This window comes from Bradyrhizobium sp. WSM1743 (genome assembly GCF_000473065.1).
In the GTDB taxonomy this organism is placed as follows: domain Bacteria; phylum Pseudomonadota; class Alphaproteobacteria; order Rhizobiales; family Xanthobacteraceae; genus Bradyrhizobium.
Genome location: NZ_AXAZ01000003.1, coordinates 1 through 56459 on the forward strand (window position 1 = coordinate 1; position 56459 = coordinate 56459).

Sequence of the window (56459 nt, forward strand, 5' to 3'; positions counted from 1 at the left end):
CGTCTGATGATGGACCCCAAGTCTTTGGCCCACCGCGCAGAACGAAGGATTCTCCCGATACGCCAGGAGCATCTGTGCTCGCGATACCCGGCTCGCCAGCTCGGTTCTCGACCGCGAAAGAGCCGCCAAAGTCGCTATCTCTTCATCACTCATTGCCAGTTCGACCGCTCGCCGCCATCCTGCCATGGTACAGCTCCTCGTTTCGCCGACCGCAAACGAGGAATCCGCCAACAACCCGTCCGTTCCACCAATTCAGCCCGCTCCATGTCCGCAGGTTTCACGGAATCGGTCGTCTAGACATCAACAGCGTGGGATTTGGAGAGACGACATGACACGAGCACTCGGACTGGTTCGGACAATCGCGCTGGCGACGGCCTTGTTCGGCGGCACGGCAGGGGCGCAGACCATCAAGATCGGCGTCAACGAGCCGCTCACCGGCGCGTTCGCGGCATCGGGCACTTACGTCGTCAATGGCGCCAGGATCGCCGCCGACGAGATCAACGCCAAGGGCGGCATCCTCGGCAAGAAGATCGAGCTGGTGATCGAGGACAACAAGAGCAACCCGACGGAAGCTGCCGCCGTCGCCGAAAAGCTCATCACCAGCGACAAGGTGCCGGTGCTGATGGGCGCCTGGGGCTCGAGCCTGACGCTTGCGGTGATGCCGAAGCTGATGGAGTACGAGACGCCGATGGTGGTGGAGACCTCGTCCTCCGGCAAGATCACGACAACAGGCAATCCCTTCATCTTCCGCATCTCGCCGCCCTCGGCGGTGGAGGCCGCCGCGTTCAAGGGCATCGTCGACAAGCTCGCGCTGAAGAAGGTCGATTTCCTGGTCATCAACAACGATTGGGGCCGCGGCACCGCCGAGGACTTCAGCAAGATGATGAAGGACAAGGGCATCACCATCGGCCTCGTCGAGACCATGGACCAGGGCGCGCAGGACATGAGCGCGCAGCTCTCCAAGATCAAGAGTTCGGATTCCGAGACTGTCATCGTCACGACCGCAGTCGACCAACTCACCCTCATCTTCAAGCAGGCCGCTGCGCTGGGCCTGAAGAAGCGCATCATCACAACAGGCGGCTCGCAGAACCCAGACCAGATCATCGCGCAAGCCGGAGCTGCCGCCAACGGCACCATGCATCTGACGACCTTCCTGCCCTGGTTCCCGGACAAGACGCCGAACCCGGAAGCCACCAACTATTTCATCACGGAATGGAAGAAGCGTGGCTTCGAGTTCGCCGGCTGCACCGAAAGCTTCCGTGGCTATGACGGCATCCGCACCGCGGCGGCCGCGATCGAGAAGGCCGGCAAGGCCGAGCCTGCCGCGATCAAGGCGGCGCTCTGGAACATCAACATCAAGGGGCTGAACGGCGACATCGTGTTCCGCAAGTCCGGCCCCGAGGGCAAGGAGAGCGGGCAGAGCCAGCCGAACGTCTATCTCATCGAGATCAACGACGGCAAGGTCGAGATGAAGACGCTCTAGCGCGTTCGTCTTGGGCGAGGGCGGCAGACCGACGCTCTCGCCTTCCTACGCGGGGCTATTGCATATGGATTCACGAAAACAGTCCGCGGCTTGCTCCGCCTCTCCCGCTTGCGGGAGAGGCCGCCGCGCTCGCAGAGCGCGGCGGGTGAGGGCTCTCACCATGCAGGGACATTGCCCGCAATCCTCGACAATCCCAACGCGGAGACACCCCCACCCCAGCCCTCCCCCGCAAGCGGGAGAGGGAGCCCAGTGCCGATGCCGCCGCATCGTGCACACCATATGCGATAGCCCTGCCTTCCTACGCGGGGCAGCCTTCTGTCACATGCGATAGCGCCATCTTGCTACGACACATCCGAGAACAGCCTTTGAGCGAATTCCTCCAGCATCTGATCAACATGCTCGTGCTCGGCGGCACCTATGCGCTGCTGGGCATCGGGCTGACCTTGATCTTCGGCATCATGAACGTCGTTAACTTCACGCATGGCGTGCTCTACACGTTCGGTGCCTACATCATGTTCATCGTGGTGCAGCAGCTCGGGCTGAACTTCTTCCTCGCGCTGCCGGTGGCCGTGCTGGCCGGATGGCTGCTCGGGGCGGCCATCGAGCTGACCTTGCTGCGTCCGCTGCGCGGCTCCGACATCGACACCACGATGCTGGTGATGATCGGCGCCTGGATCGCGATGCAGTCGGGCGCGCTGTGGATCTGGGGTGGCGTCGCCAAATCGGTGGCAACGCCGTTTCCCGAAGCGCCGCTGGTGCTCGGACCGGTGTCGGTGTCCTGGCTGCGCCTGTTCGTGCTCGCTGCGGCGGCAATGTTGATCCTGGTGACGTATCTCCTGATCAACCGGACCAGTCTCGGCCGCGCGATGCGGGCGACGTTCCAGGATCACGACACGGCCTCGCTCATGGGGGTCAATGTCGACATGATCTACACCTCGACCTTTGCGATCGGCTCCAGCCTCGCCGCCGCCGCCGGCGCGCTGCTTGGACCGGTCTACGTCATCTTCCCGCAGATGGGCGATCTCGCCGCGGTGAAGGCCTTCGCCATCGTCATCCTCGGCGGTCTCGGCAACATCACCGGCGCCGTGATCGGCGGTTTCATCCTGGCGCTGGCCGAAGAACTCGGCGCCGGCTACGTCTCGTCGGGCTATCGCGACGCCATGGGCTTTCTCATCATCATCGCGGTCCTGATCTTCCGGCCGACCGGCCTGTTCGCACGCGCGGAGCGCGTCGGATGAGGGCGATCATCACCATCCTCGCCGTCGCAGCACTTGCCTCGGTCCCGCTCTGGCTGCGCGATCCCTATCTGCTCAACGCGCTGATCACGACCGGCATCTTCGTCATCGGCGCGATGAGCCTCAACCTGCTGCTCGGCTTCACCGGCCAGCTCAGCCTCGGTCACATCGCCTTCTTCGGCATCGGCGCCTATGTCAGCGCGCTGACATCGCTCGGCTTCGACATTGGCCTGCCCGGAGGTTTTCGTCTGGTCCATGCGCCCTGGCCGCCGATAATAGGCCTCATGCTGGCGATCCTGGTCGCGGGATTGTGTGGCTATTTCGTCGGCCTGCTCTCGTTCCGCGTCCGCGGTGCCTATTTCGTCATCGTGACGATCTCCTTTGCCGAGGTGGTCCGGCTGGTCGCGCTGAACTGGGTCGAGCTGACGCAGGGACCGCTGGCGCTGACCAACATCCCCTCCATCGCGCTGCCATTGCCCGGCTTCGGCGAGCTGACGCTGCGTACCAAGATGCAGAACTACTATCTGGTTCTGGCCGTCGCGCTCATCGCCTATCTCCTGATCGCACGCCTCGTTCACTCCCATTTCGGCCGCGCGATGCGGGGGCTGATGGAGAACGAGACGCTGGCCGTCTCAGTCGGCATTGACGTCACTAGGACTCTGACGATTGCGGCCGTGATCTCGGCCGCGATCGCGGGTGCGGCCGGCAGCCTCTATGCGCACTACATTCGGATCATCGATCCTGAAGTATTCGCCTTCATCAACACCGTCACCATGGTGATCATGGTCATCAGCGGCGGGAAGGGCTCGCTGGCCGGTCCCGTCGTCGGCGGCCTGATCTTCGGGCTGCTGCCGGTGGCGCTTCGTCCCGTGATGGCGCCGGAAGCGCAATGGATCGCTTACGGCGGCGTGCTGATCGCGATCCTGTTCGTGCTGCCGCGCGGCATCGTGCCGTCGCTTGCACAGAGATTTAGCCGGCGACGAAGCAAAGCGACAGCGCTGGCGTCCGTCACTTTGGCCGAAACCGCTGCCAAGGAGCCGGCGTGATGACGGCGCGCAGCGTTGCCATGACCATCGATCAGGTCGCCGTCCTTTTCGGCGGGCTGGTCGCGATTTCCGACATGAGCTTTACGGTCGGCGAGGGCGAGATCGTCAGCCTCATCGGCCCGAATGGGGCAGGCAAGACAACGGCCTTCAACGTCATGACCGGATTCCTGACGCCGAGCGCGGGCCGCGTCACCTATCAGGGCAGGACGCTCACCGGGCTGAAGCCGCATCAGATCGCCGATCTCGGCCTGATCCGCACCTTCCAGCGCACCAGTGTGTTTCCGAATGATACCGTCTACGACAACATCCTGATCGGTCTGCATCGTCGCGGCCGCGTGCGGCTGCTCGACGCCATCCTCGGCCTGCCGGGCGCACGAGCCTCGGAGCGTCGGCTGCGGCAGCGCGCGAGCGAGTTGCTCGAATGGGTCGGCCTCGAACGCCGCGCGCAGGATGCGGCCGGCTCGCTCTCCTACGGTGAGCAACGCCTGGTCGGCGTTGCGCTGGCGCTCGCGGCGGAGCCGTCGATGCTGCTGCTCGACGAGCCTGTCTCCGGCATGAATGCCTCGGAAACGCACCGTTTCGTCGAGCTGATCCGCAGCATCCGCGACCGCGGCATCACGATTCTCCTGGTCGAGCACGACATGCCGATGGTAATGACGGTCTCGGACCGCATCGTCGTGCTCAACTACGGCCGCATCATCGCAGAGGGAACGCCGGACCTGATCCGCAACGATCCCGCCGTGATCGAAGCCTATCTCGGACATGGAGTGGGACATGCTTGAGATCCGCGACATGGTCTGCGGCTATGGCGGCGTCACCGCGCTGCGCGGCATCTCGCTCGACGTGAAGGCCGGACAACTGGTCGCCCTGATCGGCGCCAACGGCGCCGGCAAGAGCACGGCGCTGCGTGCGATTTCCGGCCTGGTGCCGCCACGCTCCGGGCAGATGAAGTTCGAGGGCATCGACATCACCGGTGCGAAGCCGCCGCGCGTGCTGGCCAGTGGGATTGCGCATTGTCCGGAAGGACGGCGCGTGTTTCCGCACATGAGCGTCGAGGAAAATCTCGACATGGGGGCTTACCTCCGTCGTGGTTCGGGGGAGATCGCGGCCGATCGCGACCGCATCTACGCGGAATTTCCGCGGCTCGCCGAGCGGCGGCGGCAGGCGGCGGGTACGCTCTCCGGCGGCGAGCAGCAGATGCTCGCAATCGGGCGCGCGCTGATGTCGCGGCCGCGGCTGATCCTGTTCGACGAGCCCTCGCTCGGGCTCGCCCCCAACATCGTCGAGCGCACCTTTGCGATCATCCGTGGCATCCGCGATGCCGGCACCACGGTGCTGCTGGTCGAGCAGAACGCCTTCGCCGCGCTCGAGATGTGCGACCACGCCTATCTGCTCGAGAACGGCCGCATCGTGCTGTCAGGCGCCGGCCCCGAGCTGATCGAGAACGAGCACGTGCGCAAGGCCTATCTCGGTGGATGATCAGGCGGGATGGGTTCCGGTTTGCGATCTCGACCGGCTGAAGGCGGAGACGATCGTCCGCGTCGCCGGGCGCGACCTGCTCCTGATCTGGAACGAGGGCAATGTTGTTGCGTGCGCACGTGCATGCCCGCACGAACAGGGGATTTGGCTCTAGGGCAGGTGAGGGCGGGGCGGCTGTATTGCCTGCGCCACGCGGCATCGTTCGATTTGCGCGACGGGGCGATCAATTCGGGATGGCCGAGCTCGCCGCTACGGCTTTATCCGGTGCGGATCACGGGCGAGCAAATCTGGATTGAGATGCAGGAGCGGCAGCCGGTGCGATGATGGCACTATGCTCCTGTTTTGCCCGACGAGTCAAAGCGGTGGCGGCGCCGATCTGCCTTGGAAAATCGTCCTGTGAAAACAACAGCATCTCTACTGTGCATGGGGTTGTTTTCGCAGTTTTTAGTCCAGCAGTCGCCGAGCGGCCTCCACCAGAATGCCGTCCGGCCTGCGCAGCGCCTCGAGAATGGTGAAATGGTCGGCGCCTTCGACCGAGATGAGCTTGCCCGGCGCTCCTGCCGCCGCGCGCCTGTCATGGAAGTCGATTGAATCGCAGACGAGAGCCGGCAGCTCGTTGCTGCCATAGGCGATGTCGAGCCGCTTGGGCGTCACGGGCAGGCGCAGCGGCGACAGCGCTACGATTTCCGCATCGGTCAGCTTCAGCGCGCTGTTGAGGCCGGTATCGCGGATCGGCGCGAGATCATAGACGCCCGAGATCGCCAGTCCGGCATTGACGCTCGGATGATCCAGCGCCATCGCCACGAGATGGGCACCGGCGGACCAGCCCGACAGCACGACCGGTCCGGCGACGCCGTAGGACGTGCCATGCGCGGCGAGCCAGTCGAGCGCGCGCGGGATTTCGCCGACGATATCGGTGAGCGACACCTCGGGCGCCAGCGAATAGCCGGGTATGGCAACTGACCAGCCATGCGCAGCGACGCCTTCGACCAGCATGGCGAACAGCTCGCGCGAATTGCGCTGCCAATAGCCGCCGTGCAGGAACACCAGGCAGGGTGCATCAAGCTTCGCGGCCGGATAGACGTCGACCTTGTTGTTGGCGCGCTCGCCATAGGGCAGGTCGAGATGGGACTTCAGCGTGCCCCGCAGGCGGCCAGAGGCTTCGTTGCGCTCGGCGATCAAGGCCGCGCTGTTCTTGACGGCCGCGTTGTTGTCATAGGCGGCGCTGCGTTCCGCCTGCGACAGCTCGGACCACCTGCTGCGGGGGTCGAGCGGCCGAACTGTCGAATGAGCGTCTTCAACCATGAAACTCTCCATTGCGGCCCTGGATAGCACCCTTGTTCAATTTGGTCCGGCTGTTCCGCGCGGATGCAATCCGGCTTGCCTCGCGTGATGCATTCGGCATGCCAGCATTCTGCAGCGATGACGCACGGGTGTCATCTGCTGGTATCTTATCGCGCCCGGCAGCCGTGCCTTCGCGAAATTGACGGTGCGTTTGGGAAGATCGGCATGGCGGCGGTCCGTTAAGTTTCCCTGGTGTCATTGAAGCGGAGAGCTGCGCGTTCGAGCGCGAGGCGGCCGACGCGTTGCGAGGGGACTTGATGAATCAGCCGGGTAGATTAGAGCGTTCGAGCCTTGGGCCTCGCGTTCTTCGCCCTCGTGCTGCTGCATCTGGCGGCAGCCCTGTTCCACGCCTTGGTCCGTCGCGATGGCGTGTTCGCGACGATCTCGCCCCTGCCGCAGCGGGAGCGGATGAAGCCCACCGAATGAGCCACCGCGGGCGTGCAATTCGGGAAAGATCCTTCGTGACGAAAAGACCGGCTGCCCGCCGTCTGGCTAGAAATCTCCGACCCTCCAACAAGGATGCCGACCATGACCAAAGCTGACCTGCAAAGCCCGACGGATCTGGGAGCCGATGCGAACCGTGACGTTCCAGCCGCGCTCCGAGCACTGCTGGCCGACGTTTTCGCGCTGTACCTGAAGACGAAGAACTTCCATTGGCATGTATCGGGCAGTCACTTCCGCGACTACCATCTCTTGCTCGATGAGCAGGCCGAGCAGATCTTCGCCATGACCGACGAGATCGCCGAACGTGCGCGCAAGATCGGCGGCACCACGCTGCGCTCGATCGGCCACATCGCCCGCGAGCAGCGCATTCTCGACAACGACGCGGATTATGTCGATCCACAGGATATGCTGGCCGAGCTGCGCAGCGATAATCAGCAGCTGACGCGAGAAATGCGCCGGGTCCACGAGCTCTGCGACGAATATGGCGATGTCGCCACCGCAAGCCTGCTGGAGAACTGGATCGACGAGACAGAGCGGCGGGTCTGGTTCCTGTACGAGACAGGGCGGAGCGGTCCGAATTCGTAAGCGCAAGGTTGTTAGCCATGATGACGCGGTCGACATTTACGCGCCACACCGAGATTGCCTGGCGCGGCGGTCAGACGCGGTCGACCCCGCGGCTGATTGCCGAGGAGATGGGCATCGCACTCACCTATAACGGCTCGACCATGCGCCGGCATTCTTCTCGATGGCAATTCCCGAAGCTGTTTGCACCCGATCTGCCGCGCGAGCGTGCCGAGTTCGTTGCGCTCTCCCAGGTCCCGGCTGCCGCGCAGGTGTTCGGCACCCCATTGACGGCGGCTGCGTGGAAGACCAAGCCGAGCTGGGGCATCGTTGCCGGCGGCGACCAGATCATCAATCCGGATCTGGAGCGCTGGTACTACGAGCGTGCCAAGAGTCACACCACGGTGATCCCGGGCGCGAGCCACTCGATCTACGAGTCGCACCCGAAGCAAGTGGCCGCTGTCATCACCCGCGCCGCACGCAGCATCGATCAGCCGGCCACTCGCTGATGCCGCATTCTGCCGGTCCTGACGCACGGCCGGCGGAGGAAAGGACGGCGGGCGAGACAGCACTCCCGCCGGCCTGACTGTCTCCGAAACGTGACGAACGCGATCGGAGAAGCGCTGACGCTCAGGGGCGCCAGTCCGGCGAAGGAAAGACAACCAGACGTTAGAGCCGGCAAGTCCCAAACAGTCTCGGTCGCGCGTTGTGTTGTGGAAAAAAGGGGCCGTCCCTTGGGGAGGACGGCCCCTGAATGCTCGTATGCCCAAGGAGGAGGGAGGCTCGAGCGGTGACTTGGGGGTCTCAGTCACTTCACATGCAGACAATCGTCGATCCCGCAGCCGAAGTATTTCACGAACCCCCGCCGTTTCTCATTTCGCATGATTGAGGAGAGGCCCGTGCACAGCACGCGGGACGGGGCACTTTGCGCTTCGAGGTCGGGTCGCCGCCTGAGAGTGTGGACGACGGCGCTCCGCTAGCGCGCGTGCCCGGCCGAAGTCGATAAAATCGACGCCGATTATGAGGTTTGCCGGGCCTGCCGGTATTTCCGGTCCACCAACCCGGTTGCCGAAATGCACGGATGAGGGCCGTTGCGCGGGGACGGATGGAGGGATTACGCCGCCTGGCCGGCCAGCGCCGCTTCGAGACAGCGGATGATCTCGTCGCCGCTGGAGGGCTTGCCAAGAAAGGAATGCGCGCCGGCCGCCATTACGCGCTGGCGCACGGATTCGCTTGGAAACGCCGTCATGAAGATGATCGGGAAGCGGCGGCCGGCGGCAATCAGCTGTGCCTGCAACTCATCGCCGGTGACGACCGGCATCTGCACGTCGGCGATCATGCATGCCGGATCATCTCCCGGCGCATGCTGCAAGAAGTCCACGCCGGACTCGTAGGGATCGGCCTCGTAGCCGAGCGAACGCACCAGGCTCGCAAGTGAAGTGCGAACGCCTTCGTCGTCGTCCACAATCGCAATCACAGGGGTCCTGGCCATTCGCGCACAATCCTGACCGCGGTGTTCCGCAAGGCAAAGAGGATATCTCCCGTTGCGCGGCCGATGGCGCCTTATGCACCCGAGGGCAGGCCCGCCGAAATTATACTCAGGTTTGGTCCGTAGTCCTGCGGATTTGGGAGATTCCGAGCGCCTCGGCCTTGCGAACGAGGTCGGCCAGTGACCTAACCCCCATCTTGCGCATGACGTTCCCACGGTGGATCTTGACCGTGATCTCGCTGAGTCCGATCAGTGCTGCCACCTGCTTGTTCATCAGGCCGGCGGTGACATGGCCCATCACCTCGCGCTCGCGCGGCGTCAGGGTCTCGTACTGGGCGCGGATGTCCTCCTTGGCGGCGGCTTCGGCACGGTGCTGCGCATCGCGCTCGAGCGCCGCCGTTACGGCGTCAAGCATATCCTGGTCGCGAAACGGCTTGGAAAGGAAGTCGACGGCGCCGGCCTTCATGGCACGCACCGACATCGGAATGTCCCCGTGGCCGGTCATGAAGATGATTGGATAGCTGATGCCCTGCCGGACGAACTGGCTCTGCAGGTCGAGCCCGCTCACGCCCGGAAGGCGGACGTCCAGCACGATACAGCCGGGGCCGTCGGGCAGCGAGCCGCCGAGCAATTCGGCCGGCGAGCCGAACAGGCGCGTCTGGAGGCCGACGGATCGGAACAGGCTGTCGAGCGAGGCACGGATGCCTTCGTCGTCGTCGACGACGATCACGATTGCGCTGGAGGGTTGGGCCGGTGGCTGCGCCTGGTTTGGTCGTGTCATGGCAAGGCGTGTTCTTGGCTGAGTGGCAATGTCAGGTGGAATGTCGTTCCCGAGCCCGGAGTGCTCGCCACCGACAATCGGCCGCCGTGAGCTTCCACTGTGGTTCGGCAGATCGCAAGCCCCATGCCCATTCCGCCATCCTTCGTCGTGAAGAACGGATCAAACAGGCGCGGCAGGTCGTCAGGCTGGATGCCCGGGCCGCTGTCCTGCACCGTGATCGCGAGGGCCTCGCTGTTCTCGCTGCCGGCACGCAGCGTGATGGTGCGAGAACCTGGCTGGCCGGACATGGCTTGGCCGGCATTGATCAGAAGATTGACCAGGACTTGTTGCAGCTGAACCCGGTCGCCGCGAATCGGCGGCAGGCCGTGCTGCGACTCGACGGTGAGGGCGACCTCGTCCTTGGCGAGCTCGCGCGCGACCAGTGCGGTCGCCTCCTCGATGATCTCGCCGACTTGCAGAATATCCCGCTGGGGCGGGGCCTTCTTCAGGAAGGTCCGGATGCGAGTCACGATCTCGCTGGCGCGGCGGCCCTGGGCAACGACATGGCCGATCGTCGTCGTAACCTCCTTGAGATCGGGTACATCGCGCCGCAGCCACCGCAATCCAGCCTCGCCGCTGGTGACGATTGCCGCCAGCGGCTGGTTCACCTCGTGCGCGATCGATGCGCTGAGCTCGCCGAGAGTGGCAAGGCGCGCAGCATGAGCGAGCTCGGCTTGCGCCGCGAGCAGCGCGTCCTGCGCCTGCCGCCGCTCGGTAATGTCGACGACGAAGATGAGCACGTTGTGATCTTCGTCGGACTGAGGTGGAAAGGTGATCGTGAACAGCACGGGGACCTTGCGTCCGTTGAGGCGCACGAGCTCGGTTTCACCTTCGTGAAACCGGTCGCCTTCCGCAAATGCCACCAGCGCGTCGAGGAAACTGCGATCGTTCTCGCCCAGCAGCTTGTCCACGTTCTGGATGAAAGCCGCGGAGCTGCTTGCCGCCGCCATCTTCTGCAGGGCAGGGTTGACATCGATGATCCTGGCAAGCCCGCGGGCATCCCGGATGAAATCGGGATGTCGTGCCAGATAATCGCGCAGATCCGCCCCTCCGGTCGGTAGCGAATCCAGCGCGGTCCGCAGTCCGCTCCAGTCTTCCTCGACGACGCCGATCCGGCTTGCATCGAACATTCGTCGGTATCGCTGCTCGCTCTGCACCAGCGCGTTGTGCGCCGCCACGCGGTCCGTGACGTCGGTGTGTGTTTCGAGCACGCCGACGGGCTTGCCTAGCTGGTCGCGCTGCAGGGCCCATCGGGCATCGACGGCGAGTGTGGCGCCGGCCTTCGTCCGTTGCTCCACCCTGCCTTCCCATCGCCCGGTATCGAGCAGGCTGGCCTCGATGACTTCCCTCCGGTCGGGATAGCTGGTTCGCAGAAGCCTGTCGGCGAGCTGCCCGAGCGCCTCGTCGGCCGACCAGCCGTAGGTCTGCTCCGCGGCCTTGTTCCAGAAATTGATCACGCCGGCGCGATCGCGGACGAAGATCATGTCGTGCGAGAGGTTGAGCAGGCGCGCCTGCGCCGCCAGGCGATTGGTTGCGGCATGATTCTGGAGCGCGAGCAGCGTCGTGATGGCGATGGCCGCGAGGCTCACCAGGGCACGAAGGGCCGGTGAGGCGATGGGCTCGAGATCATGCGATAACAGATATGCCGTGATCGTCAGGGCGGCACAGCCGATCGCGGCAACGATGATGTCAGTGCGCCGGTTCGTCCTCGCCGCAAGCAGGATCGCAACGACGTAGAGAACCGCGACCGCGCCCTCGAGCGGCGTCAGCACGTCGACCATGAAGACCGCCAGGGCGAGGACGGCGGACCAGAGCCGCAAGCCGGCGCGGCTCATGGATGAACCCGTGGGCTCATCAAGGTTCGTCATCGTCGCAGGCGGGGTTCTTCTCATTGCAGCCGCGTTGATGCCGCGATTTGATCGCGCCCACAATATCCCGCCAGCTGGTTTTCGTGCTCTCGTGGAAGACCTCGTGGATAGTTGAATCCGGCGTGGGCTCCGACAGCAAGAATCTCCTGCAGAATAGGGCTTATCGGTGATTTTGCCGATCGCGGACGCGTCAACTTACCGCAGGCCGGCGGAGCCGCAGGACTCGAGCGTCTGTAGATGCCGGCGAAGTGTTCCGCTCGCCCTCTCGCCCGGGATCATACTTACGTATGACGCGGTTAACCCGAGACCTTATCCATGCACCCGCGCGTAGAATGGAGCGCACGGATCGCCGAACTACTCTGCTCCCATCGCATTCGGACACGCCGGCCAGGCATTTCTGATGCGAATTGGGACAAGGAGGTTCGATGATGTCGCTGCAGATTTCATGCTCGCAAAATGCCAAGGATCCTGTCGCCGCCGCAGTCGACGTCTCGTCCATCGAGGGCCCGCGGCTGCGGCCATCGAGACGTACGCCACGCTCTGGCGAGGAGGCAGTGCTGCTCTCCCTCGTGCATCTCGATGTTGCGTTGGCCATCGAGCCGCCAGCGCCGGACGTGCGAGAATCTGGCGATGGCAGGCCGAGCTTCAGGGTGTCTGCGAAATGTCTTGCGCACGCATCCGCGGGGTCCGATCGGGAGCCGGGTGCGGAGGACTTCACCGACCCGGTGATGCGGCGCCTCTCGGATGCACTCGTCGCTACCAAAGCCATGCACCATCCGCATTCTGCCATTCTCGTCGACGCATTGCGTCTGGCCATGCTGACCCGCAAGGCCAGCCGGCGGACGGTGGACGGACGAGGCCTGTCCGAGCCGGTCGAGAGCGACCGCGAAGGGCAAGCCTGCCGGGTGGTGCGGTCGCTGCAAAAATGGCGCCTCAAGCGCGTCATGCAATATATCGACGACAATCTGGACGCGAAGGTCACCCTGCAGCACCTGGCCGCCGTTGCCGGCCTGAGCCGGATGCACTTCGCCGCGCAGTTCCGGGCAGCTGTCGGCATGCGGCCGCACGACTATTTGCTGAAGCGGCGGATCGAGCGAGCTCAGGAATTGCTGCAGCGGGCTGACGTCTCGCTCGTCGACATCGCCTTGAGCGTCGGGTTCCAGACGCAGGCTCATTTCACGACAGTGTTCAAACGCTTCGCCGGCAATACGCCATACCAATGGAGGAGCGCTCGTCTCGCGCAATCTCAGCCGCTGCCGCGCCCCGAAGCGAGGGCGTCATGAGCGGCGCCGGTCTGCAGGCCCTGTTGCTGCCGCTGCTCGGCATTCACTCGGCACTGGCGCACCACGAACTGATGGGATTGCTCGAGATCGCTCGTGTTCTCGGCGCCTCCTATCGCTTCGCGTCCTCGGGATCCGGGTTAGGCGCTCTCTACGGTCGCTTCACGCTGAACTTCTGCAGGATCGTTGTCGGAGGTGTCGTACACCAGGCATCGATGGAACGGTCGATCGGTGAAGCGGTCCCGCAGACCTGAAAGAGACAGGCACTGGACCGATGCCGGTCGACGGCAGGACTTACGCTCGCACGATAGCCTCGATCTCTTGCGCTGCTGTGAGGAGCGAGCGGTCTTGTCCGCGCGCGGCGATGATCTGAAGGCCGAAGGGGAGCCCGCGCCGATCCGTTCCACACGGAATCGAAATCGCCGGCAGGCGGGCATGATTGACAAAGGGCGTGAACACCGCGTGGGCACGCGGGCTTGCCGCTTTTCCGCCGATCATGTCCGGGCCGAGCTGCTTCAGCGGCCACGCGACGCATGGGACGGTTGGCGTCAGCAGCAGGTCGACCTCAGTGAAGAAAGCTGCGAAGGCATTGGCGACCGCGGTGCTCGCGAGCAGCGCTCCGGCAACGTCCGCACCCGACCAGGAGAGACCTCGCTCGATCTGCTTGGCGACATCGGGATCGAACACAGTCGGATCCTTACGGAAGGTATCGCCATAGAGCGCCGCCAGGCCCGCATGCTGAAGCGGCATGAAGGCATCCTCCGTGGCGCCTGCCGGCCAGACGGGATCGCGTTGCGCGATGCGCAGACCTGCCGCGGAAAGCCGGTCGACAGCGGAGGCGAGCCCATTCGCGACGACGTCGTCAATTGCGACATCGAGACCAAGGCGCGGCGAGAACGCGATGCGCTGACCGCCGATGTCTTTGGCCTGCTGCGCAACGACGGCAGAGTTCGGATCGCGCGGGTCGGCGCCGACCATAGTTTCGAACGCCAGTGCGATATCGGCCGCATCGGATGCGATCGGAGCAATGACGGAGAGGCCGAAGAAGGGCTCGGCGAAACCCGGCCCATAGGGGATTGCGCCATAGGACGGTTTGAAGCCGGCGACGCCGACATGGGCTGGCGGCCTGCGGCTTGAGCCGCCGGCATCGGTGCCGATCGCGAGCGGCACGAGGCCGGCCGCGACGGCCGCGGCCGGGCCGCCCGACGACCCGCCCGGTGTCAGCGCGGGATCGAGCGGATGCCGGGTCGGGCCGAATAGCTGAGAGGTGGTGACGCCCTTGCAGGCGAACTCGGATGTTGCGCCGATGCCGACGACGACCGCACCGGCCTTGCGCAGCCGCTCGATCGCAATGGCATCGCATGGCGCGATGAAATCGCAAAACAGGCGCGAGCCCTGCGTCACGCGCCAGCCGCCGACCCAGATGTTGTCCTTGACGATGACGGGGACGCCGGCGAGCGGCATCGTCTCGCCGGCACGCAGGCAAGCATCGACCGCTGCGGCATCGGCCAGCGTGCGTTCGGGATCGATCGTGACGACCGCCTTCAACGCCTTGGCGGTCTCAATGCGTGCGAGCGCGGCCTTCGCGGTTTCGGCGGCGCTCGTCCGCCCGGCGGCGACGTCGGCGACAATCTCGCGCGCGCTATTTGTCGGCTTTGTCATGGCCTCCCCATATCAGTGCCAATGTGCCGCCGAAGGCAAGGCATGCCAAGGCGAAGAAGGCCACGCCAAGGCTGGCCACACCATCCAGGATCGACACCAGCGCCGGCGCCGCAAGGAGGCCGGCATAGGATGCGGTCAGCACCGCGCCCGTGGTCTCGCCGATCCGGTCCTGCGGGGCGAGGCGGGCGATCTCGGCGATGAAGACGCCGTTCCAGCCCGACGCCGTCAGGCCGAACAACGCGGCAATGATGAACTGTCCACCGCGGCCGAGCGATCCGCCATTAAGGCCGAGCAGCGCGGCGCAGAAGGCCATGCCGAGACCGATGACGACGAGAACCATCCGCGAGGCCTCGAGGCGCATCGCCACATAGCCCCAGCCGAGACGGCCGACGAGGCCGCCGGCTTGCGCGCCGGCGAGCGCCATGCCGGCCTCGATATGGCCAAGGCCAAGCTCGCGCGTGCCGAGCGTGACGAAGACTGTGTTGAGCGACACCTGCATCGCGCTGAACGGCATCGAGGCCAGCGCCAGCGTCGCGATGCGCCGGTCTGCGGTCACCAGCCCCAGCCGGGCGCGCAGATCGAGCTTTGGCGGCGGGATGACCTTGCCGGCGTAGGCCGGCCGCAACCATTCGAACAGCGCGATCGCGAGCAGCGCCGAGAAGCCCACTACCGCGTAGCACCAGGCCGGTCCGAACGCGATGGCGATCGCGGGCAGGGCCAGCGAGCCGCAGACCGCGCCGATCTGGTTGCCGGTCTGACGCACCGAGAAGACAAACGCGCGCCGCTCGGCGGTGACGAGCCGCGCCAGCAGCGCTGCGCTCGCGGGCGTCTCGGGCCCCATGGCAAGGCCGAGGCAAAGGCCTGCGGCCAGCAAGGCGACGCTCGTTCCGAACGAGGCCAGTGCCATGCCGACGACGATGGCCGCCGCGCACAGGCTGGCGATCCGCAGCGAGCCAAGGCGCGCGATGAAGCCGCCGCCCCAGAACGAGGCGAGGATGCCGACCGAAAACACAGCGCAGGAGAACATCGAGAGCTGCCAGACCTCGATATGGGCGCGCGGGGCGACCACGCCTGGCGCGAACAGGGCCAGCGCGACGAGGGCCTGCAGCGAGGTCATCGCCCCCAAGGCCGGCAGCAACGCGGGCGCTGGCCGAGCGAGCGTGTTTCCGTCTACCATGGCGGCGTGCTCATGGGAGGAACATCGTGGCAGGCGGCATTTCCATTCACGCGGTCGATGTGGCGAGCGGACGCCCGGCGCAGGGGCTGCGCGTCGAGATCTGGCGGATCGACCCGGACCCGCTGCGCATCGCCGACGGACGGCTCGGTGGCAATGGCGTGCTCGATCATGCCGTCGCGCAAGGCGCCGGCGTGACGGCTGGCGAGTATGAGGTGCTGTTTCATCTCGGCGAGTTCTTTGGCGAGCGCGACGACTTCCTGACCGTGACGCCGTTCCGCTTCCGCATCAAGAACGTCGACGAGCATTTTCATCTGCCGCTGAAATTCACGCGCTGGGGCTATTCGCTGTTCCGCGGCGCCTGATCAGTTCGTCAGCCGCCGCGACAGGCCGGTGACGCGCTCCATCACCGCGACCAGCGCGACGGTGGCAATGATCAGCACGCCCGAGAGGGCCGCGATGGTGACATCCAGCTTGCCTTCGAGATCTTGCCACATCCGGATCGGCAGCATGTCGGTCGCGGCATCGCGCAGGAACAGCGAGACCGGCACATTGTCGAAGGACGACATGAAGGCGATGAAGGCGCCCGCGATGATGCCGGGCCGAATCAACGGCAGCACGATGCGGCGGAACGTATAGAGACGGCTGGCGCCGAGCACCGCCGAGCTTTCGAGCAGGGTCGGCTCGAGCTGGGCGAGCGCTGCAACCGTGTTGCGCACGACATAGGGCACGCAGACCACGGTGTGGCCGATCACCAGCGTCAACGGCGACACCGGCAGGCCGACCAGCGAGAACAGCATCAGGGCGGCAAGTCCGAAGGCGAGCGCCGGGAGCACCAGCGGCGACATGAAGAGGGAATCGAGCAGCCGTGCCGACAGCATCCGCGACCGCGAGATCGCAAGCGCCGCGGCGACGCCGAGGGCGACGGACAGGCCTGTCGCCCACAGCGCCACGATCAGGCTGTTCTTGGCGGCGAAATGGAGCTGCCAGGCATTCCACAATTCGGCGTACCAGCGCAGCGAATAGCCCGGCGGCGGGAAGCGCAGCGAGAAGCCGCTGGTGAAGGAGACGATCAGCACCACGAGCGAGGGCGCGATGATGATAACAAGCGCGATCACCGCGATCACGGTCATGACGAGCTCGAAGCTGATCGCCTCCCAGATACGCTTGCGGCCGCTCATCATGCGTCTCCATAGCCGCGCGACATGCGGCCGATCGTGGTGAAGACCGAGACGACTGCGAGCACGGCGAGCAGGAAGATGATCGAGATCGCGGCTGCGAACGGCCAGTTCTGCAGCGTCGAAGCCTGCTGGTAGAGATACATCGGCATGAACAGCATCTGCCCGCCGCCGATCAGCGACTGGGTGATGAAGGCGGTGATCGCGGCGGCATAGGTCAGCGTGCAGCCGGCGATGACGCCGGGCAGCGACAGCGGCAGCACGATCCGGAAGAAGGTGCGCCAGCTCCCGGCGCCGAGCGAGCAGGAGGCATCGTCGAGATTGGGGTCGATGCGGCCGAGTGCCGTGATCAGCGGCAGCGTCATCAGGGGCATCTGCACCTGCGCCAGCGCGATCACCACGCCGAACTGCGTGTAGAGCAGTTTTAGCGGCGTATCGATGATGCCGAGGGATTGCAGCGTCGCGTTGATGATGCCCTGGCGTCCGAGGATGACGATCCAGGCGAAGGTCCGCACCACGACACTGGTCAAGAGCGGCAGCAGCACGATCAGGATGATGATGGTCTGTAGCTTTGGCCCGACCCGCTGATACAGCCAGGCGATGGGAAAGCCGAGCACGAGGCAGACGGCGGTCACCTCGGCGCCCAGCAGCAGCGTCGAGCCGAGCACGCCCAGGCTGAAGGGATCGGTCAGGAAGTGCAGGTACTGGCCGAGCCCCCAATGGAGCCCGACCGTGTCGTTGTGCAGCGAGAGCCAGAGCAATTGCAGCAGCGGCGCGACGAAGAAGACCAGGAAGAACAGCGCCAGTGGCGCTGCCAATCCCATTCCGTAGGACGTCACGTCCCGTGATGCCGGTGCTGCGCCCATGGGTTAGATCTTGATCTCGCGGTTGAACCGCTCGATCCAGGCCGAGCGCTGCTCGTTGATCTTCTTCCAGTCCTGGAACACGAACTTCTTCTTTAGCTCGGCCGTGTCCTTAGCCAGCACGCGCGCGATCTCGCCGCCCATCGTCACCCTGGAGTTGGTCGGCACGATCAGATAGGGCGGGTTCATCAGCGTGGTCTGCACCTCCGGCGTCAAGGCCGCCTCGATCAGCTTGAAGGCGAGCTCGCGGTTCGGCGAGTTCTTGACGATGTGGATCGTGGTCTTGAAGGCGATGGCACCTTCCTTCGGCGCCACGAACTCGACCGGCACGCCGCGCGCTTTGAGGATCTGGATGGCGTTGAAATTGCCGGGCGAGATGTCGATCTGGCCCTGCTGGAACAACGTCGCGAGCGCGCCGGGATTGGCGGCAACGGCGGCGAGATTGGGCTTGAGCTCCTCCAGTGCCTTGAAGCCGGGATCGACATTGGCCTCCGAGCCGCCGCGCATCTTGGCGATCTCGACCAGCCAGCCGGTGCCGAGCGTCGAGTTGAGGTTGGTGATGCCGACGCGGCCCTTGAACTCCGGCTTCCATAGATCGGCCCAGGAGGTCGGCGGCGTCTTGACCGCTTCAGGATTGTAGGTGAGGCCGACGACCTGGAAGAACGGGGCAGGGCCCATCGGCTCCTGCGCCTCGGCGATCAGGTCCTTGTAATAGGCGCTCTTCTCGACCGGATAGGGCTCGACCAGGTCCTGGCCGATGGCGACGAGGGCGGGGCCGGGATCGTGCAGCATGACGTCGATCGGCGGATTGGACTTGGCGGCGTTGACCTTCGCGATCTGGTCGACCGAGAGCATGGGATCGAGTACCATCGCGGCGTCCGCGTTCGCCTTGCGGAAGGCCGGCACCAGCACGGCCTTGTGCGCTTCCTCCCAGCTTCCGGTGAAGGTCGCAAACACCAGCGGGCGGGCCTGGGCGTAGCTCAGGCCTGGAAACGCCTTCATGGCGCCGAGTGTGAGCGCCGTGGTCAGCAGGCTTCTGCGGTTCATGATCATGTCGAACTCCCCTCTGGACAAAGACTGGATCTAAAGCGTTGCGGGAAAGGCGTTGGCGAGTGACGGGGCAAGCGGCGCGAGGCGCACCGCCGCGCCGTTTTCCAGGGCGCGCGTCTCGCCGATGCGCGCCTGGGAGACCTTGACGCCGGAGCCGTCGGCGGTGGTGACCTCGTGCACGACGGTGGCGCCCAGCGGCAGCGACATGCCGACGACGCCGGCAAAGCCGGTCTCGTCGCCCACGAATTGCAGATGCTCGGGACGGATGCAGACCGTGACGCGGCCGCCTTCGCTGAGCGTACCGCCCGCGGGACGCGCGATGATCTCCGCGCCGGCATCGAGGCGCACCTTCGCCGCAGTGCGGTCCGTCGAGACCACGACACCGGGCATGCGGTTGGTGGAGCCGACGAAGGTGTTGACGAACAGGGTCTGCGGGCGGTCGTAGACGTCCGACGGCGAGCCGAACTGCTCGAGCTTGCCATGGCTCAGCACGGCGACACGATCGGCCATCGACAGCGCTTCTTCCTGATCGTGCGTCACGATCAGCGTGGTGATGCCGGACACGCGTTGCAGCCGCTTGACCTCGATCTGCATGTCCAGCCGCAAGTTCTTGTCGAGCGCGGCGAAGGGCTCGTCGAGCAGCAGGATCGACGGCTTGATCGCGAGCGCGCGGGCGAGCGCAACGCGCTGCTGCTGGCCGCCGGAGAGCTGCCGCGGCAGCCGCTCCGCCATGGTCGGGAGCTGCACCAGCTCCAGCAGCCGCTGCGCCTCGCGCTGGCGTGCGGCCTTGTCGATGCCGCGGGCAGCGAGGCCATAGGCGACGTTCTCGCTGATCGAAAGATGCGGGAACAGCGCGTAGTTCTGGAACACGATGCCGACCGCGCGCTTGTTCGGCGGCAGCGCATCGACGATGTCGTCGCCGATGATGATCCTCCCTTGCGTCTGCGCGATGAAGCCGGCGATGATGCGCAAGAGCGTGGTCTTGCCGCAGCCGGACGGGCCGAGCAGGGCGATGATCTCGCCGCCCTTGATGTCGAGATTGATGTTCTCGACCGCAAGCGCGCCACTCGGATACCGGTGGGTGACGGCGTCGACGACGAGCGATCGGCCGCTTTGCGCATCAGCCATGGTGTTGCCTCCCGTTGCCCCAGAAGAGTAAGCAAGTCTCGTGCCCGCGCCTGTCGCCTTTCGGCGTGCGATTTGGCATGGTGGCTCGATGAAAACGGATCGATCGATATGCGACCTCACGGCCACCGAGCTTGCGCGCGCCATTGCGCGGGGCGAGCTGTCCTCGTGTGAGGCCGTCGAAGCGCAACTGGCGCGGATTGCGAGCCTCGATAGTCAGCTGGCAGCGTTCGTGACGGTGGAGGCGGACGGCGCCCGCCGCGCCGCGCAGATATGCGATGCGGCCTCTGCGCCGATCGGCCCGCTGCATGGCGTGCCCATCGCAATCAAGGATCTCACGGACACTGCGGGACTTGCGACGACGTACGGATCCACGCTGTTCCGCGAACACATCCCGGCCGAGGACGATCTCGTCGCGGCACGGCTTCGGCGCGCCGGCGCGATCATTCTGGGCAAGACCAACACGCCGGAGTTCGGCTTCGGCGCGGTCTGCACCAACAGATTGCGCGGGCCGACACGCAATCCGTTCGATCCCGCGCTGACCTCCGGTGGATCCTCCGGCGGCTCTGCCGTCGCGGTCGCAACCGGCATGGTGCCGCTGGCGCATGGCACCGATTTCGGCGGCTCGGTGCGCACGCCCGCCAGCTTCTGCGACGTCGCTGCGATCCGGCCGACGCCCGGCCGCATTCCGTCGCCGCGCCGGCCGCTCGGCTGGGACATGCTGGCGACTCACGGCTTCCTGGCACGCGGCGCCGATGATCTCGAACTCGCGATGTCGATCTGCGCTGGAATCGATGCGAATGATCCGCTCTCGCTCGGCAGCATCGGTGATGAGCGGCCCATCGCTGGCCGTCCCCGGATTGCGGTCACGCCCGATTTCGGTGTAGCGCCCGTTGCGAGCGAGGTTCGTGCGCGCTTCGCTGCGGCTTGCGAGGCGCTCGCACGCGTTGCCGATGTCGTGCCGTCCTCGCCCGATTGTGGCGGGGCGATCGAAACCTTCCGCACCTTGCGCGCCGCGCACATCGCGAGCAGCTATGGCGAGTTGCTGAGGACGCGGCGCACGGAGCTCACTCCGACGGTGATTTGGAACATCGAGGCCGGCGCAAATCTGTCCGCGCAGGATTACCTCAGCGCCGAGCGCCGCCGCACCGCCATCTATCGCAGCTTCCGCGAGCTGTTCACCCGCACCGATTTCCTGGTCGCGCCGGGCGCATCCGTCTTTCCCTGGCCCAACGAGATCAGCGACGTCATTGCCATCGACGGGGCGGCGCTGGAGACGCCGATCGACTATCTCGCCGTCACTTTCATCGTGTCGCTGGTCGGTTTTCCGGTGCTGACCTTGCCGGTGCCGCGAGGGGAGAATGAGCTGCCCTTCGGCATCCAGATCGTCGCGCCGCCGGCGTGCGAATCCCGCTTGTTTGCCTTCGGCCGTATCCTCGAGAACGAACTGGGTTTTTCGCATCGCCGGCCGCCTCTCTGATCAGCTGTCGCGATGCTCAAGCCGGGCGGCAAGCGCGTCGGCAAGACCGGTGGTCGGTTTCGCCGCGGGCCGACGATACGTGCCCGCGGTTGCCTTGCGCAGGCGCAGCGCGACAAGCGCTTCGGCCTGCTTCACCGCGGCGACGACCTGATCGACCACGGGGACGGGGATCCGGTCGGCGACGCGCTCGGCGAGGCCCGAGAGCGGGGCGCCGGCAAAGATCAGCACATCGGCCTCGTCCTCGACGATGGCGCGCTGGGCGAGCTCGACCAGCACGTCTTCCTTTTCGGTGCCCACCTCGGAGATCGCCTGAAAGGGCGTATCGAGCATGCGGATGCCGGCGCAGCGCTCCCACAACCCATGGGCGCGCACGCAGTCCTCGTACCAGGGTCCGAGCGCTTGCGCGAAGGTGACGATGGCAAAGCGGCGTCCGGCCATGCAGGCGGTCAGCATGGCCGCTTCCGCCATGCCGACCACGGGAATGTCGAAGGTCTCGCGCGCGGCGAACAGGCCGGGATCGCCGAAGGCCGCGATGATCGCGGCATCGACCTTCTTGTGCTGCTCGGCCAGCAGCTCCAGCGCGATGGCGCCGCCGATCTGCGCCTCGGTGCGCGTCGCAATATAGGGCACGCCGCGGCTCGCGGTGCAGGGGATCAGCTCGGTGCCCGATGAGGCCGCGCGCTGCCCGACACCGAGCATCAGCTGCGTGACCTCTTTGCTGGTGTTGGGGTTGAGCAGCAGCAGCTTCATGATCAGGCCGCCGTCTGCTTCTGCTGGGATGTCGTGAGAACTTCGAGCAACGCCGTGCCGGTGCGGGCGACATGGGCGCCGAGCAGGCGGCCGGCTGCTTCGCCGTCGCGCGCTTCGAGCGCGGCCAGGATATCGGCGTGCTCGTCGACCGAATTGCTCCAGCGCCTGTCAGCGCCGAGCGCGAGATAACGCGCGCGCTCGGCGCGGGAGATCAGCGTCTCGTGCGCCTCGCGCAGCGGCGTGTTGCGGGCCATGCGGACGATGGTGTTGTGGATCTCGCCGTTGATGGCGAAATAGTCGTCGAGCTTGCCATTGCGGTGATGACCTTCCATGCGGGTCTGAAGCGTGCGCAAGCGGGCGAGGTCGCGCTCGGTGGCGCGCACCGCGGCGAGCTCGGCGGCGAGCCGCTCGATGCCGGCGAGGGCCTCGAACAATTCCGAGATGCCGTCGACCGCGATATCGGCAATGCGCGGGCTGCGGTTGGGGCGAAGCTCGATCAACCCTTCCGCGGCCAGCACCTTCATCGCCTCGCGCAAGGGGGTGCGCGACACGCCGAGCTCCTTCGACAGCTTGGTCTCCTGGGTCTGCGAGCCCGGCGGCAGCTCGCCGCGAATGATCATCGTCCGCATCCGCGCCGCGGCGCGCTCATGCAGGCCCATCCGCTTGAGTTTGGGCGACTTTCGCCCCTTTGGCGCTTCCGATTTTGGCTGCACGCGTGCCTCACTTCTCACGTTGATCTTAGCCGTTTCCGGCCTTCTGGCCTGCCTAAAATACTGACGTATCTCGCTGAAAACAATGGCATACCGCGCAAATTGTATGCAGCATGCAGAAAGCGGATTGCGTTGCGGCGCAGGGCGACGGATGATCCTGCGCAACGCGCGGATATCGCGCCTTCGAAGCGGAGTAAGCGATGCGGACGAGTTTGCGATTGGGTCTAATGGCAATGGCGGCAATGCTTGGCGGAAGCGATCTCGCCTCCGCGCAGACCGCGAAGATCAAGCTCGGCTACGCCAAATGCGCGCACTGCCTGCCGATGTCGCTGATTCCGGGCCTAGCCAAGAGCATCGAGGTCGAAGCCACCGGCTTCAACTCGGGCAATGACGTGCTGACTGCCCTGGTGTCGAAGAGCATCGACGTCGCGCAGGTCACCTATCTCCATTACATCACTGCGCTCGACAAAGGTTTTGACGTCGTCGCCGTCTCCGGCCAGATCAACGGCGGCTCGGAATGTCTCTCCTCCGCGAAGCTGAACCTTCCCGCCGAGGACTGGGCCACGTTCAAGACGACCGTTGCGAAGGCGAAGAGCGACGGTCAGCCGCTCAAGGTCGCGGCGTCCCGCGGCAATGCACAGGACATCCACATGCGCGGCGCGTTCCTCAAGCAGGGCGTCGATCCCAACAAGGACATCCAGTTCATCAACATTCCCAATCCATCCGATCATCTCGCAGCGCTCCAGCGCGGCGAGGTCGACATGATCTGCTCGGTCGAGCCGTTTGCCTCGCAGATCCGGCTCGCCGGCGCCGGCAAGCATTTTGTGCTGCCGTATGAGCAGGCTGCCGGAAATCTCACGAATCTGATCGTCACCCGTTCCGACGTGATCGCGAGCCAGCGCGCCGGCGTCCAGGGCGTCGTCAGCGCTGTGGTCGAGCTCGACAACAAGCTGATCGCAGACAAGGGGCCGTGGATCGAGGTCATCAACAAGCTCACCGGCCTCGACAAGAATGTGGCGACCGAGGCGCTGAAGAATGCCTCACCGGATCCGGCGATCCATCGGTCGCAGACGCTGGCGATCGCTGCGATGATGCGCGACCTCAAATACATCTCGAAGGACGTCTCCGCTGAAGCGGAGAAGAACATGAACTATTCGTTCCTGGAGCAGGCCACCGGGAAGGCCAAGAATGACCTCGGTTACTGACGTCTCGACCGCAGGGCCGGCGTTTCGGCTGACGCGGGCATTCCAGGGGCTCGAGCGGCTCATCGTGCCCGCGCTATTGATCGCGGGCTGGGAGGCCTTTGCCCGCAGCGGCATGCTTCCGCCGGCGCTGCTGCCGGCGCCGAGTGCGGTGCTGCATGCGCTCGGCGATTGGGTGTTCGGCTTCGACGAGACCACGCAGACCTATTCCGGCCACTGGCTGCGCGATGCGCTCGCCAGCGCGCTTCGCGTGTTCGGCGGCTTTGCGCTGGCAAGTGCGCTCGGCATCCTCGCCGGGGTCGCGATCGGCTGGTCGCGCTTGTTCGAGAAGACACTGGAGCCGACGCTGCAGATGCTCCGCCCGATCCCGCCGGTGTCCTGGATCCCGCTCGCGATCATCTGGTTCGGCATTGCCGACAAACCTGCGATCTTCCTCGTCTTCCTCGGCGCGTTCTTTCCGGTGCTGATGAACAGCATCCACGGCGTCAAGACCGTGGACCACAACCTCGTGCGCGCCGGCGCGATGATGGGCGCCAACGGCCGGCAGATGCTGACCGACATCGTGCTGCCGGCGGCGCTGCCGTCGATTTTCGCAGGCCTGCGCATCGCAGTCGGATCGGCCTGGATGTTGACGGTCACGGCCGAGATGGTCGCGGTGAAGAGCGGCCTCGGCTACGTGCTCTGGGATTCCTATTATTTCCTGCGCTACGACATCGTGCTGGCGGCGATGATCTCGATCGGGCTGCTCGGCTATCTCTCCGACCTCGGCCTCAAGGCGATCATGGCGCGCACGCTGCGCTGGCAGCAGACGACCACCGTGCAGGGCAGGGCAGGCTGATGGCGGCAATCGAGCTTCGCAACATCGTCAAGGTGTTCTCCGACAAGCGGCGCGGCCGTGATCTCTTGACGCTGGACAACATCAATCTCGATATCGAGGTCAACGACTTTGTCTGCCTGCTCGGCCCGTCCGGCTGCGGCAAGTCGACCTTACTCAACATCATCGCCGGCTTCGAGCAGGCGACGTCCGGCCGCACGCTGGTGGACGGCAAGCAGGTCGAGCGGCCCGGCTCGGACCGCGGCGTGGTGTTCCAGCAGCCGACCCTGATGCCGTGGCTGACGGCGATCGACAACATTGCCTTCCATCTCAAGCTCAAGGGCGTGGCCAAGACCGAGCGCCACCACCGCGCCATGGAGTTCATCGATCTCGTTGGTCTGCGCGGCTTCGAGCACCATCATCCGTCCGAGATGTCCGGCGGCATGAACCAGCGCGTCGGCATCGCCCGTGCGCTGCTGATGAACCCCAGCGTCATCTTGATGGACGAGCCGTTCGCGGCGCTGGATGCCCAGACCAAGCTCGAAATGCAGGAGGAGCTGGTTGCGATCTGGCAGAAGCGGCGCTGCACCATCGTGTTCGTCACTCACAGCGTCGACGAGGCCTTGGTGCTCGGCAACAAGATCGTGGTGATGACGAGGCGGCCGGGACGGATCCGCGAGGCCGTCAATTTCGACCTGCCGCGACCGCGCGACATCACCAGCCCCGAATTCAACGACGCCAAGCGCCACATCCTGGCTTTGATCCGGGAGGAGTCGACGCGGCTTGCGCAGGCGTCGTAAGGTATCGCCATGCGCAAGCGTCTCGGCATGATCACGCCGTCTTCCAACTCGGTGCTCGAGCCCGTCACCAGCGCCATGCTGCATGGCGGGGTTGATGTCACCGCACATTTCTCGCGCTTTCGCGTCACCGAGATTGCGCTCGATGCCGCCGCGCTCAGCCAGTTCGACGCATCCGTGATGCTACCGGCCGCGGACCTGCTGGCCGACGCCAAGGTTGACGCGATCGCCTGGAATGGCACGTCCGCAAGCTGGCTCGGGATTGGCCGCGACAGGAGCCTGTGCGAGGCGATCACGGCACGCACGGGTGTGCCGGCGACAACGTCGACGCTCGCCTGCATCGAAGCTGCCCGCGCGCTGGGTGCCAAACGCGTTGGCCTGGTCTCGCCCTACACCGACGACGTGCAGCGGCGGATCGGCGAGGTCTGGGCCGAGGAGGGCGTTGCCCCGCATGCCGAGCGGCATCTCGGCCTGCGAGACAATTTTTCCTTTGGCGAGGTTACGCCTGCGACGATCGCGGACATGATCCGAGCGGTTGCGGCCGAAGGCGCGGACGCCGTCGTGATTCTTTGCACCAACCTCGACGGTGCCGCGCTTGCGGCTTCGCTCGAACCGGAACTGGATATCGCCGTGCTCGACTCGGTCGCGGTCACGCTGTGGCGAACGCTTGGGCTCGCCGGCGGCGACATCAGGGGCCTTGCGCAGTGGGGCCGCATATTCCAGACATCAGCGGTCATCAAGTGACGGAGGCGCAAGTGACGCAGCTCGACCTCGCCATCCGCGGCGGCACCATCGTGACGGCCAGCGACGAGTTCTGCGCCGATATCGGCGTTCGCGACGGCCGCATCGTCAGCATCGCCGAGCGCATCGAGGGTGCGGTGCGCGAGATCGACGCGACGGGCCTGCTGGCACTGCCCGGCGGCATCGACAGCCACGTCCACATCTCGCAAGCCTCGGGCCCCGACGTCGTAATGGCCGACGACTTTGCCTCGGCGACGCGCGCGGCGGCGGCCGGCGGCAACACCATGGTGCTGCCCTTCGCGCTGCAGGAGAAAGGCACCTCGCTGCGCACCTGTGTCGAGAACTATCGCAGGCTCGCCGAAGGCGAGTGCTACATCGACACAGCGTTTCATCTCATCATCTCCGATCCGACCGCGGTCGTGCTGGGCCAAGAGCTGCCGGCGCTGGTCAAGGACGGCTACACCTCGTTCAAGGTGTTCATGACCTATGATGACCTCGTGCTCAGCGACAAGCAGCTGCTCGAGGTGTTCGAGGTCGCGCGCCGCGAGGAGGCGCTGGTCATGGTCCATTGCGAGGGCTATGACGCGATCCGCTTCCTCACCAGCAAGCTGGAGCGCGAGGGCCACATCGCATCTTACTATCACGGGGTGTCGCGGCCCCAGGCGGTCGAGCGCGAAGCGACACATCGTGCCATCAGCCATGCCGAAGTGATCGGCGTCCCCATCATGATCGTGCACGTCTCCGGTCGCGAGGCGATGGAGCAGGTGCGCTGGGCCCAGCAGCGCGGCTTGCCGGTTCATGCGGAGACCTGCCCGCAATACATCACGCTGACGGCCGACGACATGAAGGGCCTCAACATGGACATCACGGGCGCGAAGTACGTCTGTTCGCCGCCGCCGCGCGATGTCGAGAGCCAGCAGGCGATCTGGGAGGGCATCACATCAGGCGTGTTCCAGACCTTCTCGTCCGACCATTGCCCGTTCCGCTACGACGATCCCAAGGGCAAGCTGACGCCGAACGCCCGCACCTCGTTCCGCTGGGTGCCGAATGGCATCCCCGGTGTCGAGACGCGGCTGCCGATCCTGTTCTCGGAAGGCGTCTCGAAGGGACGCATCAGCTTGCAGAAGTTCGTCGAGCTGACCGCGACCAACCACGCAAGGATCTATGGTCTTTATCCGCGCAAGGGCTCGATCGGTGTCGGCTTTGATGCCGACATCGTTCTCTGGGATCCCAAATTGAAGAAGCCCATCCGGCAGGCCGATCTGCATCACGGCTCGGACTACACGCCCTGGGAAGGGTTCGAGGTCACGGGATGGCCGGTGACGACGATCGCCCGCGGAGAGGTGGTCTTCAACAAGGGCCGGATCGTCGGCGCCAAAGGTGCAGGCCAGGTGCTGAGCCGGGGCAAGTCGAGCCTGATCTGATCCAGCTCGACACGCCGCCAAAGCGCTCTAAAGCGGAATGGCTTTAGATTGAGTCGATTGCCTCGGGCTCGGTGCAACCTCTCCCGCTTGCGGGAGAGGTCGCGCCGAAGGCGCGGGTGAGGGCTTTTTCCTCTTGGGGATTGTCCCATCGCGGAAGCACCCTCTCCCCAACCCTCTCCCGCAAGCGGGAGAGGGAGTGCACCTCCGTCGTTGCAACGATCAAGCCTCAATTCATCCCGCTTCAGAAGGTCGCGGCCATTGCAGCGAGGCGTCGATGGGTCCTTTCACGGGCAGCGTCGATCGGCTGCTGCGGTCCGGTGGTTGGCCCGATCAGCACGAAACGGACATTGCTGATGCCGATGAAGCGCAGGATTTCCCGCAAGTAAGGCGTTGCCATATCGATGCGGCCACGGTTCATGCCGGTGGCAAAATCGCTGCCGCTGGCGATGATGACCAGTGTCGGCCGATCCTGCAGCAGCGGGAGATATCCCTGCGATGGATCGAACCGAAAGGTGAGGCCAGGCTGGACGATGATGTCGAACCACTGCTTGAGCTTGTAGGGAAGGCCAAAGTTCCACATCGGGGTCGAGATCAGCACGCGATCGGCGAGCGAAAAGCGCAGCGCCATTCGCTCGGCCTCGGCGAAGCTGTCACGTTGCGCCTCGGTGAAGGTCTCAGCCTTCAGGCGCGCATATTTGGCCTCAATAATAGGACCCGTGAACTCCGGCATCCGTTCACGCCAGATGTCCACGACATCGATGTCCCAATCCGGCCGCGCCTGGCTGAATCCGTCAAGAAAGACGCGCGCGCCGGCACTCGACTCGGACTCGGTGCGGGGCGAGCAGGTCAGGTGCAGGAGCTTTGCCACAGCTCATCCCAGCGCTCTGATGACGGTATCAGCCCTGGTCACGACCGCGACGTTCTGCATGGCAAAATTGATCGAGGCGTTGTGCCAGTCGGCATTCATGGTCGAGCAGCAATCCTCGGGGACGATCATGAAATAGCCCTTGTCGGCGCCGGTCCGCGCCGTGTGCTCGACCGACATGTTGGTCCACGCGCCGGTATTGATGATCATGTCACGGCCCGTGGCCTTCAGGATCGTCTCGAGCCGCGTGCCTTCCCAGGCGCTCATCCGCATCTTCTCGACGACGAAGTCGCCGGGCCGTGGCTCGAGACCTGATACCGGGGCCGCCCCCCAGCTTCCGCGCACCATCGCCTTGCTGTCGACGAGGCCCTCGAACAACGGTGCATTCAGCGTGACACCGGGTGCACCGGGTTCGACGACGAACCAGACATGGATGATGGCGACGCCGCGGGCGCGTGCGGCCTCTGCCAGACGGCGCACATTCTCCACGACATGCTGTTGCTTGGCGTGACCCGGCGCGCCTGACTCGGCGAAAGCGCCGCCGTCCATGATGACGTCGTTCTGGAGATCCTGGATGATCATGGCGCAGCGTTGCGGATCGAGCCGCATCTCGCCCTCGGTCAGAATAGGCGAGGCTGGCGATGGGCTCGGGCCGGTTCCGCCGCCAGCGCGCCTCCCGCTCATATAGGGCTCATGGCGCGGACCGACCTTGGTCGGGATTGCGTATACCGAATGGGTCGAGGTGAGATACAGCGTGCGGAAATCCGGTCCGCCCCAGGCGAGGTTGGCGACCAGCTCCGGCACACGGACCTTGCCGAGCAGCTCGCCGCGCGGCGAATAGACCCAGACGCCGCCGGGCGCGGTGACCCAGACATTGCCATGCTGATCGCACTTCATGCCATCGGGCAAGCCGGGCTCGAGCTCGGATTTGATGCCACTCGCAAACACCCGCGCATTGGACAGCGACCCGTCGCTGTTGACGTCGAACACGCGGATCAGCGCTTGCACGGTGTCGTTGACATAAAGCAGCTTCTCGTCCGGCGAGAAGCACAGCCCGTTTGGCTGATCGAACAGGTTGCGCTCGACCACGAGCTTCGGTTCGCCGCCGGGCACGACGCGATAGACGCCCTGGAACCCGAGCTGGCGCGGCCGCTCGACACCATAGACCGGCATGCGGCCATACCAGGGATCGGAGAAATAGATCGCGCCAGATGAATGCACGCAGACATCATTCGGGCTGTTGAGCTCCTGGCCGCCGAAATGCGAGGCCAGCACCTCGCGCCGTCCGTCCGGCCGTTCGCGGACCAGCGACGACGTCGCGTGCTCGCAGACGACCAAATTGAGCTCGGCGTCATAGGTCATGCCGTTGCATTTGTTCGAGGGGCGTTTGACCTCGACGACGCCGCGCCGCGCATCCCAGCGCCGCCGCACGTCGCCGGGCATGTCCGAGAACAGCAGATAATGATCGATCGGATGCCAGATCGGGCCTTCCGTGAAGTCGAAGCCGGTGCCGATCTGTGCGACCGGCGCGTAGGGATCGATCAGGTTCTCGAACTCGCTTCGCAACGTCACATGCGTCATCGGTTGATCCTCGACAACTCTAGGCCGGGAACCAGTTGCGCTGGGGGAGCGACTGCACGATCGGGCCGGGGACCTGATCATGAAGCCGGCCCACGACATTGCCGCCTTCGATCTTGGCGGGCCGGTCGTGGACGGGGAGCAGGTAGCGCGAATTGCTGAGCAGCTTCTTGATCGCCGCTTTTTCCGCGCGCTTGCTGGTGCCATGATTGCCGGTGGTGCGCGGCTCCCAATCGTGGATTTCATTGAAAGGCGTGACGATCTGGTCGTTGAAGTCGTAGATCACGTCGCCGCAAATGGTCGCGATGCCATCGGCGGTGTGGACGATGATGTTCATGGAGCCCTCGGTGTGCGCATTGGCGGCATCGCAATACACTCCGGGCATCAGCTCGATCGGACCGGTGATTTCGAGATCGAGGAAGCGCAGCGCGCTCTTGGTATGCAGGCGGTCGATCAGGTGCTTGATGTCAGGCGCGGGATACTGCGGGTGCATCAGACCGGAGACGGAATATTCGAGCTCCCGGCGGTTGAGAACGACGGTCGTGTTCATCGGAAACAGATCGTCCTTGCCGGCATGGTCGATGTGCAGATGGGTGTGGCAAACGAAGCGGACGTCGCCCATGCGGACGCCGTGACGCGCGAGCTGGTTCTCGATCATGTTCTCATGGTACTGAAGCCCCCGCATGCCCAGCGTCTCCATGATCTGGTTGGAGCGATAGCCGGTGTCGACCACGACCGGATAGGGGCCGCCGAGGATCAGGAAGCCCAGGGTGAGGACGCGGCGGGTGCGGCCGCAATCGCGGCCGAGCACCAGAAAGCTCGATTCCAGCTCGATATCGCCGTAGTCCAGGATCTTGATCTCCAGCGCCATTCGTTTCCCTCCTGTCCCGTTTCTTGTCTGTCAAATCCGGTAGACGCGCGTCGCCGTTGTCCTGAAGATCGCGTCCTGCTGCTCCGCGCTGAATGCGGCGGCGGCTGCGCGAAAGGCTCCGACGAGCTCGCGATAGCTGGTCCACAACTTCTCGATCGGGAAATTGGAGCCGAACAGGCAGCGTTCGGCGCCGAAGATCGCGACCGTGTCGGTGAGCACGGCCGCGATATGCGCGGGATCGTTGCGATGGATGAAGGTGCCGAGCCCGGACAGTTTTGAGACCACGTTCGGACATGTCGCGAGTCGGGCCATCCCAGCGCGCCAGGCCGCGCGTCCTGCCGGCGAGAGATCCTCCAGCATGCCGGCATGCTGAAGGATGAACGTCACGTCGGGGCAGGATTCGGCGAGCTGCGCCGCATCCGGCATCTGCGGTGTGAAGACCTGCAGGTCGAAGCTCCAGCCGTAATCGGCCAGATGCGCGATGTTGCGACGGATCACGAGATCGGCGCAGAGATCCGGACGCGCCGCGAAGCGGTACAGCGGGTTCTCGTGCCAGTGCAGCTGCATGCGCACCCCGCGCAGCAGCGGATAGCGCTTGAGGCGGTCGAGTTGCGGGCGCACGTCATCGGTCGCGAAATTGGCGTAGGCCACGATGGCGTGCGGCCAGCCGTGCTCGTCGGCGGTTCGCTGCACCCAGGCGGCTTCCTCCTCGAAATGCTCGGGCGCCCAGTTGGTCTGCACATAGACGGAGCGGACAACGCCGGTGTCCTTGAGATCGTCGAGATATTCCTGAATCGGATAATCGCGCCGGATCGGCTTGTATGGTCCGAAGATGCGGGGCTGCATGGGGCCGGTCAGCCAGGGTAGGTCGGCCTGCCGCCAGATGTGGTGATGGCCGTCGACAATATCGCTCACGCCGCTCTCCTTCGTCCCAGTGCGAGTAGATGCGCGACGATCGACCCGCTCGAACTGCCATCCACGAGATCGTCGACGAAGCGCTCGATCGCGACGAGCGCTTCGGTCTGCGGACGGAACGCGGGGCCCGTCGCAAGCGGGGTCAGCCAGCTCACGCGCCAGGCCCGCCGCGACAATTTCGCGACGGCGTCGCAAAGGGCGTCGGGCTCGCCGCGCTCGAGCCCGTCGGAAATGATGACCACGGCGGCGCCGCGGGCGTAGCCGCCGAACCGCGGGACCGCCAGGAACGCTTGCAGCGCATCGCCGATGCGGGTGCCGCCGTCCCAGTCGCTGACCAGATGTGCCGCGGCGTTCAGCGCCTGCTCGCGGCGCTTCAGCCGCAGCGCGCGGGTGACACGGGTCAGCCGCGTGCCGAAGGTGAAGACCTCGACATTCGGCGCTGCCTGCACCAGAGCATGCGCAAGCGTCATATTCTCCTCGGTGCGACTCTTCATCGAGCCGGACACGTCGATCAGCAGCAATATCTTGCGTGGCCGCTGCCGCCGCTTCAGATGACCGAGCCGCAGGATCTCGCCGTCGCTGCGGACGCTGGCGCGCAAGGTGCGGCGGAGATCGGCGAAGGGGCCGCGGCGCGCCCGCATGCGGCGGTGCCCGCGCCGTCGCGGCAAGCGCCGCGGGGCCTGGCGTGTCAGGCGCCGGAGCGCATCGGTCGTCGAGAGCTGGGCGAAGCGGCGCTCGACCAGCGCCTCGGTGCGCGTCGCCGTGAGGCCGGACTCGTTGGCGTCGTCGGAGAGCAGGGGCTCCTCGTCGCCGCGGCCTTCCTCCTGCAGACGAACCGTCTCATCATCCTCGCCGTCTTCGGCATGCTCGATCGCCTCGCTGCCGCGGAAATGAAGGTCGAACAGCCGGTCGAAGGTGGCGCGGCGCTCGGGCGGCGGCGCGAGGGTGGCGAGCGCAGACTGCCTGATGTCGTCGAGGTCGCGCGGGCCCAGCAGCGCGATCGCGGTGAGGAATGCGGTCGTCTGCTCCGGAGCCACGGCGAAGCCGTTGGCGCGCAGCAGCGCGACGAAGGATATGAAGACGCGGGCAGCGCGCGGAAGCTGCAGCTCGGTGCTCATGCGGTCGCCTCCGCGAGCATGGCATCGAGCCGCGGCGCGATGAAGTGCAGGTCCTCTTCGTCTTTCAGCGCCACGCCGATCGATCGCTTGAAGGCATCCGGCCAGCGCGCGCCGCCCTTGTTGAGGAGGGTCGCGGCCTCGGCCCACTCGACGGCCTCTGCGATGCCGGGCGCTTTGCTCAGCGGCTCGCGCCGCAATTTCTCGACGGCCGCGACGACGGCGCGGGCAGTGGTCTCGACGACACTGGATGCGCGCATCATGATGATCCGCGCCTCCCGCTCCGCGGTGGGATAGTCGATCCAGTGATAGACGCAACGGCGGCGCAACGCTTCGTGCAGATCGCGTGTCCGGTTGGAGGTGAGCACAACCACCGGCCGCTCGGCCGCGCGCACCGTGCCGCGCTCGGGAATCGAGATCTGGAAGTCGGAGAGGAATTCGAGCAGGAAGGCCTCGAACTCCTGGTCGGCGCGGTCGATTTCGTCGATCAGCAGCACGGTGGAATCGGGCGCGCGCAGCGCCGCCAACATCGGCCGCTCGATCAAGAACGTCTCGCCATAGATGTCGATGCTCTCATCGCCGGCCTGGCGGATCGCCAGCATCTGGCGCGGATAGTTCCACTCATAGAGCGCGGCGGATGCGTCGATTCCCTCGTAGCATTGTAGGCGGATCAGCCGGCGGCCGAGCACGGCAGCGATGGCCTTCGCCGCTTCCGTCTTGCCGACGCCGGGCGCACCCTCGAGCAGCAGCGGCTTGCCGAGGGCGAAGCCGAGATAGGCGGCAGTCGCAAGCCCTTCGTCGGCGAGGTAATAGGCTGCCCGCAGCGCCTTCTCCAGCGCCTCGGGGCTGTCGATGCCGACGATGTTGCTGCGAACCGCCACGACTGATCCTCTAACGCCGCGCCTGCGGCCGCGCGCCGCCCTGGGCCTTGATCGCCCGCAGCACCTTTTCCGGCGTGATCGGCAGCTCGTCGATGCGCACGCCGACGGCGTTGAAGATCGCGTTGGCAACGGCCGGCAGCACGGGATTGGCGCACATCTCGCCGGGCCCCTTGGCGCCAAAGGGACCATCGGGAGCAGGGCGTTCCAGCACCGCGATGTCATGCGGACAGACGTCGCCGGGACCGGGCATCAGATATTCGACGAAGTCGCGAGGCCCGTGAGCCGGATCGGGATAATAGGGCTCCGGCGTCTCGTAGAGCGCGTGACTGACGCCCATCCAGGCGCCGCCGACGAGCTGCTGCTCGACCAGGCGCGGGTTGAGCGCGCGGCCGAGCTCATAGGCGGAGTCCATACGGACCATCGCGACCTCGCCGGTCTCGTCGTCGACCTCGACCTCGGCGACGAGGCAGGCATGGGCGTAGCAGGTCGCCGGCGACATCTCACCGGTTTCGGGGTCGACGTCCGACAGTGGCACCAGGAAGATGCCGCGGCCGGAGATGGTCTTGCCCTGCTTGAACTGCGCGGCGATCGCGACGTCCTTGGTCGAGATCGAACGGTGCGGCGCGCCCTTGACGTGAATGTTGCCGCGGCCGTCGGTTTCGAGATCGGCGGCGTTGACCTCGAGCTCTTCGGCTGCCGCCTCCATCATCACGCCGCGGGCCTCGCGGGCGGCGGCCATCACGGCGTTGCCGACGCGGTGGGTGCCGCGGGAGGCGAACGAGCCCATGCAATGCGGGCCGGTGTCGGAATCCGCCGTGTCGACATAGACGTCCTCGACCGGCACGCCGAGCGTCTCCGCGCAGATCTGCCGCGTCACCGATTTCATGCCCTGGCCGAGATCGATCGACGACAGCGCGACCGTGAACTTGCCGCTCGGGTTGGAGTGCACCAGCGCCTGGCTCGGATCGCCGCCGAGATTCATGCCGATAGGATAATTGATCGACGCCATGCCGCGTCCGCGATGCCTGGTCATCTCAGCGTCTCCTGGTCCCGAACACGGACGAGAACCGGGTCGCGCCGTGCGATGGCGCGGCGGGACGCGGCGGAGGAGGTGGCGGCGTGGACGGCGGCGGTTCGCGCGGCGGCTCTCTTGTCGCGGTCACCGGCGCGCGGTCATAGGTCGTGCGCTGCTGCGCCGGTGCGGCGGGCCGGCCACGCGAATCCGTCGGTGTCGCCGGGATCACGGCGCGGCTGCCGCCGCCGTCCTTGCGCGAGGAGGCGCGCTTGAACTCGTCGCGGATCGGCCACTTGGCTTTTTCGGCCGCCACCTGCACGCATTCGATCAAGGCGGTATTCTTGGCCTCGCGCCGGTGCGCCTTCATGTCGCCGTCGCGATAGGCATTCAGAATCCGGAACTCCATCGGGTCCATGCCGACGAGGTTGGCAAGCTTGTCCATCTGGCACTCGATGGCAAAGTCCATCGCGGTAACGCCGAAGCCGCGCATGGCAGTGGCCGGCGTGCGGTTGGTGAAGACGCAATAGACGTCGCCATAGACGTTCGGGATGGTGTAGGGGCCCGGCAGGTGCGCGGCGCATTTCACCGCGGCATAGCTCGACAGCCGCGTATAGGCGCCGCTGTCGAAATAGGCGCGGATCTTGCGCGCGACGATGCGGCCGTCGCGCATCACGCCGTCCTTGATATAGATGCGTTCGGCGCCGCGTGGCGGGCCGTATTGCATCTCCTCTTCACGGCCGAACACGTAGCGGACGGGACGCCCGGTCAGCATGGCGCCGAGGATCGCGAGTGGCTCGGTCAGCGTATCCACCTTGCCGCCAAAGCCGCCGCCGACGGTGCCGCCGATGAAGTGGAAGGTGTTGGACGGCACGTCGAGGATCTTGGCGCAGGTATCGACGGAGAAGAACAGCGCCTGGGTCGAGGTGTAGACGACGTAGCGGCCGTTGGTGTCGGGCGCGGCGATCGCGCCATTGGTCTCGGTAGGCGCATGCTCGATCGGCGACATCTGATAGCGCTGCTCGAGGACGTGGTCCGCGGTGGCGAGCGCGGCATCGGCATCGCCAAAGCGCAGGCGCTGGTGATCGTAGACGTCGTGATAGATGAAGGCGTTCTTCGGATAGGTCTCGTTGACGACGGGCGCGCCGAGCTTGAGCGCATCCTCGACGTCGAACACGGTCGGCAGCGGCTCGTAGTCGACCCTGACCTTTGCGATCGCTTCGAACGCCTCCCGTTCGCTGTCGGCGACGATGGCGAGGATCGGCTCGCCCTTGTAGCGAACCTTGTCGACGGCCAGCGACGGCTCGTCGTCCTTGCCGAAGTTGATCAAGCTGAGTAGCGTGTTGAGGTTGCGCGGCACGTCCGCACCGCGAATGATCCGGCGCACGCCAGCCGAGCGTTCCGCGTCCGTGGTGTCGATGCGGCGCAGCTTTGCATGGGCATGGGTCGAGCGCAGAACCTTCAGGTGCAGCATGCCCTGCAGCTTATGGTCGTTGAAATAGCTGGACGTGCCCGTGATGTGCCCGAGCATGTCCTGACGCTGCGTGCCCTTGCCGATCTCCTTGAGATTGTCGTCGCGCTCGTCGGCGAAGATGTCCTTGCGTAGTTCCAGCATGGTCTGACCTCAGGCGCTGGCCCGACCGCCCGCGGCGGCGAGGATGGCATTGATGATCGGCTCGTAGCCGGTGCAGCGGCAGATGTTGCCGGAGATCGCCTCGACCACGTCGGCCCGGCTCGGGGCGGGATTGCGATCGAGCAGGGCCTTTGCGGCCATCAGCATGCCCGGCGTACAATAGCCGCACTGGGCGGCAAAATGATCGGCGAACGCACGCTGGAGCGGATGCAGGTTCGGGCCCTGCTTCATGCCGTCGAGCGTCTCGACCGAGCGGCCCGCGACCGTCTCGGCGAGCGTCAGGCAGGAGAGGTGAAGCTCTCCGTCGATCAGCACGCTGCAGGTGCCGCAGCCGCCCTGGCCGCAGCCAAATTTCGGCGTCAGATCGCCGATCAGCTCGCGCAGGGCGACCAGCAGGTTGGTGCCGCCATCGACGAAGATGGCGACGTCGCGGCCGTTGTGACGAAATTGCAGGGGTATTTTGGACATGGCGATCTATTCCTGTCCCGACAGCAGACGGCGCAGATGCACGCCGACGATCTCGCGGCGATACCAGGCGCTGCCGAGCGCGTTGTCGGATGGTGATGTCCCCTCGACTGCCGCGGAAGCCGCGGCCGCGATGGTGGCGGTATCCAGCGAGCGTCCCTCCAGCGCGCGTTCGGCGGCGCGGGCGCGGATCTGTGTCGGGGCCATCGAGCCCAGCGCGATCCGCGCGCCGGCGATCCGTCCACCGCTGATCGGCAGATGCGCGGCCAGCGTGATCACCGAGCCGCCCTTCGGCTTGATGCGGGCGATCTTGCGATAGCGAAAGGCCTCCGCACTCGCTGGCCGGGTGCAGGAGACCGAAAGCACCAGCGCGCCGGACTGCCGCTCGCGCGATTGCAGGAACTCTTCGAGAGCGATATCGCGCGTGCCGAAGCCGCCTTGCACCGCAACGGTGGCATCGAGCGCCAGCAGCGCCACGGTGAAATCGCCGTAAGGGTTCGGCGCGAAGAGATTGCCGCCGACCGTGCCCATGTTGCGCACGGCGGGACCGCCGATCGACTGGGCAGGGGTATGCAGGAAGGCGAGGTCCCGCTCTGCGAGGACGCGCGCAAAGGTGACACCGGCGCCTAGCGTGATGCGCGGGCCGGACGCATCGATCCGGGTCAGCGCCTGGTCCTGCGCGCGAACGATCGTCGAAATCGAGACATCGCCTTCGTTCAGCGCCCGCATCACCAGCGTGCCGCCGCCGAGATAGCGTGCGCTGCGATCCGAGGATAATGCCCCGGCCGCTTCGCCGACACTGGCAAAGGTCTTCACTGTCACGGCCATGGCTATGCGGCCTCCCTCAGATGGCGGCGGATTGCCTCGAATCCGGCCTGATAGATGTCTTCGGCGACCATGTGGGTAATGCGGTCCTTGTCCTCCGGCTTCGTGGTGAAGCGCGACTCCCAATGCCAGAAGGTGCGGTCGCCATCGGTCACCGGCAGCAGCCGCACATGGGCGACGTAGTTGAACATCGGGATCGGGGTATCGAGCAGGCAATAGCTGAAGGTCTGTTCGAGGTCGGACAGCGCAAGCAATTGCTCGCGCAGCTCGGAGCCGTCCTTGAGCTTGAAGCGCCTGACACAGCCGATCTTGTCGGAGGATTGCGCACGTTCGATCGATGAGGTCGCAACCGCCGGATGCCACCGATCGTGGCCGTTGAAATCGCGCAGCACGTCCCACACCGCGTCGGTCGGCGCGTCCAGGATCGTGCTCTTGACGATATGCGGCACGGCTAGCCTCCAAACACGCGCTTCAGCGCGTCGAAGCCGCCCTGGAACACGCCGCCGCCGATATTGTTGACGAGCTCGGTCTCCCGCTCCGGCGCGCAATCAAATTCTGCGGTCCATTCCAAGAAAGTCTGGTCGCCGTCGGTGACGGGCGTCAGCCGCAGGGTCGCGACGTAGTTCTCGACACCCATCGGCGATTCCAGGATCGAGTAGGTGCAGAACATGTCGTAGTCGGAGAGGCCGAGCAGCTTCTCGCGGATGCGATCGCCATTGCGCAGGCGAAAATCTCGCACACACCCGATCTTGTCGGAGGGCTCGCCGCCTTCGATCCGGCTTTCGGCGATAGCAGGATGCCAGTTCGGCAGGCCATTGAAATCGCGCACCCGTGCCCAGACGCGGTCGTTGCGGGCGTTGACGACGGTGGAGACGTAGACGCGGGCCATGGCTCGAACTCAGCCTTTCTTCTTCGGACCGCGCTCGGCCGGCGGCTCGCCGCCCTCCGCCGCAGGCGGGGAGACCGCGGGCTTGTCGCCGCCACCGCCGCTCTTGCGCGCGGCATCCTTGATGCCCTGCATGTCGCGGGCCTCGCGGATCAGGCCCGGCATCCTGGCGAGACTGCCGCCCTCGACGCCGATGTCGGACAGGATGGAGTCGATCAGCGGCGCCTGGACGCGGTAGCGGAGCGCTGAATCGATCACCTCGTCGGTGGCGCTGCGACCGCCATTGCCATTCCCGTGGCCGTTGCCGTTGAGGCCGTCGACCTGGAGGATGCGGATACCCTCGATCTTCTCCATCGGCTTGACGCTCTCGCGCACGATGCCCTCGATGCGATCGAGCAGCTTTCTGCGGAACAGCGAGTAGCGGGCCTGATCGGTCAGTACGTTCTCGGCCTCGTTCAGCATGCGCTGCGCCTCAGCCTCCACGGCCGCGCGTACGCGCTCGGCCTCGGCCGCGATGCGGGTCTCCTCGGCCTGTTTCTCCGCCAGCAGCACCTCGACGGTCTTGCGCCGCTTGGCGATCTCGCTCTCGCGTGCGGTGACGACGCGCTCGGCGGCTTCGGTTGCCCGCATCCGCGCCTCCTCGGCGGCGGCGCGCGCGGCCGACTCTTCCAGCGACTTCTGATGGATCGCGATCGCCTTCTCCATCAGCACCGTCTCGACGTCCTTCTCGCGGTTGACCTCGAGCTTGCGCAGCTCGCGCTCGCGGCCGATGCGGGCCTCGTCGAGGCCGCGGTCGGAGGCGATGCGGGCGCGCTCGACCTCCTCGCGCGCGGCGATTTCGGCCTCCTGCAGCGACTGCACACGAGCGACCTCGAGCTGCTCGATGGCGCGGCGCCGCTCGATGCGGGCGGCTTCCAGGGCCTGCTCACGCGAGACGTCAGTGGTCTCGACTTCCTTGCGCGCGACGATCTCGGCCTGCCGGACCTGGCGGTCTGCGTCGATCCGCTCGGACTTCTTGGTCGACAGCGCGATGACACGGTCCTCGTCCGCGATCTCGATCGCCTTCTTCTGCTCGATGTTGAGCACCTCGCGCTTCTTGGAGGAATTGATGCGCTCGGCCTCGATCGCCAGGTCGACCGTGATGCGCTGCCGCTCGATGGCGTCGCGCCGTTTCAGCTCGGCCGCCTCCAGGATGCCGGTGCGCTCGATCTCCAGCGCGCGGGTTTCGCGTTCGGCCTGGATCCGCTCGGCTGCAACCGCCTTCTCCTGGGCGATGCGGGCCGCCTCGATCGCCTCGCGCGAGGCGATATCGGCCTCCTCGACGGCGCGGTTGCGCGCGATCTCGAGCGAGCGCACGCGCTCTTCCTGCGCGATACGGGTGGCCTCCGTGGTCTCGCGCGCGGCGATGCCGGCGACGTCGAGTGCCTGGTTGCGCTCGATCTCCAGCTGCCGCGTGTTCTGCTCGGCGGCGATGCGCTCGGCGGCGAGCGTCCGCTCCCGGGCGATGCGGGCGGCCTCGACCGCGCGCTGGGCCTCGATCTCGGCCTCCTGGATGGTCCGCACCTGCTGGATCTCCAGCGCGCGGGTGCGCTCGTCCGAGGAGATGCGCTCGACATTGACGGTCATGGTCTGGGCGATGCGGGCCTTTTCGGTGGCCTCGCGTGCGGCAATCTCCGCCTCGTCGACCGCGCGCGTGCGCTCGATCTCGCGGCGGCGCGTCTCTTCCTCGTTGGCAATGCGGGCGTCGGTCACGACGCGGTCCTGCTGGATGCGGGCCTTTTCGATGGCCTCGCGCGCCGCGATCTCGGCCTCCTCGACCGTACGCATCCGCTCGATCTCGCGCTGACGCACTTCGCGTTCCGAAGCGATACGGGTGGTGTCGATCGAGCGCTGGTTGGCAATCCTTGTCTTCTCGATCTCCTCACGCGCCAGCAGCTCCTTCTCCTCGATGGTGCGGGTCCGCTCGATCTCCTTCTGGCGGGTCTCGCGCTCCGAGGCGATGCGGGCCTCGGCGATGGCCTGCTCATTGGCGATGCGGGCGCGCTCGATGGCTTCGCGGGCGGAAATCTGCGCCTGTTCGGCCTCCGTCTCGCGCAATGCCCGCTCGCGGGCGACTTCGGTGCGCTGAAGCGCGCGGCGCATCTCGATGTCGCGTTCCTGCTCGAGGCGCGCGGTCTCGCTCTCGCGCTCGATTTCCAGCGCCTGACGTTCGGCCTCGAGGTTGCGGGAGCGGATCTTGATCATCGAGTCCTGCTCGATGTCGTTGCGCAGCTTGCGCTTGGCCTCGATGTCCTCCATCAGGCGGGTCAGGCCTTCGGCGTCGAACCGGTTCGACGGGTTGAAGAATTCCAGATCGGTCTGGTCGAGATCGGTGATCGCGACCGATTCCAGCTCGAGGCCATTCTGCGCCAGCGCTTCGGCCGCATTGGTCTTGACCCGCGCGACATAGTCGCCGCGCCGCTCGTGCATCTCCTCCATGGTCATTTCGGAGGCGACCGAGCGGATCGCGGAGATGAACTTGCCGGCGAGCAGGGCATGCAGCTGCTCTGGCTCCATGGTGCGACGGCCGAGCGTGGCTGCGGCGATCGAGACGGCCTCCCGGGTCGGCTGCACCCGGACGTAGAAGTCGGCCTCGATGTCGACGCGCATGCGGTCACGGGTGATCACCGCATCCTGCTTCGAACGCACGATGCCCATCGGCAGCACGTTCATGTTGACCGGTGTGTAATCGTGGATGAACGGCAGCACGAAAGCGCCGCCATTGATCACCACGCGTTCGCCGAGGAAGCCGGTCCGGACGAACGAGGTCTCCTTGGAGGAGCGATGATAGAGCCAGTTCACGATATAGACGCCAACCACGATCACGATGATCGCGACGATCAGCCAGAGGATCAATTCACCGACCAACATCCCTGACATCTTTCCCTCCCTCGAACCCTTCAGGCGTTAGCGCGCGCCGATCGCCTTGAATTGACGTACCTGCTCCGTCAGCGCCCGCTCCACGGGCAGCCGCTCCATCGAGGACGCCCCGTAGAAGCCGTGGCAATGGCGGGTGTTCTTCATGATGAAATCGGCATCCGCGGGATCGGCGATCGGCCCGCCATGCGCGAGCACCAGGATGTCCGGATTGACGCTGAGCGCGGCGGTCGCCCAGGTGTCGATCTGCGCGGGACAGTCCTTCAGCTTCAGTGCGGTCTGCGCGCCGATCGTGCCGCCGGTCGTCAGACCCATGTGGCAGACGATGATGTCGGCGCCTGCGATCGCCATCGCGGCGGCCTCCTTCTCGCTGAACACGTAGGGCGTCGTCAGCATGTCCTTGTCGTGCGCCTTGGCGATCATGTCGATCTCGAGCGCGTAGGACATGCCGGTCTCTTCGAGATTGGCGCGGAAGGTGCCGTCGATCAGCCCCACGGTCGGAAAGTTCTGGACGCCGGCAAATCCGAGCGCCTTCAGCTGGTCGAGGAACACGTCGATGTCGCGGAACGGATCGGTGCCGTTGACGCCGGCTAGCACCGGCGTCCTGGTGACCACGGGCAGCACCTCGTTCGCCATCTCGACCACAATCGCGTTGGCGTCGCCGTAAGCCATCAGCCCCGCAAGCGAGCCGCGGCCGGCCATGCGATAGCGGCCGGAATTGTAGATGACGATGAGGTCGACGCCGCCGGCTTCCTCGCATTTGGCGGAGAGGCCGGTGCCGGCGCCGCCGCCGACGATCGGCTCGCCGCGTCTTGCCATGTCGCGAAACCTCTTCAGCAGCGCTGCGCGTTCAAACGTCGCCATCGGTCACCTCGCTAGTCTCCGCCGCGCGCCGGTGCGCCCGAACAGGGTTCGGAACGCGCTGACGATGGCGGCGGCGAAGTCGGGATCGTTGATGTTCTTGGGGATGCGAATGAGCTGGCGATTGCCGGTCTGTCGCACCGTGCGCTCCAGGGTGCGGAACAGCGCAGCATCGGCGTCCGCATCCCAGAATGGTTGGCCCCGCGCATCGAGCGCGGAAACGCCGCCCTCGGGCAGGAAGAAGCGCACCGGGCCATCCATCTGGTTGAGCCGCTCGCCGATCCAGCGGCCCATGCGCTCGTTCTCTTCGGCTGTCGTCCGCATCAACGTCACCTGAGGATTGTGGACGTGGAATTTGCGGCCGCGGTAGCGCTCCGGAATGGTGTCGGGCGCACCGAAATTGACCATGTCGAGCGCGCCGACCGAGCCGACATAGGGCAGGCGGCTGCGGATGATCGCGCCAAGGCGATCCTCGGTCGCCGGAAACACGCCGCCCATCAAGAGGTCGCAGATCTCGGTCGTGGTGAGGTCGATCACGCCGGCGAGCTGGCCGGACTCGACAAGCTTTTCCATCGATCGGCCGCCGACGCCGGTCGCGTGGAAGACCAGGCATTCGAAATCGTCGCGCAGCTCGGCGGCGATCTTCTGCACCGCCGGCGTGGTGACGCCGAACATGGTGATGCCGACCGCAGGCAGCCCGCTGGCCGCGCGCTCCGTCGCGGCACGCGCATCGAGCCGCGCCTTGACCATGCCGGCGAGCGCATTGGCCCCGTTGGCCAGCACGGCGCGCGAGATCGAGTTCAGCCCCTGCACGTCGGTGACCGAGTACATCATCGTGATGTCGGCGGGGCCGACATAGGGCCCGACGTCGCCGGAGGCGATCGAGGAGATGATCAGCTTGGGCACGCCGACGGGTAGCGCCCGCATGCCCGGGGCGACCAGCGACGCCGCGCCGGAACCGCCGGCCGAGATCACGCCGGCGACATTGCCCTGGCGCCGCAGCCAGTTGGCGAAGGCATCCGCCATAGCGGTCACGGCCGCGCCGCGGTCGGTGCCGAACACGGCGGATCCGCCGCGGCCGTGATTCAGCGCGATCTCCTGCGCGGAGACGTCGCACGACGAATGCTTGCCGCCGGTCGAGACGTCGACCAGCCGGGTGCGCAGGCCGCTTTCCGCGATGATGTCGCGGATGTAGCGCAGCTCGGCGCCCTTGGTGTCGAGCGTGCCGACGACCAGCACGACAGGGGGGCCCGAGGCCTGCGCCGCCACCGGCTCGCGCTTGCGCCGCGCCGTCTCGTCGAGCCGCGCGACTTGCGTCGAGAGCGTGCGCGCCGCGGCCTCGATGCGGGCGATCGGCACCGGCTGCGACCACCGGGTCGGCAGCGTCGGGTTGGAGATGTAGATGCGAACCGGCCCGTCGCGGCGTGGCGCCGGCGCCGGTCTGGGCTCGACGCCCGATGCGGCGATGTCGATCTCCGGCTCGAGCTCGGCGTGAAGTCCGACGCCGAGCAGGCGCTGCTGGAGCTCGCGGTCCGCGGCAAGGCGCGCGGAGTCGATGATGCGGTTGATGCGGCCGTTGACCATGATCGCGACGTTGCGCGAGATTGCGGTGGCGACGCCGATGTTCTGCTCGATCACGAGCACGGACATGTCGCCGTCGTCGCCGAGCTGCAGCAGCATCTCCTCGACCTGCGCGACGATGACGGGCGCGAGGCCTTCGGTCGGTTCGTCCATGATGAGCAGGTGCGGATTGGTGAGCAGCGCGCGCGAGATCGCCAGCATCTGCTGTTCGCCGCCGGAGAGCTGACCGCCGCCGTGATCCCTGCGTTCGGCGAGGCGCGGGAAAGTGTCGTAGATGCGCTCGACGGTCCAGGCACCGGGCCGCAGGCCGCCAGCGAGCCGCAAATGCTCGTCGACGCTGAGCGAGCGCCAGAGGCGGCGTCCCTGTGGCACGTACCCGACGCCAAGCCGGGCGATCTGGGCCGGCGGTCGCCGTGTGACATCCTCGCCGCGGACGCGGATCGATCCGCCGCTCACGGCCACCAGACCCATGATCGCCTTGCACAACGTGGTCTTGCCCATGCCGTTGCGGCCGACGACGGAGAACACGCCGCTCTCCAGCGTGAGATCGACGCCTTGCAGGGCGTGGGAGTGGCCGTAGTAGACGTCGAGGCCGCGGACCTCGAGCGCAACGGAGGAGCGGCGGGTCTCATTCATGGCCGCCTCCGAGATAGAGCTCCTGCACCTCCGGATCGGACTGGATCTCCTGCGGCAGGCCCTCCTTGAAGATGCGGCCGTTGTGCATCATCGTGACGCTCTCGACGACGCGCAGCGCCACGTCCATGTCGTGCTCGATGATGATGTAGCCGATATGCGCCGGCAGGGAGGTCAGGATCTCGATCAGCTCGGCCCGCTCGGTCGGCGACAGACCCGCGGCCGGTTCGTCGAACAGCACGAAGCGCGGGGCGCCGGCGAGCGCGAGCGCGATCTCGAGCTGCCGCTGCTGGCCATGCGCAAGCTCGGCCACGCGCTGGTCCTTCACGGCGGACAGATGCACGGCCTGGACGAGATTGTCGGCCGCGTGCATCAAGGCATCGTTCTGTCCCGGGCGCAGGAACGAGAAGCGTCCGCGCGAGACGCCGCGGCAGGCGAGATAGACGTTGTCCTGCACGGTGAGGCCCGGGAACAGGGCCGAGATCTGGTAGGTGCGGCGCAGCCCGCGCCGGATGCGCTCATAGGGCGGGAAGTGTGTGACGTCCTCGCCGAAGAAGCGGATGGTGCCGGAGGAGGGCGGGAAGTCGCCGGTGATGCAGTTGAACAGCGTGGTCTTGCCGGCGCCGTTCGAGCCGAGCACGGCGCGCCGTTCGCCCGGACGCACCGTGATGGTGACGTCGGTCAGCGCCGCCAGCGCGCCGAACAGCCGTGTCACTCCGCGCAGCTCCAGCGCTGCGGCGGCGCCGACTGCAGAGAGGCGATGAGCGACGCTATCCATGATGGCGCCCCCCACTTGAAGATGGCGCGTTCGACCGCTGGCTCTGACGCCAACGCTGCCACAGGCCAATGACGCCGTCCGACGACCAGAACACGATGGCGAGGAAGCCGAGCCCGATCAGCAAGCGGAAGCGGTTGCCGTCGAGCCCGAGCCGGACCAGGAAGTCGAGCGCAAACGTGCGCAGCAGCACGAAGATCAGCGCGCCGATGAAGGGACCGATCGGGCGCGTGATACCGCCGACGACGGCGATGATCAGCACATCGATGCAAGCGCCGACACTGACCGAGCCCGGCGAGATCTGGCGGTAGTTCCAGACCTGGAGGACGCCGGCGAGCGCGGCCACGAAGGACGCGAAAGCATAGGCGGCGATGCGGTGCGCATTGACGTTGAAGCCGAGCGCCGCCATGCGCCGGGGGTTGTCGCGTACGCCCTGAAGCGCAAGGCCGAAGGGCGCGCGCGAGAGATATTCGACCGCAAAATAGCAGAGCGCGGCGACCGCGAGCACGAGATAGTAGAAGGGGATGTCTGCGCGCCAGTTGACGCCCCAGAAGTGCGGCGTCGCCACGGTGTTGATGCCGGTATGGCCGTTGAAGATCGCCCAGTTCTGGTTGGTGAAATAGTAGAAGGCAGCGCCGATCGCGAGCGTGATCATGATGGTGTAGATGCCTTCGGTGCGCACAGCGAGCGCGCCGCCGAGCGTGCCAAACGCGATCGCCAGCGCCAGCGCCATTGGCACTGCAAGCCACCACGGCCAGCCCAGGCTGATATTGGCATTGCCGCTGACACCGAACACGGCGACCATGTAGGCCGAGAAGCCCGCAATGGTAAGCTGCATCAGGCTGACCATGCCGCCATAGCCGGCGAGGAACATCAGGCTCAGCGCCATGGTGCCGAGGATCAGCGTCGTCGCAAAGATCTCGATCAGAAAGAAGCCGCTCGCGATCAGCGGCATGATCAGGAGAATGACCGCGACGATCCACGCCGCGGGATTGTTGACCTCCGGCCACGTCCGGGCCGCGCGCTGCGCCATCGTGGCGGGGCGTACGGCGACGCGAGCATCGTGGGCGAGTGACATCTCAGCGCCTCGCCAACAGGCCTTGCGGCCGGATCGCCAGCACCAGCACCATGATCAGGAAAGTCACGACGATGGCGTAGGTCGGGATGTAGACCGAGCCGAGCTGCTCGGCGAGGCCGATGATCAGCGCGCCGAGCGCAGCGCCGGGGATGGAGCCCATGCCGCCTACGATCACGACGACGAGGGAAGCCAACAGGAAGCGAATGTCCTCGCCGGGCGACAATGACTGGAAGGTGCCGCCGACGACGCCGGCGATGCCCGCAAGCCCTGCGCCGAACGCGAACACCAGGACGAAGACGAGCTGGATGCGCACGCCGGTCGCAGCGAGGATATCGCGATCGTCGACGCCGGCGCGAATGATCATGCCGATCCGGGTGCGGTTGAGCGCGAGCCACATCGCCACACCGATGATCACCGAAGAGATGAAGATTACGAGCCGCACCAGCGGATATCTCAGGTAGACCGGCTCGCCCGAGGACTTGATCGCGGTGACCAGCGGCAACTCCACCGGGCCGATCAGCCAGTTCGGGGTCTGGATTTGATAGAAGTCACCTCCGCAGGCCCACAGCATCAGATCGGCAAACACGATCGAGAGCCCGATCGTCACCATGGTCTGTCTGAGATCCTGTCCCTCCATCCGGCGGAACACGATGACCTGCAGCAGGACGCCGACCAGGGCGGTCAGGATGAAGGCGACGATGAAGCTCAGGATCCAGGAGCCGGTCGAGGCGCTGATGGCGTAGCCGACGTAGCCGCCGAACAGATAGAGCGAGCCGTGGGCGAGGTTGACGTTACGCATCAGGCCGAAGATCAGCGTGAAGCCGCTGGCGACAAGGAAGTAGAGGCCTCCGAGCGTGATGCCGTTGAAGAGCGCGTTGAGGAAGATCCGCTTGCGGCCGATCGCCTCTTCGAGCCCCGGCGGCCAGACCGCGAAGATCAGCCAGAGCACCATCGCAATGGCAATAATCGCGATCAGCGCCCAGGCCGGATGACGTTCGACGAAGCGGCTCATGCTCTCGCCTCGTCTCGCTTGCGGCGCGGCAATCGCATATCGGAAGCGGAGTCACCGCGGCCCATCCTTCGAGACGCCCGCTTTGGCGGGCTCCTCAGGATGAGGGCAGAGTGTGCGGCAGCAGTTTCAGCGAGGCCGATGCCGATTAGCCTCATCCTGAGGAGACCGCGGAGCGGTCGTCTCGAAGGACGAGGCGCTTGCTCAGGCCGTTCCAAGAGATCTGCGATTGCTCTCCCGCATGCGGGAAGAGGTCGCACGGAAGGCGCGGATGCACTCCAACCCTCTGCCCGCAAACGGAGCGAGGGGGCATGCAAGCCGTTGCCGGCTGCGAGCCCTGCCATGGACCAACGTCCTCCCTGGACTCGCGATCATCTCGGGATCGCGTTGCCCGCATCCTAGCCAGGCGGCGAGGGCGACGTTTGATCGTGAGTATCTTTTCGTGGCCCGCGGTCAGGCCCGCAAAACCTTGGCTGCGCGACGATAATCGGTCGGGGCCATCCCGACATTGGCGGCGAAGAAGCGGGTGAAACCGCTTTGCGAGGAGAAGCCGAGATCGAAGCCGATGTCGGCGATCGGCGTTTCGCTGGCCACCAGCGCTTCGAGCGCCTGTTCCATGATCAGCGTATTGAGATAGAGGTTCGGCGTGAGGCCGGTCTGCACGCGGAACAGCCGGTAGAAATGCGGCCGAGACAGGCCGGATTCGCGCGCGATGGTGTCGAGCTCGATCTCGGCGCCGGGGCTTTCCGACATCATCTTGATGCATTTGCGCACGCGAAAATCGGTGACGGAGCCGCTTGCGCGCGGATCGCGCGCGATCTCGGCCTGCTGCCAGCTCTCGTCGTAACAGATGTCGATCAGCCGCCTCAGCTCGGAATCGAGGCTGGAGAGCGATGGTGCGCCGCACACGAGCGCGGCGGTCCGCCTGATGTGCTTGTCGAGTGCAGGCGTGCGCCTGAACTGGGTGCGGCCGAAGCGCAATCGGTCGGAGCCGGGGGCATCGGGCGCAAACCATTCGGCATTGACGTAGAGCACGAAGAAGATCGCGCCGCCGTCGAGATCGGCCGGCAGGAAGTTGTGCGGCTCCCATGGATTGACGGCGACGACGGAGGATTCGGTGAGATCATAATGCCCGTTGGAGACATCGATGCATGCCGGCATGCCGCCGACATGGAAGATCAGATGACCTTCACGGTGGGCGTGGATATTGAAAGGGCGGTTCAATTGATAAACCGTCGCCCGGCCGAAGCGGCCGTGGAAGACGGCGAGCGCACGGCTCATGCCTTCCCCTCCCGAAAGTTCTTGTCTTTTCGGCCAGCGTTCAACAACGCCGCCGAGATTGCAAGAGCGGAGAGCGACCGCGTCAGCAAGTCGCTCTCCGCCTGCGCCGGCAAGTATGATGCGTCAGTACTTCTTACATTCCGGGACGGTGCGGCCCGGCAACCCGATCTTCGCGAACACGGCCGGATCATAGCCGAGTGTCTGGTTCACGTTCGGGATCACCTTCACGACCTTGCTGAACAGTGCGCCCTTTCCGTCATCGACGACTTCGGTGACGAAGTTGGTGCCGATCGCCTGGCGGTTGGAGTCGAGCTTGATTTTGCCGTTCGGCGCGTCGAGCTCGATCTTCGCCAGCGCTTCCTTGAACTTCGCCTGGTTGTTGGAGAGGTCGCCATTGACCTGGCGCAGCGCGAGGATCAGCGCCATGGTTGAATCATAGTAGTTGGTGGCCAGCAGCGACGGGCTGGGGAAGCGCTTGTTGGGCGGGAAGGCGTCCTGATAGGCCTTCACGAACTTCTGCCAGCCGGGATCTTCCCAGGTGTCGGCCTGGCCGCTCGCCGCAATGGTTCCGATCAGCGCGTTCTTGGCGTTGCCCTTCGACGACAGGATGGTCTGGTCGATCATGATGGAACCGCCCATCAGATGTGCCTTGCCGCCGGCCTGCTGATACTGGTTGAGGAAGTTGACGGCGTCCGCGCCGCCGAGCCCGAGATAGATGGCATCGACGTCGTCGGGCAGGGCGGCGATCACGGAGGCGAAGTCCTTCGTTCCCAGCGGCACCCATTGCCGATTGGTGACCTGTCCGCCCATTCCGCAGAATTCGAGCACCAGCCCGAACACCTGGGTGTAGATGAAGGAATAATCCTCGCCGACGGTTGCGATCTTGCGATACTTCTTTTCCTCATAGGCGTATTTGCCGAGGCCGACCTGCCACTGCGCGCCGTCCATGTTGTAGCGGAAGAAGTTCGGGGCCGGATCGACATAGGTGGTTTCCTGCGCACCCGAGGCCGCGTTGATGAAGGTCAGCTCTGGGTGGGTTTTCGCGAAGTTCTTGACCGCAATGCCCTCGTCGCCGGAAAGTGGCGACAGCAGGATCTGCACCTTGTCCTGTTCGATCAGCTTGCGCACCGCGCGCACGGCGGAGTCCGGCGTTGCGTCGGTCGAGGCCACGATGAACTCGAGCTCCTTGTCGCCGACTTTCTTGCCCAGCACGTTGAGCGCGGTCTGGTGGCCGCGCATGCCGTCCTCGCCGAGCACCGTGTAGGTGCCTTCGAGCGTTGCGGTCACACCGACCTTGATCTTTTCCTGAGCTATGGCAGCGCCTGAAAGAAATAGGCTGCTCAGCGCGAGCAGTCCCACACAGCATTTCGACATTGTGCTCCTCCCCTTTGTCGTCGATTTTGTCGCCAACCGGCGCGACGCCCGCGGCTCTCAAAGGCTCGCGGATTTGACGGGAAAGCTAGCCGAAGTTGCATGCGGTGCACGCGTGGGCGCCTCGTTCGGCTTGACGGGCAGTCTCATTTTGGATGTTGCGGCGCAAATGGTTTCGCGGTGCAACAGGTGCGGGTTCATCCCGCGAGGAATCCTCCGTCCACCGCCACCAGGTTGCCGGTCGCATGTTGCGAAGCCGGCACAGGAAGGCGACTGCCCCGGCGATGTTCTCGGGCTGTCCCCAGCACTCGGCGTGGTCGGTGCGGCTAAGGCCGGGCCGTGGAAGGCACGTGGTGACTTCGCGCGCCTACTGAGATAGTGGCTCTGCGCGGTCCATCCCGATCGCAGGATTCGCAACATGACTGACGGCTTCACCATCCGCTCGATTGAGGCGTTTTGCCATCGCTATCCGCTGGCGACGCCGGTGGTGACCTCGTTCGGCAAGATGCTCAACCGTCCCGCCGTCTTCGTTCGTGCTGTCGACGAAGACGGCGTCGAGGGGTGGGGTGAAGCCTGGTCCAATTTTCCAGCGCCCGGCGCTGAGCATCGCGCCCGGCTCGTCAACGAGGTGCTTGCGCCCGGCCTTGTCGGTCGCAAATTTGGCAGTCCTGCTCAGGCTTTCGAGACCCTGACCAAGGGCACCGAGGTGCTGGCGCTTCAATGCGGCGAACCGGGACCCTTTGCGCAGGCGATCGCGGGCATCGATCTCGCGCTGTGGGACCTCTCCGCACGCCGCCAGCATTTGCCGCTTTGGCGGCTTCTGGGCGGGCAGTCCGACACGATCAAGGTCTATGCCAGCGGCATCAATCCCGGGGGTGCGGCACAGGCAGCGGAGGCCGCGCTCGCACGCGGTCACCGTGCGCTGAAGCTGAAGGTCGGCTTCGGCACTGAGAGCGACCTTGCCAATTTGGCCGCGCTGCGCGGCCTTGTCGGCGCCCGCATGCTCGCCGCCGATGCCAATCAGGGCTGGTCAATGGCGCAGGCGCTTCAGATGCTGCCGCGGCTTGCCGAATTCGATTTGCGCTGGTTGGAGGAGCCGATCCGCGCCGATCGCCCGCGCGAGGAATGGCGCAGCCTGCAGGCCGCAGCGCAGATGCCGATTGCCGCCGGCGAAAACATTTCGAGCGTCGAAGCCTTCAAGGACGTTCTGTCCGAAGGTGTGCTTGGCGTGGTTCAGCCTGATGTTGCGAAATGGGGCGGCCTCAGCCTCTGTGCTGGGCTGGCTCGTGATATCCTGGGGGCGGGCAAGACGTTTTGCCCGCACTATCTCGGCGGGGGGCTCGGCTTGCTTGCGTCCGCGCATCTTCTCGCCGGTGTCGGAGGTGATGGCTGGCTGGAAGTCGATGCCAACGACAACCCGCTGCGCGATCTGCTTTGCGGCTCGATCATCAACGTGAGGGAGGGGACCGTTATACTGGGCGAAGAGCCCGGGCTCGGAATAGTGCCCGATCTTCCCTCTATCGAGCGCTATCGCAGCATCTGAGCGACAGGGCCTGTGTCGCCGCCTGTCAATCCCATCGCATAAAAATATTTCGCTTTACCGAAATTCGGAAATGGCGTATGTAGCGCCGATCCCGGCTCAGTCTCGAGGGGCGATCATGAGGTCGTCATTGTCGCGAGCCGGGCTTGCGGTGGACGCAGCAGCGTCGTGTACGAGATGTCAAGGGCAGGGCGGATTGCTCTCCGTGAGCCCTAAGGCTTCGTGCGGACGAGCGGCGCTGTCAGGTTCGTCTCGCCTGTAAGTTTCGCAGCTCCGTCGACAGGGCTGGGAAAACTGCGGCGAAATGGCGGGCCGTGCGTACGGCAAAACCGTGTGGTCCTGGCCGTCGTTGCTACGGTCAAGCTCTTGCGGAGGCGGCAGTCGCGTCAACCGGCGCGGGTGCCGGTGACTTTCGCAAGCGCGAGGGAGGCCAGAAGGAACTCGGCTCCCGGGAGAGCACGGCATAAGCCGTCCGACCATCGCGCAGGGAAGGCCGAGTGATTGGCACCACCTGTATGCTGCTGTGCGGTTCTTCCTGCGTGTGCTCTCGCGCAGCGGACCGCGGGTGCGAGGTCAGCGCCCGGCCTTCCCTGCGCCCTCTTGGCTTTCAGAGGGTGAAGCGATCAGGCAAAGCTCGGGCGAAATGCGCCGCGAGAATGAATATGCACGTCTGCCACCACACACGCGCGGTCATCGCCCGGCTTGACCGGGCGATCCAGTACTCCGTGATGGCAGTGACTCAATCGAGAGGCGGCGGCGTACTGGATTCCCCGCCCCAGTGCGATTGCGCACGAGGCGGGGAATGACAGTGATACTTGGAGGGCGATTTCTCTGCCACACATTCCGTCATTGCGAGCACAGCGACTTGTCCACGGAAGCCTTGGCGAAGGCGGAAGCATCCGACATCGCCCAAGCCCGGACAGAGCTAGCGGCCCGCCTTGCAGAAGTTTTCTGCGATACGCTACATGCTCGCAGCCTGCCGCCGGTGAAATGTCTTCGAAGTAGGTAGCGAGCGAGTGGCGGCACTGACCGCACAGACGCGACGAATCCGAACGGAAGCGGCCATCGTCAGATTTCGGACGACGAGGGGGCTGCTCGCGCCTCCGAACTCCTTCATTGAAAATTCAGTAAAGTAGTTTGCTAAACACGCGGCTATGGCCGACCTTCCGGCTCCCCTGTTGTTCGGATGGGCTGGATTGCTCATGTCGGGGGACATCGGCGGTCGCATTCGACAAGATTTTCCGACATTTTCGCTGCAACTGCGAACATCCCGCTTGCGCGCGAACGCCATAAGTCTTTCGCCAAGCTCGCGACAAACGGGGCTTGACGAGCTCAAAAATTTAGTAATAGGTTTAGTTCTACAAAAAACTAAACATCACGCATCGGGCCGATGTGTGGGAGGAGCCCAAGCCATTCCGGAGCCGTCTCCGGATGCGGTCCGTCTCGTCCTTCACTCATCGCTCCTCAAACTCGGTTTCAGGGTCTTGGCGTCGTTCCGGCAGGAAGCGCCGAGCGGGTTAGATGCTCCAACGAGAGAGGAAACGGATATGCGGACATTCAATTGGCTGAGAAGCTCGGCGGCAACCACGGTCCTCGGGACGGCGCTGCTGGGGATATTTGGCGGAGGCGAAGCCGCAGCTCAGGGCAAGCAGCTCACGCTGTGCTGGGCGGCATGGGATCCGGCCAACGCGCTGGTCGAGCTCGGCAAGGACTTCACCAAGCAATCCGGCATCGAGATGAAGTACGAGTTCGTCCCATGGACGAGCTATGCCGATCGCTTCCTCAACGAGCTCAACTCCCATGGCAAGCTCTGCGACCTGATCATCGGCGACAGCCAGTGGATCGGCGGGGCCGCCGAGAACAAGTGGTACGTCAAGCTCAACGATTTCTTCGACAAGGAGAAGATATCGATGGATGACTTCGTCCCGGCGACGGTCGTGGGCTATTCGCAGTGGCCGAAGAACTCGCCGAACTATTGGGCGTTGCCGGCCATGGCGGACGCGGTGGGCTGGACCTATCGCAAGGACTGGTTCTCGAGGCCTGATATTCAATCGGCGTTCAAGGCCAAGTTCGGCCGCGACCTGGCGCCGCCGAAGACGTATGATGAGTTGAAGCAGATCGCGGCGTTCTTCCAGGGCCGCGAGATCGACGGCAAGAAGGTCTATGGTGCCTACATCTTCACCGAGCGCGGCTCGGAAGGCATCACCATGGGCGTGACCAACGTGCTCTACAATTACGGCTTCAGCTACGACAACCCGAAGAAGCCGTACCAGATGCAGGGCATCGTCAATTCATCCGACGCGGCCAAGGGGCTGGAGTACTACAAGGAGCTCTACAAGTGCTGCACGGCTCCAGGCATGACCAACGCCTACATGCAGGAAGGTCTGGATGCCTTCAAGTCAGGCCAGGTGGCGATGCAGATGAACTGGTTCGCCTTCTTCCCCGGCCTGTACAAGGATCCCAATGTCGGTGGCGACAAGATCGGCTTCTTCGTCAACCCGGCCGGTCCGAACGGACGCTTCACCCAGCTTGGCGGGCAGGGGATCTCGGTGGTCGCGACCTCCGACCGCAAGGACGACGCGCTCGCCTACATCAAGTGGTTTGCGCAGCCCACCGTGCAGCAGAAATGGTGGCAGCTCGGCGGCTACTCGGCCCTGAAGGCGGTGGTCGACGCGCCCGACTTCCCGAAGAGCGCGGCATTCGCTCCGCAATTCCTGGAGTCGATGGGCATCGTCAAGGACTTCTGGGCCGAGCCATCTTACGCGCAACTGCTGCTCGACATGCAGAAGCGCGTGCACGACTACGTCGTCGCCGACAAGGGCACGGCGCAGCAGGCGCTCGATCTCCTGGTCAAGGACTGGACCAAGGTCTTCAAGGAGCAGGGCAAGCAGGTCGCCTCGCAGTAACCCGCTCGTGTCAACCGAACAGGCTTCCCCTGGGTGCGTCCCGGGGAAGCCGCCCAGCCAGCCGATGGACAAGATGACCACGATCTCTCAACCCGATAATGCCGTGATCGCCGGCATGAGCGAGTCCGCGAGGTCCCGCGCGCCGCGCCGCGTGCGCGGCCTGTCCGACCGTGCCATCGCCTGGCTGTTCGTTGCGCCGACGATCGCGCTGCTGCTCGCGATCAATATTTTTCCGCTGATCTGGATGATCCGGCTGTCCTTCACCAGCCTCAACCTCAGCATGTCCTATCTGCCGCTGCGGTTCGTCGGGCTCGACAATTTCACCGACATTCTCGGCGACGAGGACGTCTGGTTCCGGCTGCAGACCACGGCGCAATTCGTGATCTGGTCAGTGACGCTGCAGGTGATCATCGGGTTTGGCCTTGCGCTGCTGATCAACCGCCAGTTCCGCGGCCACAGCTTCTGGACCACGATCATCCTGCTGCCGATGATGCTGTCGCCCGCGGTGGTGGGCAACTTTTGGACGTTGCTGTTGCAGCCGCAGATCGGTCCGTTCAACTACCTGATCAGCCTGTTCACGGGTGTGCCGCCGAGCTCGTTCAGCATGACCGGGCAGGTCTCGCTCGCACCCTGGACCATCGTGCTGGTCGACACCTGGATGTGGGCTCCCTACGTCATGCTGATCTGCCTCGCCGGGCTTCGCTCCATTCCCGACTACATCTATGAGGCGGCCGAAGTCGATCGCGCCTCGGCCTGGCGGCAGTTCTGGTCGATCACGCTGCCGATGACGGTTCCATTCCTGATGCTCGCCGTGCTGTTCCGCGCGATCGAGAACTTCAAGATGTTCGACATGGTCAATCTCTTGACGTCCGGAGGCCCGGGCTCGACCACCGAGCTCGTGTCGATCACGCTGAAGCGCGCCGCGTTCGAGAAATGGCGCACCGGGTATTCCTCCGCGCTCGCTATCATCCTGTTCGTGACCGTGTTCGGTGCCGCCAACATCTACGTCAAAGCGCTCAACAAGGTGAAGCAACGATGACCGCTGTCCTCACCAAGTCCACCGCTCACTCCATCGTGGAGGCCTCGCCGCGCGCGAAGACCGTGGCCGGTGGCCTCGTGATCCTCTACGCCGTGATCACGATCCTGCCGCTGCTCTGGATCGTCGCCACCGCATTCAAGTCGCAGAGTGACGCCATCGCCTATCCGCCGAAGGTGATCTTCCAGCCGACCCTCGAGGGTTACGTGAACCTCTTTACTGTGCGCACCCGCCAGACGCCGGATTTCATCGCCAAGCTGCCGCCGCCGGAGACGTGGTACGACAAGCTCGTGCGCCAGCGCGACATGGTCATTGCCGGACCGTCGAAGGTCGTGCCGCGCTTCGTCAACTCGTTGATCATCGGGTTCGGCTCGACGTTCCTGGCCGTCTTCCTCGGCACGCTCGCG

52 protein-coding genes and 3 pseudogenes (1 of these 55 running past the window's edge) are annotated in these 56459 nt (G+C 65.3%); 22 read left to right on the plus strand and 33 right to left on the minus strand.

What is annotated here, in order from left to right; translation table 11 throughout:
• Positions 1 to 186: pseudogene (locus YU9_RS49540) on the minus strand (IS630 family transposase); the annotation flags it as partial.
• A 142-nt stretch (positions 187 to 328) separates the two neighbouring features.
• Here YU9_RS49540 and YU9_RS0103790 point away from each other — a divergent pair.
• From YU9_RS0103790 to YU9_RS50985, 6 genes are all read left to right on the plus strand, one after another.
• Positions 329 to 1483: an ABC transporter substrate-binding protein gene (locus YU9_RS0103790; protein ID WP_027571561.1), complete on the plus strand. Its 1155-nt coding sequence runs from the start codon at positions 329 to 331 to the stop codon at positions 1481 to 1483.
• 365 nt (positions 1484 to 1848) lie between these two features.
• On the plus strand, positions 1849 to 2721 hold the full coding sequence (locus tag YU9_RS0103795; protein ID WP_027571562.1) for a branched-chain amino acid ABC transporter permease: 873 nt from the start codon (positions 1849 to 1851) through the stop codon (positions 2719 to 2721).
• Positions 2718 to 3764 (plus strand): branched-chain amino acid ABC transporter permease, encoded by a 1047-nt coding sequence (locus YU9_RS0103800; protein ID WP_027571563.1) that lies wholly within the window; start codon positions 2718 to 2720, stop codon positions 3762 to 3764. The genes YU9_RS0103795 and YU9_RS0103800 overlap by 4 nt, the downstream gene beginning before the upstream one ends.
• Positions 3764 to 4546 carry an ABC transporter ATP-binding protein gene (locus tag YU9_RS0103805; protein WP_027571564.1) on the plus strand — a complete coding sequence of 261 codons (783 nt, stop codon included), beginning with the start codon at positions 3764 to 3766 and terminating at the stop codon, positions 4544 to 4546. Before YU9_RS0103800 ends, YU9_RS0103805 begins: the two co-directional genes overlap by 1 nt.
• Positions 4539 to 5243, plus strand: a complete 705-nt coding sequence (locus tag YU9_RS0103810; RefSeq protein ID WP_027571565.1) for an ABC transporter ATP-binding protein — start codon at positions 4539 to 4541, stop codon at positions 5241 to 5243. The genes YU9_RS0103805 and YU9_RS0103810 overlap by 8 nt, the downstream gene beginning before the upstream one ends.
• Complete coding sequence (locus YU9_RS50985; RefSeq protein WP_371259100.1) at positions 5236 to 5397, plus strand: Rieske 2Fe-2S domain-containing protein; 162 nt, start codon at positions 5236 to 5238, stop codon at positions 5395 to 5397. The genes YU9_RS0103810 and YU9_RS50985 overlap by 8 nt, the downstream gene beginning before the upstream one ends.
• Before the next feature lie 290 nt (positions 5398 to 5687).
• On the opposite strand, the gene YU9_RS0103820 is transcribed toward YU9_RS50985, so the two are convergent.
• Positions 5688 to 6548 carry an alpha/beta hydrolase gene (locus YU9_RS0103820; protein WP_027571566.1) on the minus strand — a complete coding sequence of 287 codons (861 nt, stop codon included), beginning with the start codon at positions 6546 to 6548 and terminating at the stop codon, positions 5688 to 5690.
• A 330-nt stretch (positions 6549 to 6878) separates the two neighbouring features.
• On the opposite strand from YU9_RS0103820, the pseudogene YU9_RS45430 reads away from it, so the two are divergent.
• The 3 genes and pseudogenes from YU9_RS45430 to YU9_RS40950 form a co-directional block, all read left to right on the plus strand.
• Positions 6879 to 7013: pseudogene (locus YU9_RS45430) on the plus strand (cytochrome b); the annotation flags it as partial.
• 102 nt (positions 7014 to 7115) lie between these two features.
• On the plus strand, positions 7116 to 7616 hold the full coding sequence (locus tag YU9_RS0103830; protein ID WP_027571567.1) for a Dps family protein: 501 nt from the start codon (positions 7116 to 7118) through the stop codon (positions 7614 to 7616).
• Positions 7617 to 7717: 101 nt separating this feature from the next.
• Positions 7718 to 8101, plus strand: a pseudogene (locus tag YU9_RS40950) (alpha/beta hydrolase); the annotation flags it as partial.
• A 605-nt stretch (positions 8102 to 8706) separates the two neighbouring features.
• On the opposite strand, the gene YU9_RS0103840 reads toward YU9_RS40950, so the two are convergent.
• The 3 genes from YU9_RS0103840 to YU9_RS0103850 form a co-directional block, all read right to left on the minus strand.
• A complete protein-coding gene (locus YU9_RS0103840; RefSeq protein WP_027571568.1) occupies positions 8707 to 9084 on the minus strand; it encodes a response regulator transcription factor in 378 nt (125 codons plus the stop codon).
• Between the two features lie 106 nt (positions 9085 to 9190).
• Positions 9191 to 9862, minus strand: coding sequence for a response regulator transcription factor (locus YU9_RS0103845; RefSeq protein ID WP_027571569.1), 672 nt, complete (start codon positions 9860 to 9862; stop codon positions 9191 to 9193).
• On the minus strand, positions 9859 to 11736 hold the full coding sequence (locus tag YU9_RS0103850) for an ATP-binding protein (RefSeq protein ID WP_245266301.1): 1878 nt from the start codon (positions 11734 to 11736) through the stop codon (positions 9859 to 9861). The genes YU9_RS0103845 and YU9_RS0103850 overlap by 4 nt, the downstream gene beginning before the upstream one ends.
• A gap of 458 nt (positions 11737 to 12194) precedes the next feature.
• On the opposite strand from YU9_RS0103850, the gene YU9_RS0103855 reads away from it, so the two are divergent.
• Complete coding sequence (locus YU9_RS0103855) at positions 12195 to 13052, plus strand: helix-turn-helix domain-containing protein (RefSeq protein ID WP_371259101.1); 858 nt, start codon at positions 12195 to 12197, stop codon at positions 13050 to 13052.
• Positions 13049 to 13303, plus strand: coding sequence for a hypothetical protein (locus YU9_RS0103860; RefSeq protein WP_027571572.1), 255 nt, complete (start codon positions 13049 to 13051; stop codon positions 13301 to 13303). Before YU9_RS0103855 ends, YU9_RS0103860 begins: the two co-directional genes overlap by 4 nt.
• A gap of 40 nt (positions 13304 to 13343) precedes the next feature.
• Here the strand turns inward: YU9_RS0103860 and YU9_RS0103865 are convergent, their stop codons facing one another.
• The gene (locus YU9_RS0103865; RefSeq protein WP_027571573.1) at positions 13344 to 14711 is read right to left on the minus strand and encodes an amidase; all 1368 of its coding nucleotides are present in this window, start codon (positions 14709 to 14711) and stop codon (positions 13344 to 13346) included.
• A complete protein-coding gene (locus YU9_RS0103870) occupies positions 14692 to 15888 on the minus strand; it encodes an MFS transporter (RefSeq protein ID WP_027571574.1) in 1197 nt (398 codons plus the stop codon). Before YU9_RS0103870 ends, YU9_RS0103865 begins: the two co-directional genes overlap by 20 nt.
• A gap of 26 nt (positions 15889 to 15914) precedes the next feature.
• Between YU9_RS0103870 and YU9_RS0103875 the strand changes: the two genes are divergently transcribed.
• The gene (locus tag YU9_RS0103875) at positions 15915 to 16250 is read left to right on the plus strand and encodes a hydroxyisourate hydrolase (protein ID WP_027571575.1); all 336 of its coding nucleotides are present in this window, start codon (positions 15915 to 15917) and stop codon (positions 16248 to 16250) included.
• On the opposite strand, the gene YU9_RS0103880 is transcribed toward YU9_RS0103875, so the two are convergent.
• Genes YU9_RS0103880 through YU9_RS0103895 form a run of 4 tightly spaced genes read right to left on the minus strand, consistent with a single transcriptional unit; the run spans position 16251 to position 20104 of the window.
• A complete protein-coding gene (locus tag YU9_RS0103880) occupies positions 16251 to 17066 on the minus strand; it encodes an ABC transporter permease (protein WP_027571576.1) in 816 nt (271 codons plus the stop codon).
• Positions 17066 to 17929, minus strand: coding sequence for an ABC transporter permease (locus tag YU9_RS0103885; RefSeq protein WP_027571577.1), 864 nt, complete (start codon positions 17927 to 17929; stop codon positions 17066 to 17068). The genes YU9_RS0103880 and YU9_RS0103885 overlap by 1 nt, the downstream gene beginning before the upstream one ends.
• A 3-nt stretch (positions 17930 to 17932) precedes the next feature.
• Positions 17933 to 18979 carry an ABC transporter substrate-binding protein gene (locus tag YU9_RS0103890; protein ID WP_027571578.1) on the minus strand — a complete coding sequence of 349 codons (1047 nt, stop codon included), beginning with the start codon at positions 18977 to 18979 and terminating at the stop codon, positions 17933 to 17935.
• A gap of 30 nt (positions 18980 to 19009) precedes the next feature.
• A complete protein-coding gene (locus YU9_RS0103895; protein WP_027571579.1) occupies positions 19010 to 20104 on the minus strand; it encodes an ABC transporter ATP-binding protein in 1095 nt (364 codons plus the stop codon).
• 88 nt (positions 20105 to 20192) lie between these two features.
• Here YU9_RS0103895 and YU9_RS0103900 point away from each other — a divergent pair, with 88 nt between their 5' ends.
• Entirely contained in the window at positions 20193 to 21581 is a 1389-nt protein-coding gene (locus tag YU9_RS0103900; protein WP_027571580.1) for an amidase, read from the plus strand.
• Here YU9_RS0103900 and YU9_RS0103905 read toward each other — a convergent pair whose 3' ends face one another.
• Positions 21582 to 22331, minus strand: a complete 750-nt coding sequence (locus YU9_RS0103905; RefSeq protein WP_027571581.1) for an aspartate/glutamate racemase family protein — start codon at positions 22329 to 22331, stop codon at positions 21582 to 21584.
• Positions 22332 to 22333: 2 nt separating this feature from the next.
• On the minus strand, positions 22334 to 23044 hold the full coding sequence (locus tag YU9_RS0103910) for a GntR family transcriptional regulator (protein ID WP_036017009.1): 711 nt from the start codon (positions 23042 to 23044) through the stop codon (positions 22334 to 22336).
• Between the two features lie 197 nt (positions 23045 to 23241).
• Here YU9_RS0103910 and YU9_RS0103915 point away from each other — a divergent pair, with 197 nt between their 5' ends.
• The 5 genes from YU9_RS0103915 to hydA are packed head-to-tail and all read left to right on the plus strand — an operon-like array spanning position 23242 to position 28019.
• Positions 23242 to 24246 carry an ABC transporter substrate-binding protein gene (locus YU9_RS0103915; RefSeq protein WP_027571583.1) on the plus strand — a complete coding sequence of 335 codons (1005 nt, stop codon included), beginning with the start codon at positions 23242 to 23244 and terminating at the stop codon, positions 24244 to 24246.
• Positions 24230 to 25081 carry an ABC transporter permease gene (locus YU9_RS0103920; protein WP_036017011.1) on the plus strand — a complete coding sequence of 284 codons (852 nt, stop codon included), beginning with the start codon at positions 24230 to 24232 and terminating at the stop codon, positions 25079 to 25081. Before YU9_RS0103915 ends, YU9_RS0103920 begins: the two co-directional genes overlap by 17 nt.
• Complete coding sequence (locus YU9_RS0103925) at positions 25081 to 25857, plus strand: ABC transporter ATP-binding protein (RefSeq protein WP_027571585.1); 777 nt, start codon at positions 25081 to 25083, stop codon at positions 25855 to 25857. Before YU9_RS0103920 ends, YU9_RS0103925 begins: the two co-directional genes overlap by 1 nt.
• 9 nt (positions 25858 to 25866) lie before the next feature.
• Positions 25867 to 26598: an aspartate/glutamate racemase family protein gene (locus YU9_RS0103930; protein WP_036017013.1), complete on the plus strand. Its 732-nt coding sequence runs from the start codon at positions 25867 to 25869 to the stop codon at positions 26596 to 26598.
• An 11-nt stretch (positions 26599 to 26609) separates the two neighbouring features.
• Complete coding sequence (gene hydA, locus YU9_RS0103935; protein WP_027571587.1) at positions 26610 to 28019, plus strand: dihydropyrimidinase; 1410 nt, start codon at positions 26610 to 26612, stop codon at positions 28017 to 28019.
• 241 nt (positions 28020 to 28260) lie between these two features.
• Here the strand turns inward: hydA and YU9_RS0103940 are convergent, their stop codons facing one another.
• The 20 genes from YU9_RS0103940 to YU9_RS0104035 all read right to left on the minus strand — a co-directional run bounded on the left by YU9_RS0103940 (position 28261) and on the right by YU9_RS0104035 (position 50573).
• The gene (locus YU9_RS0103940; protein ID WP_027571588.1) at positions 28261 to 28887 is read right to left on the minus strand and encodes an FMN-dependent NADH-azoreductase; all 627 of its coding nucleotides are present in this window, start codon (positions 28885 to 28887) and stop codon (positions 28261 to 28263) included.
• Between the two features lie 3 nt (positions 28888 to 28890).
• Positions 28891 to 30465 (minus strand): isochorismatase family protein, encoded by a 1575-nt coding sequence (locus tag YU9_RS0103945; RefSeq protein ID WP_027571589.1) that lies wholly within the window; start codon positions 30463 to 30465, stop codon positions 28891 to 28893.
• Between the two features lie 19 nt (positions 30466 to 30484).
• Positions 30485 to 31333, minus strand: coding sequence for an MBL fold metallo-hydrolase (locus tag YU9_RS0103950; protein WP_027571590.1), 849 nt, complete (start codon positions 31331 to 31333; stop codon positions 30485 to 30487).
• A 30-nt stretch (positions 31334 to 31363) separates the two neighbouring features.
• The gene (locus YU9_RS0103955) at positions 31364 to 32248 is read right to left on the minus strand and encodes an amidohydrolase (protein ID WP_027571591.1); all 885 of its coding nucleotides are present in this window, start codon (positions 32246 to 32248) and stop codon (positions 31364 to 31366) included.
• A complete protein-coding gene (locus YU9_RS0103960; RefSeq protein ID WP_027571592.1) occupies positions 32245 to 33366 on the minus strand; it encodes a VWA domain-containing protein in 1122 nt (373 codons plus the stop codon). Before YU9_RS0103960 ends, YU9_RS0103955 begins: the two co-directional genes overlap by 4 nt.
• Complete coding sequence (locus tag YU9_RS0103965) at positions 33363 to 34244, minus strand: MoxR family ATPase (protein WP_027571593.1); 882 nt, start codon at positions 34242 to 34244, stop codon at positions 33363 to 33365. Before YU9_RS0103965 ends, YU9_RS0103960 begins: the two co-directional genes overlap by 4 nt.
• Before the next feature lie 10 nt (positions 34245 to 34254).
• On the minus strand, positions 34255 to 35277 hold the full coding sequence (locus tag YU9_RS0103970) for a xanthine dehydrogenase family protein molybdopterin-binding subunit (RefSeq protein ID WP_027571594.1): 1023 nt from the start codon (positions 35275 to 35277) through the stop codon (positions 34255 to 34257).
• A gap of 1 nt (position 35278) precedes the next feature.
• Positions 35279 to 36871 carry a xanthine dehydrogenase family protein molybdopterin-binding subunit gene (locus YU9_RS0103975; RefSeq protein ID WP_027571595.1) on the minus strand — a complete coding sequence of 531 codons (1593 nt, stop codon included), beginning with the start codon at positions 36869 to 36871 and terminating at the stop codon, positions 35279 to 35281.
• A gap of 9 nt (positions 36872 to 36880) precedes the next feature.
• On the minus strand, positions 36881 to 37357 hold the full coding sequence (locus tag YU9_RS0103980; protein WP_027571596.1) for a (2Fe-2S)-binding protein: 477 nt from the start codon (positions 37355 to 37357) through the stop codon (positions 36881 to 36883).
• A gap of 6 nt (positions 37358 to 37363) precedes the next feature.
• On the minus strand, positions 37364 to 38182 hold the full coding sequence (locus YU9_RS0103985) for a xanthine dehydrogenase family protein subunit M (protein ID WP_027571597.1): 819 nt from the start codon (positions 38180 to 38182) through the stop codon (positions 37364 to 37366).
• 2 nt (positions 38183 to 38184) lie between these two features.
• Positions 38185 to 38628, minus strand: a complete 444-nt coding sequence (locus tag YU9_RS0103990) for an SRPBCC family protein (protein ID WP_027571598.1) — start codon at positions 38626 to 38628, stop codon at positions 38185 to 38187.
• A 2-nt stretch (positions 38629 to 38630) separates the two neighbouring features.
• Positions 38631 to 39068 (minus strand): SRPBCC family protein, encoded by a 438-nt coding sequence (locus YU9_RS0103995; protein ID WP_027571599.1) that lies wholly within the window; start codon positions 39066 to 39068, stop codon positions 38631 to 38633.
• A 9-nt stretch (positions 39069 to 39077) separates the two neighbouring features.
• Positions 39078 to 41984 carry a flotillin family protein gene (locus YU9_RS0104000; RefSeq protein ID WP_027571600.1) on the minus strand — a complete coding sequence of 969 codons (2907 nt, stop codon included), beginning with the start codon at positions 41982 to 41984 and terminating at the stop codon, positions 39078 to 39080.
• Between the two features lie 27 nt (positions 41985 to 42011).
• On the minus strand, positions 42012 to 42845 hold the full coding sequence (locus YU9_RS0104005; protein ID WP_027571601.1) for a phosphoenolpyruvate hydrolase family protein: 834 nt from the start codon (positions 42843 to 42845) through the stop codon (positions 42012 to 42014).
• Between the two features lie 3 nt (positions 42846 to 42848).
• The gene (locus tag YU9_RS0104010) at positions 42849 to 45059 is read right to left on the minus strand and encodes an ABC transporter permease (RefSeq protein ID WP_027571602.1); all 2211 of its coding nucleotides are present in this window, start codon (positions 45057 to 45059) and stop codon (positions 42849 to 42851) included.
• Complete coding sequence (locus tag YU9_RS0104015; protein ID WP_027571603.1) at positions 45052 to 45834, minus strand: ABC transporter ATP-binding protein; 783 nt, start codon at positions 45832 to 45834, stop codon at positions 45052 to 45054. Before YU9_RS0104015 ends, YU9_RS0104010 begins: the two co-directional genes overlap by 8 nt.
• Complete coding sequence (locus YU9_RS0104020; protein ID WP_027571604.1) at positions 45827 to 46909, minus strand: branched-chain amino acid ABC transporter permease; 1083 nt, start codon at positions 46907 to 46909, stop codon at positions 45827 to 45829. Before YU9_RS0104020 ends, YU9_RS0104015 begins: the two co-directional genes overlap by 8 nt.
• A 1-nt stretch (position 46910) precedes the next feature.
• Positions 46911 to 47921, minus strand: coding sequence for a branched-chain amino acid ABC transporter permease (locus YU9_RS0104025; protein WP_027571605.1), 1011 nt, complete (start codon positions 47919 to 47921; stop codon positions 46911 to 46913).
• A gap of 450 nt (positions 47922 to 48371) precedes the next feature.
• Positions 48372 to 49199 carry an AraC family transcriptional regulator gene (locus YU9_RS0104030; protein ID WP_027571606.1) on the minus strand — a complete coding sequence of 276 codons (828 nt, stop codon included), beginning with the start codon at positions 49197 to 49199 and terminating at the stop codon, positions 48372 to 48374.
• Between the two features lie 123 nt (positions 49200 to 49322).
• Entirely contained in the window at positions 49323 to 50573 is a 1251-nt protein-coding gene (locus YU9_RS0104035) for an ABC transporter substrate-binding protein (RefSeq protein ID WP_027571607.1), read from the minus strand.
• Positions 50574 to 50988: 415 nt separating this feature from the next.
• On the opposite strand from YU9_RS0104035, the gene YU9_RS0104040 reads away from it, so the two are divergent.
• From YU9_RS0104040 to YU9_RS0104055, 4 genes are all read left to right on the plus strand, one after another.
• A complete protein-coding gene (locus YU9_RS0104040) occupies positions 50989 to 52113 on the plus strand; it encodes a mandelate racemase/muconate lactonizing enzyme family protein (protein ID WP_027571608.1) in 1125 nt (374 codons plus the stop codon).
• 1544 nt (positions 52114 to 53657) lie between these two features.
• Complete coding sequence (locus YU9_RS0104045) at positions 53658 to 55016, plus strand: ABC transporter substrate-binding protein (RefSeq protein ID WP_027571609.1); 1359 nt, start codon at positions 53658 to 53660, stop codon at positions 55014 to 55016.
• A gap of 115 nt (positions 55017 to 55131) precedes the next feature.
• Positions 55132 to 56055, plus strand: coding sequence for a carbohydrate ABC transporter permease (locus tag YU9_RS0104050; RefSeq protein WP_027571610.1), 924 nt, complete (start codon positions 55132 to 55134; stop codon positions 56053 to 56055).
• Positions 56052 to 56459, plus strand: the 5' end (the start) of a protein-coding gene (locus YU9_RS0104055; protein WP_027571611.1) for a carbohydrate ABC transporter permease. Its footprint extends 555 nt past the window's final position; the window shows 408 of its 963 coding nt (coding positions 1-408); it begins with the start codon at positions 56052 to 56054; its stop codon lies beyond the right edge, outside the window. Before YU9_RS0104050 ends, YU9_RS0104055 begins: the two co-directional genes overlap by 4 nt.

What these genes read in the sequence shown, in the direction of transcription:
- YU9_RS0103865 (WP_027571573.1), bottom strand. Translation starts at nt 14,711, where the DNA reads ATGACAAAGCCGACAAATAGCGCGCGCGAGATTGTCGCCGACGTCGCC.
- YU9_RS0104040 (WP_027571608.1), top strand. Translation starts at nt 50,989, where the DNA reads ATGACTGACGGCTTCACCATCCGCTCGATTGAGGCGTTTTGCCATCGC.
- YU9_RS0103800 (WP_027571563.1), top strand. Translation starts at nt 2,718, where the DNA reads ATGAGGGCGATCATCACCATCCTCGCCGTCGCAGCACTTGCCTCGGTC.
- YU9_RS0103925 (WP_027571585.1), top strand. Translation starts at nt 25,081, where the DNA reads ATGGCGGCAATCGAGCTTCGCAACATCGTCAAGGTGTTCTCCGACAAG.
- YU9_RS0103905 (WP_027571581.1), bottom strand. Translation starts at nt 22,331, where the DNA reads ATGAAGCTGCTGCTGCTCAACCCCAACACCAGCAAAGAGGTCACGCAG.
- YU9_RS0103845 (WP_027571569.1), bottom strand. Translation starts at nt 9,862, where the DNA reads ATGACACGACCAAACCAGGCGCAGCCACCGGCCCAACCCTCCAGCGCA.
- YU9_RS0103920 (WP_036017011.1), top strand. Translation starts at nt 24,230, where the DNA reads ATGACCTCGGTTACTGACGTCTCGACCGCAGGGCCGGCGTTTCGGCTG.
- YU9_RS0103970 (WP_027571594.1), bottom strand. Translation starts at nt 35,277, where the DNA reads ATGACCAGGCATCGCGGACGCGGCATGGCGTCGATCAATTATCCTATC.
- YU9_RS0103895 (WP_027571579.1), bottom strand. Translation starts at nt 20,104, where the DNA reads ATGGCTGATGCGCAAAGCGGCCGATCGCTCGTCGTCGACGCCGTCACC.
- YU9_RS0104010 (WP_027571602.1), bottom strand. Translation starts at nt 45,059, where the DNA reads ATGAATGAGACCCGCCGCTCCTCCGTTGCGCTCGAGGTCCGCGGCCTC.
- YU9_RS0103860 (WP_027571572.1), top strand. Translation starts at nt 13,049, where the DNA reads ATGAGCGGCGCCGGTCTGCAGGCCCTGTTGCTGCCGCTGCTCGGCATT.
- YU9_RS0103790 (WP_027571561.1), top strand. Translation starts at nt 329, where the DNA reads ATGACACGAGCACTCGGACTGGTTCGGACAATCGCGCTGGCGACGGCC.
- YU9_RS0103900 (WP_027571580.1), top strand. Translation starts at nt 20,193, where the DNA reads ATGAAAACGGATCGATCGATATGCGACCTCACGGCCACCGAGCTTGCG.
- YU9_RS0103980 (WP_027571596.1), bottom strand. Translation starts at nt 37,357, where the DNA reads ATGTCCAAAATACCCCTGCAATTTCGTCACAACGGCCGCGACGTCGCC.
- YU9_RS0103945 (WP_027571589.1), bottom strand. Translation starts at nt 30,465, where the DNA reads ATGACGCATGTGACGTTGCGAAGCGAGTTCGAGAACCTGATCGATCCC.
- YU9_RS0104015 (WP_027571603.1), bottom strand. Translation starts at nt 45,834, where the DNA reads ATGGATAGCGTCGCTCATCGCCTCTCTGCAGTCGGCGCCGCCGCAGCG.
- YU9_RS0103870 (WP_027571574.1), bottom strand. Translation starts at nt 15,888, where the DNA reads ATGGTAGACGGAAACACGCTCGCTCGGCCAGCGCCCGCGTTGCTGCCG.
- YU9_RS0103890 (WP_027571578.1), bottom strand. Translation starts at nt 18,979, where the DNA reads ATGATCATGAACCGCAGAAGCCTGCTGACCACGGCGCTCACACTCGGC.
- YU9_RS0103830 (WP_027571567.1), top strand. Translation starts at nt 7,116, where the DNA reads ATGACCAAAGCTGACCTGCAAAGCCCGACGGATCTGGGAGCCGATGCG.
- YU9_RS0104025 (WP_027571605.1), bottom strand. Translation starts at nt 47,921, where the DNA reads ATGAGCCGCTTCGTCGAACGTCATCCGGCCTGGGCGCTGATCGCGATT.
- YU9_RS0103840 (WP_027571568.1), bottom strand. Translation starts at nt 9,084, where the DNA reads ATGGCCAGGACCCCTGTGATTGCGATTGTGGACGACGACGAAGGCGTT.
- YU9_RS0104035 (WP_027571607.1), bottom strand. Translation starts at nt 50,573, where the DNA reads ATGTCGAAATGCTGTGTGGGACTGCTCGCGCTGAGCAGCCTATTTCTT.
- YU9_RS0103885 (WP_027571577.1), bottom strand. Translation starts at nt 17,929, where the DNA reads ATGGGCGCAGCACCGGCATCACGGGACGTGACGTCCTACGGAATGGGA.
- YU9_RS0103995 (WP_027571599.1), bottom strand. Translation starts at nt 39,068, where the DNA reads ATGGCCCGCGTCTACGTCTCCACCGTCGTCAACGCCCGCAACGACCGC.
- YU9_RS0104005 (WP_027571601.1), bottom strand. Translation starts at nt 42,845, where the DNA reads ATGGCGACGTTTGAACGCGCAGCGCTGCTGAAGAGGTTTCGCGACATG.
- YU9_RS0103855 (WP_371259101.1), top strand. Translation starts at nt 12,195, where the DNA reads ATGATGTCGCTGCAGATTTCATGCTCGCAAAATGCCAAGGATCCTGTC.
- YU9_RS0103810 (WP_027571565.1), top strand. Translation starts at nt 4,539, where the DNA reads ATGCTTGAGATCCGCGACATGGTCTGCGGCTATGGCGGCGTCACCGCG.
- YU9_RS0103950 (WP_027571590.1), bottom strand. Translation starts at nt 31,333, where the DNA reads ATGGCGCTGGAGATCAAGATCCTGGACTACGGCGATATCGAGCTGGAA.
- YU9_RS0103930 (WP_036017013.1), top strand. Translation starts at nt 25,867, where the DNA reads ATGCGCAAGCGTCTCGGCATGATCACGCCGTCTTCCAACTCGGTGCTC.
- YU9_RS0103985 (WP_027571597.1), bottom strand. Translation starts at nt 38,182, where the DNA reads ATGGCCGTGACAGTGAAGACCTTTGCCAGTGTCGGCGAAGCGGCCGGG.
- YU9_RS0103805 (WP_027571564.1), top strand. Translation starts at nt 3,764, where the DNA reads ATGACGGCGCGCAGCGTTGCCATGACCATCGATCAGGTCGCCGTCCTT.
- YU9_RS0103960 (WP_027571592.1), bottom strand. Translation starts at nt 33,366, where the DNA reads ATGAGCACCGAGCTGCAGCTTCCGCGCGCTGCCCGCGTCTTCATATCC.
- YU9_RS0103850 (WP_245266301.1), bottom strand. Translation starts at nt 11,736, where the DNA reads ATGAGCCGCGCCGGCTTGCGGCTCTGGTCCGCCGTCCTCGCCCTGGCG.
- YU9_RS0104020 (WP_027571604.1), bottom strand. Translation starts at nt 46,909, where the DNA reads ATGTCACTCGCCCACGATGCTCGCGTCGCCGTACGCCCCGCCACGATG.
- YU9_RS0103820 (WP_027571566.1), bottom strand. Translation starts at nt 6,548, where the DNA reads ATGGTTGAAGACGCTCATTCGACAGTTCGGCCGCTCGACCCCCGCAGC.
- YU9_RS0104045 (WP_027571609.1), top strand. Translation starts at nt 53,658, where the DNA reads ATGCGGACATTCAATTGGCTGAGAAGCTCGGCGGCAACCACGGTCCTC.
- YU9_RS0104050 (WP_027571610.1), top strand. Translation starts at nt 55,132, where the DNA reads ATGAGCGAGTCCGCGAGGTCCCGCGCGCCGCGCCGCGTGCGCGGCCTG.
- YU9_RS0103975 (WP_027571595.1), bottom strand. Translation starts at nt 36,871, where the DNA reads ATGCTGGAACTACGCAAGGACATCTTCGCCGACGAGCGCGACGACAAT.
- YU9_RS0103880 (WP_027571576.1), bottom strand. Translation starts at nt 17,066, where the DNA reads ATGAGCGGCCGCAAGCGTATCTGGGAGGCGATCAGCTTCGAGCTCGTC.
- YU9_RS0104000 (WP_027571600.1), bottom strand. Translation starts at nt 41,984, where the DNA reads ATGTCAGGGATGTTGGTCGGTGAATTGATCCTCTGGCTGATCGTCGCG.
- YU9_RS0103915 (WP_027571583.1), top strand. Translation starts at nt 23,242, where the DNA reads ATGCGGACGAGTTTGCGATTGGGTCTAATGGCAATGGCGGCAATGCTT.
- YU9_RS0104030 (WP_027571606.1), bottom strand. Translation starts at nt 49,199, where the DNA reads ATGAGCCGTGCGCTCGCCGTCTTCCACGGCCGCTTCGGCCGGGCGACG.